The following is a 55,783-nucleotide window of genomic DNA, read 5'->3' as shown; positions in this document are numbered from 1 at the left end:
GTTGTGCACGCGCGCGACCGTCTCCTGCCCGCGGTAGCAGCCCTTGTGCAGGTGGACGGCGGTGCGCAGCCAGTCGAGCTCGTGCGGGATGGTGCGGTGGTCCACCTCGTGCGAGAAGCGGGGGCGCCACGCCTCGACGCGGGCCGCCTCGCTCGCCCACGTGCCCGCGAGCGGCCAGCCGGCGGCCTCGCGCGCCGCGATCTCGGCGGCCAGCCGGTCGCGCGGGACCAGGACGAGGCGCCAGGCGCGGTCCTCTCCCGGGTGCTCGGCGGCGGGCGGTCCGTAGCGCGTGCCGCCCTCGGCGACGGCCGGCCACGGGTCGCGCCAGGTCACGGGCTCGTCGGGCGCGCCCTCGGCGCCGAGCGGCTCGCCGATCGCGGCCCATGCGTCGGTCGCGTCGGTGACCTCGACCCGCAGCATGAACCGCATCCGGTCCAGCCACGCCGCGAGCTCGACGGGCGTCTCGGTCAGCAGCCACGTCGTCGTGCCGTCGTCGACGACGCCCGCCGCGTGCTCGACGTGCCCCTGCGGGCTGAGCACGAGCAGCTCGGTGGACGTGTGCGGCGGGAGCGTCGCGAGCTCCTGCGACGTGATCGAGTTCAGCCAGCTGAGCCGGTCGGGCCCGGTGACGGTGACGACCCCGAGGTGGGACTGGTCGACGACGGCACCCCCGCGGGCCAGCGCGCGCTGCTCCGCGGTCGGGTCGCCGTAGTGCCACGCGACGCCGGCGTCCGGACCCGCACCGCCGACGGCCCCGCGCCGCGAGAGGAGCGGGCTGGTGTGCCGGGCCTCGGTCACGACGGTCATCGGCTCACTCCTGCGGCTCGTCGTCCGCGGCCGTCGGGGCCGCGCCGTCGGCCCGCACGAGGCGCGCGGACGCGTACGACTGCATCGGGTTGCCGAACGCCGCGAGGTCGTGCGCCCACATGAGGTCGCCGTGCACCAGGCCGTACAGCCGCTTGGACGCGGTCACGTCGGCACCGCTGGGGACGCGTGCGACGAGGTCGCTCGCGAGGTCGATCCGGCCGTTGCCGATCTCCCCGACGAGCACCGAGACGTGCCCGGACGGGTCGGCGAGCAGCACCTCGACCGGGTGCTTGTCGTCGGCGATGCCTTCGGGTCGCTCGGGCGGCACGCGCCAGTAGCCGGTCTCGGTGGACCAGACCTCGCCCTGCTCGTCGTCCGCCGCGACGGGACCGGCGCCGTCCTCGAGCGCCGCCGCGTCGTCGGGGACGTGCACGAGCCGGATCGTCGTCTCGTAGCGCAGGTAGGGGCCGCCGTCGTGGTCGAAGACGACGTCCTGCGTGAACGCGCGCTCCTCGATCCCGGGGTAGCCGACGACGCCCTCGCCGTGCCAGCGCCCGACGAGCCACGCGAGCGGGTACACCTCGGGCGCCAGGCCCTCCGGCAGCGCGAAGGCCATCAGCGCGGGTTCCGGTACAGGCGGTAGACGACGAGGCCGGCGATCCACCCGATGGTGAGCGTCGCCGCCACGAGCAGACCGATGAAGAGACCCTCGAGCGCAGTCATGCCCCGATCCTAACTAGGGTGGGCGGATGCGTTCGCTCGTCGTGAAGACCACCGCCGGACCCGAGCGCGCCGAGGCGTGCAACCAGGCGTTCACGGTGGCGGCCGCCGCGGTCGCGGCCGGTGCTGACGTGTCGTTGTGGCTCACGGGCGAGGCCGCATGGTTCGGGGTCCCGGGTCGGGCCGACGACCTGCAGCTCGAGCACGCCACGCCGCTCGCCGAGCTGCTGGACGTGGTCCTCGAAGGGGGCCGGGTGACGGTCTGCACGCAGTGCGCGGCGCGCCGCTCGATCACCGCCGACGACCTGCTGCCCGGGGTGCGGATCGCCGGCGCCGCCGTGTTCGTCGAGGAGTCGCTCGCGCCGGACGCGCAGGCGCTCGTCTACTGACGCACCCGGCCGGGCGAGGCGCCTGAGCGGACGTCAGCCGACGAGCACGCGGCCGACGACGTACACGAGGATGCCCGTCACCGTGACGGGCAGCGTCACCGCGGCGAGCGCGGGCCGGCGCTGCTCGAGCGAGGGCAGCCGGTCGAACAGCACGTGCAGGGTCGCGACGAGGATGCCGACCGCTGCACCGAGGATGAGCCCAGCGAGCACACCCACGTCGGGCAGCAGCGCCGCGGAGCCGGCGCCTGCACCCGCCGCGACGAGCGTCGTGACGACGGCACCGAGCCACGGGGACAGCGGCAGCGCGACGACGGCCGACCCGACCGCGAGCGCGAGCGCGCCGTTGACGACGAGCGACCCGGCGCCGGGCGTGCGGTCGATCGCGACCCAACCCGCTGCGGCGACGGCGACGAGCGTCCCGGCGACCGTGCCCGACACGGACTCCACGAGCCGGTCGCGACCGTCGCGGCGCGCGAGCTCGTTGACGAACGCGAGCAGGATCGCGGCGGCGAACACCACGGGGAGGTAGCGCAGGTAGGGCTGGTCGGGCGTGCGGTCCACCGCGACGACCGCGGCGACGCCGCCCAGCCCGATGACGATGCTCGAGCCGAGCCGCGCGGGCAGCCCCATGAGCGCCGGCCACCCTGCGGCGAGCAGCAGCGTGAGCAGCGCGGCGGCGATCGAGACGGGCAGGCCGCCGACGTAGCCGGCGACCGCGACGAGGGCGGCGAGGGCGGCCGTGACGACCGCGCGCGTGGCGAGCTGCATCCGGGACTATCGCCCCAGCCCGCAGGTCCGGCCGCCGACGGGACCGTGGACCGGTCCGACGACGCGGGACGGGACGGCGTGGAGCGAGCGGTCGGGGCGACGGCTCGTCCGGCGGGCGCGCTGGTCGTCGGGGCGGATCACGGCGCCGATTCTCGCAGACTCGTCGCGCACCGTCGTCGGCCGGCACCGCCACCAGCCGCCAGCCGCCAGCCGCCAGCCGCCAGCCTGCCCAGCCGCCGGCGGGACGTCGCGCCCGATGTGTCCTGCGTGTGGCCGGGCGGTCACACCCACGTCATGGGCGTCCGGCCCGTGTGTCGTGGGGGTGGCGGTACCGTGTGCCCACTCGACGACTCCTCGGGGAGGTGCACGTGGCGGAGCTCCTGCTGCTGACGCCGGTCCCGGGTGGCTCCGCCCAGGTGCTCCCCGCGCTCGGCCTGCTGTCCCACCGGGTGCGTGTGCTGCCCGTCGAGCCGTCGGCGCTCGTCGACGCGCCGGACGCGGACATCGTCGTGCTCGATGCGCGCAGGGACCTCGTCACCGCGCGCACCACGTGCCGCCTGCTGCGGGCCACGGGGCTCACGGTCCCCCTGGTGCTGGTGCTCACCGAGGGTGGCCTGACGGTCGTCACCACGGAGTGGGGCGCCGACGACATCGTGCTCGACTCCGCCGGCCCGGCCGAGGTGGAGACCCGGTTCCGCCTGGTGATGGAGCGCGCGGCGACCTCGTCGTACGACGACGCGCCGCAGGAGATCAGCTCGGGCGAGCTCACCATCGACGCGGGCGGGTACACGGCGCGACTGCGCGGGCGCCCGCTGGACCTGACCTACAAGGAGTTCGAGCTCCTCAAGTACCTCGTGCAGCACCCGGGCCGCGTGTTCACGCGTGCGCAGCTGCTGCAGGAGGTGTGGGGCTACGACTACTACGGGGGCACGCGCACGGTCGACGTCCACGTGCGACGCCTGCGGGCGAAGCTGGGACCCGAGCACGAGCAGCTCATCGGCACGGTGCGGAACGTGGGCTACCGGTTCGACCCGCCGAAGGACCGCCGGGCCGCGGGTGAGTCGCGCGACGAGCACGACGAGGCCAGCGCCGCCGCCGAGGCCTGAGTGCGCGGGCCCGTCGCACGGCTGTTCTCCGGCCTGACCCCGGGTGGCGAGCGCAACCTCGCCGACACCCTGCGGTCCGAACGCGCGGGCGGTGTGCTGCTGCTCGTCGGGACCGTCGCGGCCCTCGTGTGGGCGAACGTGGCACCCGACTCGTACGCGGCCGTGAGCGACCTCGAGCTCGGACCGGCCTCCCTGCACCTGCACCTGTCGGTCGCGCAGTGGGCCACCGACGGGCTGCTCGCGATCTTCTTCTTCGTCGTCGGGCTCGAGCTCAAGCGCGAGATCGTCGTCGGCGAGCTGCGCGACGTGCGCACCGCGGTGGTGCCGATGGTCGCGGCGTTCGGCGGCATGGTGGTGCCCGCGGCGATCTACGTGGCCCTCAACCTGCGGGTCGGCGGCGACCTGCGCGGCTGGGCCGTGCCGACCGCGACGGACATCGCGTTCGCGGTCTCGGTGCTCGCGGTCGTCGGGCGCAGCCTGCCCGACGCCTTGCGCGCGTTCCTGCTGACGCTCGCCGTGGTGGACGACCTGCTCGCGATCCTCGTCATCGCGGCGTTCTACACGTCGCACATCTCGCTGGGGCCCCTGCTCGCGGCCGTCGCGGCGGTGGTCGCGTTCGCGGCCGTCATCCGCTGGGGCCGGGCGCGGGTGTGGTTGCTGGTCCCGCTGGGGTTCGCGGCGTGGGCGTTCCTGCACGCGTCGGGCGTGCACTCGACGATCGCGGGCGTGGCGCTGGGCCTGGTGGTGCCCGCGACGGTCGAGTCGACGCAGCGGTCGATGCGGTCGCCGACGGAGCCGGAGCAGTCGATGGCCGAACGGTGGGAGCACGTGTGGCGGCCGGTCTCGGCCGGGTTCGCGGTGCCGCTGTTCGCGCTGTTCGCCGCCGGGGTCACGTTCAGCGCCGGGATCCTGCGCGACGCCGCGACCGACCCGGTCTCGCAGGGGGTCGCCGCGGGACTCGTCGTCGGCAAGCCGCTCGGCATCGTCGCGACCACGTGGGTGGTCGCGACGTTCACGAAGGCGCGGCTCGCGCCCGGGCTGGGCTGGGCGGACATCGGCTCGGTCGGGCTCGTGGGCGGCATCGGGTTCACGGTGTCGCTGCTCGTCGGCGAGCTCGCGTTCGGCTCGGGGTCCGAGCACGACGAGCACATCGTCGTCGCCGTCCTCGTCGCGTCCCTCACGGCCGCGGTGCTGGGCGGGCTCGCCCTGTGGGGTCGGGACGTTCACCACCGGCGCCTGACCGGGTAGGTTCGTCCCGATGAGCACGGTCGACTCCGCCACGCTGCTGATCGACGGGCCCTGGCAGCACCGGTTCGTCGCCGCGAACGGCGCCCGCTTCCACGTGGCGGTCGCCGGTCCCGACGACCGCGACGCGCCCCTCGTCGTGCTGCTGCACGGTGTGCCGGAGCTGTGGTGGGCGTGGCGCCACCAGATCCCCGCGCTGGCCGAGGCCGGCTACCGCGTCGCGGCGCTGGACGTGCGCGGCACCGGCGGCTCGGACAAGCCGCCGCAGGGGTACGACGTGCCGACGCTGTCCAACGACGTCGCGGGCGTGATCCGCTCGCTCGGTGCACCGGGCGCGGCCGTGGTCGGGTCCGGGACCGGCGGGGAGATCGCGTGGGCGATGGGCGCGCTGCACCCCGACGTGACGCTCGCGGTCGCCGCCCTGGCCGCGCCGCACCCGCTCGACGTGCGCGCCAACGTGCTCGCCTCGTTCCAGCCCACCGCGCTGCGGCGCCTCGCGTACCTGCAGCTGCCGTCGGCTCCCGAGCGCGCGATGACCCAGGGGGACCTGGTGCACCGCATGCTCGCCGACTGGGGCGGGTCACCGACGTGGGCAGACGCGTCCGTGGTCGAGGTGTACCGCGACGCCGCGCGCATCCCGTTCGCGGCGCACTCCGAGCTCCAGCAGCTGCGCTGGCTGCTGCGCAGCGCCCCCCGCCTCGACGGCCGGCGCTACGCGCAGGGGCTCGAACGCGCCGTGCCGCTGCCGGTGCTCCAGGTCCACGGGGGCCGCGACGGCCTGCGCCCCGCAGCCCGGTCCGCGCTCACGCCGGGCGTGCGCGCGCGCGTGTCGTCGTCCTACCGCTACGAGCTGCTGCCCGACGCCGGGCACTTCCCCGCCGAGGAGCAGCCCGAGCGCGTGACCGGCCTGCTCCTGGAGTGGCTCGCGCAGGTGCTCAGCCCTTCAGCATCGCCGCGGCCCTGACGGGGTCCTGCTCCCCCGTGCCCGACGACGGGCACAGCGCGGCCACCGGGCACGCCCCGCACGCCGGCCGCCGCGCGAAGCACGTGCGCCGGCCGTGGAAGATCAGCCGGTGGCAGGCCATCGTCCAGTCGCGCCTCGGCAGCAGGTCGCCCAGCTCCCGCTCGACGACGAGCGGGTCGTCGCTCGTCGTGTACCCGAGCCGCTTCGACAGGCGCAGCACGTGCGTGTCCGTGGTGATGCCCGGGACGCCGAACGCGTTGCCGAGCACCACGTTCGCCGTCTTGCGGCCCACACCGGGCAGCTTCACCAGGTCGACGAGGCGTCCCGGCACCTGCCCGCGGTGCTCGTCGACGAGCGCGCGCGACAGCCCCAGCAGCGAGCGCGCCTTGGCGCGGAAGAAGCCGAGCGGCTGCAGGATCTGCTCGAGCAGCTCGGGGTCGGCGGCGGCCATCGCCGCGGCGTCCGGGTACCGCTCGAACAGCTCGGGCGTCGTCGCGTTGACGCGCACGTCCGTGGTCTGCGCGGACAGCACGGTCGCGACGAGGAGCTCGAACGGGTCACGGAAGTCGAGCTCGCACCGGGCGTCGGGGTAGCGCACGGCCAGCATGCGGTCGACGCGGCGCGCCCGCCGCGTGCGGGCCAGCGGGGTCTCGTCGGGCGTCACCCTCGCAGGCTACGGGTGAGCCGCACGCGCCACCCGATCGGACGCTCAAGCGCGGGCCGGAACTGTCCGATTCGTCAAGGGAACCCGCGCACACCCAGGAGGACGACCAGATGACGCGACCCGTCGGGCAGCGGGTGCGTGACCTGCGGCTGGACCGCCGTGCCCTGCGTGCCGAGCAGGCGCGCGTGGGCTGGTGGCGGCGGCTGGTGCGCGCACGCATCGACCTCGCGGTCGCGGGCGCCGCACGGCCCGAGGCGCTCGGCGAGGCCGTCGCGTTCCAGCTCCCGCTCGACGTGGAGCTGACCGTGCCGCGGCCCGGCGAGCTCGGTGACGTCCTCGCAGGCATGGACCCGGGCGCGGAGGTCGGCCGGCTCGACGAGCTGCGTGCGCTGGACGCACGCCTGGCGCGGTACGAGGACGGCGTGCGCCGCGCACTGCTCGCCGCGACCGACCGGCTCATCGTCAGGCTCGCGACGGACCCGGCGACGACGAGCGCGGTGCTGCGAGAGCCGCTCAGCCACGCGTGATGGGGCACACTAGGGGGCGACGCCGCTGACCAGCGGCTCGTGCCAGCATCCGGCCCGCAGCCGGTGTCGGGGCCGGGCGTGAGCCGGCCGGGAAGGTGAGGGTGCCATCGTGGCCGAGGACATCGCGCTCGAGGCTCCGCTGTTCGCCGGGCTCGACGAGGACGCGGCGGCACAGCTCGTCGCGACCATGAAGCCCATCGAGGTGGCGCGCGGCGACGTGCTGTTCCACGAGGGCGACCCGGGCGACCGGCTCTACGTGGTGCGTGACGGCAAGATCAAGCTGGGGCGGCGATCGAGCGACGGGCGCGAGAACCTGCTCGCCGTGCTGGGTCCGGGCGAGATGTTCGGCGAGCTCTCGCTGTTCGACCCGGGTCCGCGCACCGCGACCGCGACGGTCGTGGCCGACGCCGTGGTGCTCGAGCTCGGTCACTCCGAGCTCATCGGCTGGCTGCAGGAGCGCCCGGGCGTCGCGCAGCAGCTGCTGCAGGCCCTGGCCCGCCGCCTGCGCCGCACCAACGAGGCGCTCGCCGACCTGGTGTTCTCCGACGTCCCCGGTCGCGTCGCGAAGGCGCTGCTCGACCTGTCGACCCGCTTCGGCGAGACGGTCGACGAGGGCATCCGCGTCGCGCACGACCTGACGCAGGAGGAGCTCGCGCAGCTCGTCGGCGCATCGCGCGAGACCGTCAACAAGGCGCTGGCCGACTTCGCGGCTCGCGGCTGGGTGCGCCGCGAGGGCCGCGCCGTCGTGCTGCTGGACGTCGACCGCCTGGAGCGCCGCGCGCGCTGATCGCTCCGCACACGGTCGAGGCCGGGTCCCGATGGGGCCCGGCCTCGCTGCGTGAGTGGTCCGGGACGAGCCCCTACGGGGTCAGCTCGACGACGAGCTCGACCTCGACCGGCGCGTCCAGCGGCAGGGCCGCGACGCCGACGGCCGAGCGCGCGTGCACGCCCGCCTCGCCCAGGACCTCGTGCAGCAGCGTGCTCGCGCCGTTGACGACGCCGGGCTGCCCGGTGAACGAGGGGTCGCTCGCGACGAAGCCGACGACCTTGACGACGCGGACCACGCGGTCGAGCGCCTCGGCACCCTCCGGACCGCCCTCGGAGTGCACGAGCGCCGCGACCGCGGCGAGCGCGTTGAGCGCCGCTGTGCGGGCCAGCCCCTGCGCGTCGTCGGCCGAGACCTGCGCACCGACCTTGCCCGTGGCGGGCAGCGCACCGTCGACGAACGGCAGCTGCCCGCTCGTGTAGACGTACGTGCCCGTGCGCACGGCGGGGACGTAGGCCGCGACCGGTGCCGCGACCCCGGGCAGCTCGATGCCGAGCTCGACGAGCCGCTGCGCGACGCCCATCAGGCCTGCTTGGGCCGCTTGAGGTAGGCGACGAGACCCGCGTCGGGGCCCTGCACCACCTGGACGAGCTCCCAGCCGTCGGCGCCCCACTGGTCGAGGATCGCCTTGGTGGCGTGGATGATGAGCGGAATCGTCGCGTACTCCCACTGCTGCTGTGCCATGCGCGTCACCCTAGCGCCGGACGGTGCCCGGCAGAGCGCTCGTCCTGCAGCGCGCGTCCTCAGGGCGCGACGAGCTCCGCCGCGTCACGCACGTCGACCAGCTCCGAGCGCCACGAGCTGACCTCGGGACGGCGGCGCAGGAGCTGGCGCCGTTCACGCTCGGTCATGCCGCCCCACACGCCGAAGTTCATGCGGTTGTCGAGCGCGTCGGCGAGGCACTCGAGCCGCACCTGGCAGCCCATGCACACGGAGCGCGCCTCGCGCTGCGCGGGTCCCTCGACGAACAGCGCGTCGGGGCTCACGTCGTCGGAGCCGCACGCTGCGACCGCCGTCCAGTGGCCGTCCAGGTCAGGGCGCGCTGCGGGGCGCCCGTCGATCACGTTCATGGTGAGTTCCTTCCCCCTGCGGACACGGATGCGCTGGTCGGAGCCAGCATCCGCGCCGATGTTTCAAGCCGGACCGTATCGTCGTCCCCGCGGCCGTGGCGAGACTCCTTTCGGGTCATTTCTCCCTGGTCGCGCGGGTGTCAGCCGTTCGGGTGACGAGGCGGTCGTGACGCGTCGTGACGCGGATCCGCGGCGGATGTGCAGGTCCGGTGCAGGTCCGTGCGAGCGTGCGGCAGGTCACGGCCGAGGCTCAGGGGCGGCCACTACCCTGACGGGATGCCGAACCCTGCTCGTTCCCGTGGTCGTGGCCGCCAGGTCAACGCCGGCCAGGCGCTCGCCCTGCTGCTGGCCTTCGTCCTGGTCGCGACGATCGGTGGCGTCCTCGCCGCCGGCCTGGTCCTGCCGGGCGTCGCCGTCGCCAACGGCGCGACCAACCTGACCACGCAGGCGTTCGACGAGCTGCCGACCGAGCTGGGCGAGTCGACGCTCCCGCAGAAGTCGACGATCCTCGCGTCGGACGGCACCGTCATCGCGACGTTCTTCTACCAGAACCGCGTCGTGGTCCCGCTGGACGAGATCAACCAGACGATGCGCGACGCGGTGATCGCGACCGAGGACAAGCGCTTCTACGAGCACTCCGGCGTCGACCCGATGGGCATGCTGCGGGCCGCGGTCCGCAACAGCGTGAGCGACTCGCGCGAGGGCGCCTCGACGCTCACGCAGCAGTACGTGAAGAACGTCCTCATCGAGGAGGCGCTCAGCAAGAAGACGAAGGCCGAGCAGGACGCGGCGCTCGAGGACGCGCGCGGCGCCGAGGGCAGCGAGGGCATCGCGCGCAAGCTGCGCGAGGCGAAGCTTGCCATCACGCTCGAGCAGAAGATGTCGAAGGACGAAATCCTCGAGAAGTACCTGAACATCGCGCAGTTCGGCACGTCGGTGTACGGCGTCGAGGCCGCGGCGCAGTACTACTTCGGCGTCCCCGCCGCGAAGCTCACCTACCTGCAGGCGGCGACGATCGCCGGCGTGACCCGGTCCCCGTCCGCGTGGGACCCGGTGCGCAACCCGGAGGCCTCGGAGCAGCGCCGCAACACGGTGCTCGGCCTGATGCGCGACCAGCACTACATCACCCAGGAGCAGTACGACAAGGGCATCGCGACTCCGCTGAAGAAGTCGCTCAAGGTCCACCAGCCGCAGCTCGGCTGCATGTCGGCGACCAAGGCGATCGCCGGCTCCGGGTTCTTCTGCGACTACGTCACCAAGGTCATCGCGAACGACCCGGCGTTCGGCAAGGACAAGGACGCCCGCGTCAAGCTGCTCTACCGCGGCGGTCTGACGATCAAGACCACGCTGATCCCGAGCGAGCAGCGCGCCGCGGACAAGCAGGTCAAGAAGAACCTGCCGGCGAAGAAGTACGACGTGAGGGACGCCAAGGGCCGCCCCACGACTGCCTATCTCGGGTCGTCCATCGTCGTCGTCGAGCCCGGCACGGGTGCGATCACCGCCATGGCGCAGAACCGGACGTTCAACAACACGAGCGAGACCACCGCCAAGCAGACGTCGGTCAACTGGAACACGCCGTACGCCTACGGGTCGTCGCGCGGCTTCGCGCCCGGCTCGACGTTCAAGCCGTTCACGCTGCTCGAGTGGCTCCGCGAGGGGCACAGCCTGAACGAGAACATCGACGGGCGGAAGTTCGAGTACCCGATGTCGGCCTTCAACGCACCGTGCACCAACCTGGCCGGCGGCAACTACAAGTTCGGCAACGCCGAGGGCAGCGGCGGGATCATGTCCGTCCAGAAGGCGACCCAGAACTCGGTCAACTCGGCGTACATCGCGATGGCCACCAAGCTGAACCTGTGCGACGTCTTCAAGGGCGCCGACGACCTCGGTGTGCGCATGGGTACCCCGGGTGCACCCGAGTACCCCGTCCTGCCGGCGAACGTCATCGGCTCCGACCCCGTCGCGCCGCTGAGCATGGCCAACGCGTTCGCGGCATTCGCGTCGGGCGGCATCTACTGCACGCCGGTCGCCATCAAGAGCGTCACGAACGCCGCGGGCAAGAAGCTCAAGGTGCCGGACGCGGACTGCCACCGCGAGATCGAGCAGAAGTACGCCAACGCGATGAACGAGGGTCTGAGCCACGTGTGGGAGGGCACCGCGAAGACCGTCGGCGAGGGATCGGCGAAGATCACGGGCAAGCCGTCCTACACCGCCTCGGGCAAGACGGGTACCACCTCGCACAACGAGAGCACCTGGTTCGTCGGCTACACGCCCGAGCGCGCAGCGGCGGTGTGGGTCGGAGATCCGCTGACCGCTGGTACGCGAGCGCAGGGCGTCACCGTCAACGGCAACTACATCCGGTACATGTACGGCGCCTCGATCGCTGGCCTGACCTGGCGCAAGACGATGGACTCCATCATGGAGGGCAAGAGCGACCCCGGCTTCGAGAAGGCCGACAACGAGCAGGTCTACGGCAAGAAGGTCTACGTGCCGTACGTCGTCGGCCGCGCGCAGGGCGACGCCGAGGCCGCGCTGCGGCAGGCCGGTTTCACCGTGTCGGTCGACCCGACGCCTGTCGCGTCCGACAAGCCCGCGGGCACGGTCGCCGAGCAGAACCCGTCCGGCACCGCCATCAAGGGTTCGACGATCATCCTCAAGATCTCCGACGGCTCGGGCGTCCAGCCCCCCGACCAGGGGGACGGCAACGGTGACAACGGCGGTGACGACGGCGGCGGGAACAACAACGGCGGCAACGGCAACGGCAACGGGCCGGGGAACGGGCACGGCCGCGGTGGCCGCGGTTGATCACCGCAGCTGACCCTCACCGCTCCCCGCTCGCGACCACCGGCCTCACGCTCGGCGGGCTCGCGCTCGCGGGGGCTGGCGCGCTCGCGTGGGCGTCGCTCGTCGAGGTCCGCTGGTACACGCTGCGCGAGGTGACCGTCCCGGTGCTGCCGACGGGCCAGGACCCGCTGCGGATCCTGCACGTCTCGGACCTGCACCTCATGCCCGGCCAGCACCGCAAGGTGGACTGGGTGCGCGACCTCGCGTCGCTCGACCCGCACCTGGTGATCGACACGGGCGACAACTGGGCGAGCACGGAGTCGCTCCCCGCGCTCTTCCGCGCGCTCGAGCCGCACCTGTCGACGCCCGGCGCCTTCGTGCTCGGCTCCAACGACTACGTCGCCCCGGTCCCCAAGAACCCGGCTCGCTACCTGCGCAAGGACCCGCGGCGCAGAGGCACGCAGCACACCGAGCTCCCGTGGCGCGAGCTCGTCGCGCACCTCACCGACGCCGGCTGGCTGGACCTGGACAACCACCGCGGCGTGCTCGACGTCGCAGGCCTGCGCGTCTCGTTCGTCGGGACCGATGACGCGCACCTGGACCGCGACCGCTTCCCCGCGCCCTCGTCGGCTCCGGAGCAGGACGTCGACCTGCACCTCGGCGTCACGCACGCGCCCTACCAGCGCGTGCTGACGGACATGCTCGAGGACGGGGTCGACCTCGCGATCGCCGGCCACACGCACGGCGGCCAGCTCGCCGTCCCCGGCTGGGGAGCCCTGGTCACCAACTGCGACCTCGACACCCGCCGTGCCAAGGGCCTGCACGGCTGGCCGGGGCCGCGCCCGGACCGCTCGGGCGGTGACGGGTCGATGTGGCTGCACGTCTCGGCCGGTCTCGGCACGTCCCCGTACGCGCCCGTGCGGTTCGCGTGCCGGCCCGAGGCGACCTTGCTCACGCTCGTCGCCGCGTGACGGACCGGATTCGGTTCCAGGGCTCTCGTCGGCTATCCTGATCCGGCTCCACGGGGTGTGGCGCAGCTTGGTAGCGCGCTTCGTTCGGGACGAAGAGGTCGTGGGTTCGAATCCCGCCACCCCGACCGTGGGATGTCGTAGGACATCGTCGACAGGCCGGATCCGTCAAGGGTCCGGCCTGTCGTGCTTCTCGGGGTATCTCCGCCCGCGCGGCCCGCTCCTCCCGGGTACCCCGGCAACGACGCCGGGCCGGACCGGGAGGTCGAGCCATGCCGCACGGAGACGCCGACAACGGGGTCGTGACGCCGCGATCCACCTTCTACGACCAGGGACGCTTCGGCCGGCTGTTCCCGTCGCTGCCCGCCTTCGCGGCCGACACCCCGTCGGTCCGCGCGCAGCTGCGCGAGCTCGGCAAGCCGGGTGGGATCATGGACGCCGCCGACGCCTCGACGGACCCCGTGGCGCTCATCGTCGACCCCACGCTGTCGGCCCACAACGCCGACAACCCGCGGCTCAGCGCGGGCATGACGTTCCTCGGGCAGTTCCTGGACCACGACATGACGTTCGACCCGACGTCGTCACTGGCCCGCGCTCAGGATCCCGAGTCCATCCGCAACTTCCGCATCCCCGCGCTCGACCTCGACAGCGTCTACGGCGGCGGGCCGGGCGTGTCACCACACCTGTACGACCAGTCCGTCGACCACGGCCGCACGACGATGCTCGTCGAGCCCATCCCGAAGTCGGACAAGCACTGCGTCGACAAGAAGGTCCGCTACGACGTCCCGCGCAACTCGCAGAGCACCGCCCTGATCGGCGACCCGCGCAACGACGAGAACCTCATCGTCGACCAGCTCCACCTCGCGTTCCTGCGCTTCCACAACCGCGTGGTCGCCGACGTGCGCCCCACGCTCGGTCCGCTCGCGACCCCGCAGGAGCTGTTCGCCGAGGCCCAGCGGATCGTCCGGTGGCACTACCAGTGGATGGTGCTGCACTTCTTCCTGCCGCTGACCTGCGGCGACGCGGTCGTCGCGGACATCCTGGCGAACGGGCGCAGGTTCTACGACTGGCACAACTCGCCATACATCCCGGTGGAGTTCTCGGTGGCCGCGTACCGGTTCGGCCACTCGCAGGTGCGACCCTCGTACCGCGGCAACTTCGGCACGTCGGCGACCGACCCGACGAAGCAGTTCTTCGCGCTGATCTTCGACCACACCGCGACGGGCACCGACCCGGCGGACCTGCGCGGCGGCTGCCGGGCGCCCCGGCGGTTCATCGACTGGCAGACGTTCTTCGACTTCGGCGACGGCCGCGTGCGGCGCAACAAGAAGATCGACACGACGCTCTCGTCGGCCATGTTCCACCTGCTCGGCCAGCCGTCCGACGAGCCCGACTCGCTCGCGATCCGCAACCTGCTGCGCGCGCTGACCATGGAGGTGCCGTCCGGCCAGCGCGTCGCCGCCGCGATGCAGGAGGCACCGCTGTCCACGACCGACCTCGCGGACCTCGAGCCGTTCGGGCTGCACAAGCGCACGCCGCTGTGGTTCTACGTCCTGCGTGAGGCGCAGGTGCAGGCTGCCGGCGAGCACCTCGGGGCGGTCGGCGGGCGCATCGTCGCGGAGGTGTTCCACGGCCTCATCGACGGCGACCCCTCGTCGTACCTGTCGCAGGATCCCGACTGGACGCCCACCTACGGGACCGGCGACGAGTTCGGCATGACCGACCTGCTCACGGCCGCGGGGGTGGTCGGCAAGCTCACCTGACGACCACCCCGGGGTGTCAGGCGGTTGCCCGCAGACGCTGGGCCAGGAGCTCGGCGATCTGCACCGCGTTGAGCGCTGCGCCCTTGCGCAGGTTGTCGTTGGACACGAACAGCGCGAGCCCGCGGCCCTCCGGCGCGCCCTCGTCGGCCCGGATGCGGCCGACGAACGAGGGGTCCTGACCCGCCGCGACGAGCGGGGTCGGGACGTCCGCGAGCTGCACGCCCGGGGCGTCGCCGAGCAGCTCGGTGGCGCGCTCCGGCGAGAGCGGCCGCTCGAACTCCGCGTTGATCGACAGCGAGTGGCCCGTGAACACCGGCACGCGCACGCACGTGCCCGAGACGAGCAGGTCCGGGGCGCCGAGGATCTTGCGCGACTCGTGGCGCAGCTTCTGCTCCTCGTCGGTCTCGTGCAGGCCGTCGTCGACGATCGAGCCCGCGAGCGGGATGACGTCGAACGCGATGTTCGCGACGTACTTCACGGGTGCCGGGAGGGTCACCGCGGAGCCGTCGTGCACGAGGGCGAGCGTGTCCTGCTCGACGGCCGCGCGGATCTGGGAGTCGAGCTCCTGGGCGCCCGCGAGGCCCGAGCCGGAGACGGCCTGGTAGGTCGAGACGACGAGGCGGCGCAGGCCGGCCTCCTCGTGCAGCGGCCGCAGCACCGGCATCGCGGCCATCGTGGTGCAGTTGGGGTTCGCGACGATGCCCAGCGGGATGTCGTCGAGCGCCTCCGGGTTGACCTCGGACACGACGAGCGGGACCTGCGGGTCGCGGCGCCAGGCCGACGAGTTGTCGACGACGACCGCACCGGCCGCCGCGAAACGCGGCGCGTGCTCCTTCGAGGTGCCGCCGCCCGCGGAGAACAACGCGATGTCGATGCCAGACAGGTCGGCGGTCTCGACGTCCTCGACGACGACGTCCTCACCGCGCCAGGGCAGCGTCGTGCCCGCCGAGCGCGCGGACGCGAAGTAACGGATCGAGGCGACCGGGAAGTCGCGCTCGTCGAGCAGCCGGCGCATGACCGCACCGACCTGGCCGGTCGCACCCACGACCGCGACGCGCAGCCCGCTCATCGTCCGGTACCCCCGTACACCACGGCCTGCTCCTCGGTCGCGTCCAGGTCGAACGCGGTGTGCACCGCGCGCACGGCGTCGTCGAGCGAGTCGGCGCGGGTCACCACCGAGATGCGGATCTCCGAGGTGGAGATCATCTCGATGTTGATGCCCGCGTCGGACAGCGCGGCGAACAGCCGCGCGGAGACACCGGGCGACGACTTCATGCCGGCCCCGACGAGCGAGAGCTTGCCGATGGTGTCGTCGTACTGCAGCGACGTGAAGCCGATGTCCGGCTGGCGCTCGGTGAGCGCGGACATCGCGGCGGCGCCGTCCGCCGCGGGGAGCGTGAACGAGATGTCCGTGAGGCCGGTCGCGGCGACGGACACGTTCTGCACGATCATGTCGATGTTCGCGCCGGCGCTGGCGACGACCTCGAAGATGCGGGCGGCCTTGCCCGGGACGTCCGGGACGCCGACGACGGTGATCTTCGCCTCCGAGCGGTCGTGCGCGACGCCCGAGATGATCGGCTCTTCCACGGTTCCTCCTTCGGGCATCTGGCCCTGGACAAGCGTTCCGGTGTGGTTCGAGAAGGACGAGCGCACGTGCACGGGCACCCCGAAGCGCCGCGCGTACTCCACGCACCGCAGGACGAGCACCTTCGCGCCGCTCGCGGCGAGCTCGAGCATCTCCTCGTAGGTGACGGTGTCGAGCTTGCGCGCGCTCGGCACGATGCGCGGGTCCGCGGTGAACACGCCGTCGACGTCGGTGTAGATCTCGCAGACGTCCGCGCCCAGGCCGGCGGCGAGCGCGACGGCAGTGGTGTCCGAGCCGCCGCGGCCGAGCGTCGTGACGTCGTTGGTCTCCTGGGTCACGCCCTGGAAGCCCGCGACGATCGCGACCTGGCCCTTCTCGATCGTCTCGCGGATGCGCACGGGCACCACGTCGACGATGCGCGCGCGGCCGTGCACGGCGTCCGTGATGACGCCCGCCTGCTGGCCGGTGAAGGACTTGGCCTTCACGCCGAGGTTGTTGATCGCCATCGCGAGCAGCGACATCGAGATGCGCTCGCCCGCCGTCAGCAGGATGTCCATCTCGCGCTGCGGGGGCAGCGGGGTGATCTGCTGCGCGAGCTCGATCAGGTCGTCCGTGGTGTCCCCCATGGCCGAGACCACGACGACGACGTCGTTCCCGGCGCGCTTGGACTCCGCGATCCGCTTCGCTACCCGCTTGATGCTCTCGGCGTCCGCCACGGACGATCCGCCGAACTTCTGCACGACAAGTGCCACGTGCTGCTCCATCTGTCGCCGGCCTCCGTTTGTCTCAACGGCCCGCCGGGTCCCGGTGTGTCGTCGGGGATCGTAGGCGAGGCCCGGCGTCCGGCGCCAGGGCGATCACGATGCGGGCGCGGTCGAGAGCCAGGCGCTGCGACCCCACGGGTACGAGGCGTCGTTGATGTGGCCGTGGGGGCCGGCCGGGAACCTGGCGCCCGGCGCCGCGGGGTTCGTCGTGGCGGTGCGGCGGCTCACGATCCCGCAGCGCAAGCTCCCCCGCGGGACGCGCGTGGCGTGAGGCTCAGGCCGCGCGCGAGCGCAGCCGCACCCCGAGCAGGTACATCTCGCAGCCGAGGCACAGCCCGAACACCGCATTGAGCACGGCCGCGACCAGCGCGAACGCCGCCGCGACCGGCACGGCCCAGCTGACGCCGACCAGCGCGAGCAGCACGCCCAGGCCCGTGATGACCAGGCCGACGAGCTGCGCGAACCGCGGCGGGCGCGGGTCCTCCAGCTCGGCGGGGGGCGCGAGGCGCGGGCGGACCAGCGTGCGGAACAGCCAACCCTGCCACGTGCCGCCGGTACCGCGCGTGGCACCGAGCGCGAAGCTGAGCGCGACGAACGCGAGCAGCACCGTGGCCGTGGTGCCCGAGCCGAGCAGCAGCACGACGACGAGCAGGACGGCCGTGATGCCGGCGCCCACGCGCGGGCCGCGGGGGTCGATGCCGGCAGGGGAGGTGGTGCGGGCGGTCTCGGTCACGGGGTTCCTCTCAGGGCTGGGGGCGTCGGGTCGCGGGACTCGTCAGGACGCCGGATGGACGGAGGCGTTCGTCGGGACCTGCGCGAGCGCGGCCAGGGCCTGCGCGCGGTCCGTCCCGCCGACGAGCCGGCCGACGACCGCACCGCGCGAGTCCAGCAGCACCGTGGTGGGTGTGCGCATCACGCCGAGGGTGCGCACCAGGTCGAGGTGGTCGGCGACGTCGAGCTCGACGTGCTGCACGTCCGGGTCGTCGGCGTGGATGGCTCCCAGCACGCGCGCGGTGCTGCGGCACGCGGAGCACACCTCGGCGGAGAGCTGCACGAACGTGGCCCGCGCACCGAGGTCGGCGCCGATGTCCGCGGGCGTCAGTCGCTGCTCGTCGTCGGCCGATGCCGACCCGGCAGACGCGAACCGCCCGGTGCGCGCGCGCCACACGAGCCCGAGCACGCCGGCGACCGCCAGCACCCCGACGACCACGAGCACGTTCCCCACGGCGACCTCCTCGCGGAAAACCCTACTCGTGCGGTCGAATATCCGTCGTCCCCCGTCTCACCCCTCGACCACGGCCCCTCGCGCCGACCAAGCACTTCGTCACGTCATGGGCGCCCACGGCGTGACGAAGTGCTTGCTCGGCGGTGGTGGGGAGGGGGTCAGGGCTGGAGGGCGTCGTACTCCGCTTCCGTCGCCACGTCGTCGTCGACGTCCAGGCGCAGGTGGGCGAGGATCGACTGCAACGCGCGCAGCACGCTCGCGGCCGTCTCGCCCCACACCGAGAGGTACGAGAACTGCCACCACCACAGCGCCTCGAGCTCGCGGCCGCGCTCGAAGTGCCGCAGCCCCTGCGCGAGCGCCTCCGCGATCGCGACGAGGTTGCCCGAGATGCTCACGAGCTCGATCTCGGGTCCGATGAGCGGGTCGACGACCTCGGTGTACTCGTCGACTCCCTCGAGCGCGTTGGCGAGCGCGGCGCGCAGCGGCTCGACGTCGGGGTCCGGACCCGCATCGGGCTCGAACCGCTCGGCCGGGACGACGTCCGTGGTCGCGCCGAGTCGCGCGCCCGCGGCGAGCACGTCCGACACGGCGAGCAGCAGCAACGGCAGGGAAGCCTCCGGGCTCGTGCCCGCACCGACCTCGGTGATGGTCGACAGGAAACCGCGGGACTGGTCCGCGACCGCCCGGGCGATGTCCCGGACGTCGGCGTCGGTGCTCTCGGTCATCGTCGTCTCCCCCGTCTCGTGTGCTCGGCTTCTCGTCGTGCGCGCCGCCCGGTCCTCACGCGCTGATGCGCCGACGACCCTCGAACGCCCGGCCCAGCGTGACCTCGTCGGCGTACTCCAGGTCCCCGCCGACCGGCAGGCCGGACGCGAGACGGCTCACCGTCAGGCCCATCGGCACCAGCAGGCGGGCCAGGTAGGTCGCGGTGGCCTCGCCCTCGACGTTCGGGTCCGTCGCGAGGATGACCTCGGTGACCGTGCCGTCGGCCAGGCGCGACATGAGCTGCGCGATGCGCAGGTCGTCGGGGCCGACCCCCGCGATCGGGTTGATGGCGCCGCCGAGCACGTGGTACCGCCCGCGGAACTCACGCGTGCGCTCGATCGCGACGACGTCCTTGGGCTCCTCGACCACGCACAGCGTCGCGGGCGACCGGCGCGGGTCGCGGCAGATGCGGCACTGCTCCTCCTGCGCCACGTTGCCGCAGATGTCGCAGAACCGGACGCGCAGCTTCACCTCGGTCAGCGCGTCCGAGAGGCGACGCACGTCCGCCGGGTCCGCCGCGAGGATGTGGAACGCGATGCGCTGGGCGCTCTTGGGACCGACGCCGGGCAGCCGCCCGAGCTCGTCGATCAGGTCCTGGACCGCGCCCTCGTACACGGGTGCCAGCCTACGTGCCGCGCGGGCCCGTGCGGGTGCGCCGCGTCGGGTCGCCCGGGCAACATGCAGGCAGCTCCCAGGGACGGGTGGGACGATCCGAGCGCCCGGTTGCGCGAGCGCGTGCCGCCCCGCCCCAGGCCCGCCAGGACCGAACCGTGAAGGAGCTGTCGTGCGACGTGCGCCCCTGCTCGTGCTCGGTGCGGTCACCGCACTGGTGACCGTCGCCTCGGTCGCGTCGTGCACCACCGACGACCCTGCGCAGCGGCAGGCCGAGACCCTGGTGGGCTTCGGTGGCCCGCATGGGTGGACCGCCGTGGCGCAGGGCGGCGAGAAGCTCGCCGACGACGAGCGCGCCGGGACCGTCGGCGACGTCCCCGTCGTCTACATCGAGGGCGACCAGCCCGCGGGCGTGCAGGTGCGGTGGTCCGCGCCCGTCGACGACTCCGACCTCGCCGACCGGTGCGGCGAGCTCGCTCGGTGGCTCGTCTCGGCCGCACAGGCGTGGCCGAGCGGCACGGCCGTCGACGCCGACGGGGTGCAGGCGGACTGCGAGCAGCGGTCCGCGCAGGTCGGCGGCGCGGTGGTCGCGTCCGGGGCGGGCGAGGCGCACGACGAGGGCGGCCGCGTCACGTACGCCGCGGGCTCGACGACCGGCGCCGACGGGCACGAGGAGCTCGTCGCCACGCTCGCGTTCGACTCCGACTCGCGTTCCTGACGGCCGCACGCCGCTCTCGGGGCCCAGTCGTGCGGGGTGTGCCCGGGGCTGCCGGGGTCCTCAGCCGGTCGGGTCGTCGACCTGCTCGTCGATGACCGTCCCGCCGAGGAGCTGCGCGACCAGCGGTGCGCCGACGAGCCCGCTCGACGCGATGTCCGGGTCGTCGGGCGAGGGCTCGTCCTGCACCGCGGCGGACTCGCGCGCGCGGGCGGCGGCCGACATCGCCGCAGCGGTCCCACGCTCGCGCGCCGACTGCTGGGCGGGAGTGCGGCCCGTCTGCGCAGCAGCGCCCGACGCACGGGGCGGGGCGTCCGGCACGTCCCACGGCGGCGGCGTGGACCGGCCCGCGTCCGCCGAAGCGGGTGACGACGGCGCTTCTTCCTGCTCGTCGGGCGGCGCCTGAGCCCACGGGTCGTCGTCGGGGTGCTCGTCGGCCGGCGGCTCCCCCGGCGGGACGTCGTCCCACGACGCGGCTGCGCGAGCCTGCTCGGGGGTCCGGACGGCCGACGGGCGGTCGAGCGGCGTGCTGGTGGCCCGCTGCGTCGGCTGCGCGCGCTGCGGCGCGGCGGCACTGGGTGCTGGGGCCGGAGATGCGGGGGCAGGAGGTGCGGCTGCGACCGGTGCGGACCCGGCCGATGGGGCCGCGGGCACGTCGCGGCCCGAGGACGTGTCTGCCCCGGCTGCGCCCGGCGTTCCGTCCGTGGGGGCCGGCGAGGGCGGGGTCGCTGACGGCTGCGCGCGGCTCTCGCTCGCGAGCACGCCCTCGACGCGCACCTCGAAGCCGAGCGTCTCGCGGACCGCGCGAGCCACGACCTCCGGGTGGCCGCCGTTGCGGAACGTCGTCGCGAGGGCGGCCGTGTCGAACGCGAGGCGCAGCGTCGTCGCGTCGAGCTCCGCGACCTGGGCGTTGCGCGGGTCGACGAGCGCCCACGTGACGCGGCGCAGACCCTTGACGGTCTCGAGCACCTCGGGCCAGCGGCGACGTAGCACCTCGGTGTCGGTGCTCGCCGAGCCCGTGGCGGCCGGTGCGGTCGGGACCGGGTCGGTGCGCGCCTCGGTCGGCTCGGGAGCGGGTGCTGGAACGGGTGCGGGAGGGGCAGCGGACTCCTGCCCGGCGTCGAGCGGGGTGTCGAGCGAGGTCTTGGTCTCGGGATCGAGATCTGCTGAGCGCTCGGCGGCGACCGGTTCGGGTGCGCTCCCCGACCCGGCCATGGGCGAGCGCTCGGGCACAAGCGTGGTCCCGGCCTTCGCCTCCTGCTCCGGGGCCGCGGAGGTCGGGGCCGCGGAGGTCGGCGCAGGGGCGGTCGGTGCTGGGGCGGTCGGCGCAGCAGCGGTCGGGGCGGGAGCCGGAACGGGCGCCTGCCCGCGCGCCTCGGCGAGGGCCGCTCGCGCGGCGGCGGCGGACCCGCCCGCGACGGGCGGCCGCTGCGCACTGCCGACCGTCCCCGGCGCGGTGGCGTCGGGGACGGCCCCAAAGGCGCCACCAGCGCCGACCTGGCCGGGGGCGCGCGGACCGGCCGCCACCCCGTCCCGCTCGAGCCGGTCGAGGCGCGCGCCGATCCCGGCCCGCTCGTCGTCGACGGCCGGCAGCAGCAGACGCGCCATGAGCAGCTCGAGGTGCAGCCGGGGTGAGGTCGCGCCCGTCATCTCGGTGAGCGCGGCGTTCGCGAGGTCGGCCGAGCGCGACAGCTCCGACGGGCCGAGGTGAGCCGCCTGGACCCGCATCGCCTCCATCTGGTCCGCGGGCACGTCGCGCAGCACCGCGTCGGCAGCGTCACCGGACGCCGCGATGACGATGAGGTCGCGCAGGCGCTCGAGCAGGTCCTCGACGAAGCGCCGCGGCTCGTGCCCGGTGGAGATGACCCGCTCGACCACACGGAAGGCGCTCGCACCGTCCCGTGCAGCGATCGCCTCGACCAGGTCGTCGAGCAGCGACGCCTGCGTGTAGCCGAGCAGTGCCGCAGCGCCCGCGTACTCCAGGCCGCCGTCGCCGGCTCCGGCGATGAGCTGGTCCAGGACCGAGAGCGTGTCGCGCACCGACCCGCCGCCCGCGCGGACCACGAGCGGCAGCACGCCGGACCCCACGGGCACGTTCTCCCGCGCGCAGAGCTGGTCCAGGTAGGGCACGAGGACGTCCGGCGGCACGAGCCGGAACGGGTAGTGGTGCGTGCGCGAGCGGATGGTGCCGATGACCTTGTCCGGCTCGGTCGTCGCGAACACGAACTTCACGTGCGGCGGCGGCTCCTCGACGATCTTGAGCAGCGCGTTGAAGCCCTGCGGCGAGACCATGTGCGCCTCGTCGAGGATGAAGATCTTGAACCGGTCCCGCGCGGGCGCGAACGTGGCTCGCTCGCGCAGCTCGCGCGCGTCGTCGACGCCGCCGTGGCTCGCCGCGTCGATCTCCACCACGTCGAGCGAGCCGGGGCCGCCGCGCGCCAGCTCGACGCACGACTCGCACGCCCCGCAGGGCGTGTCCGTGGGGGACTCCGCCGTGTTCTGCGCGCAGTTCAGGATGCGCGCGAGGATGCGCGCCGACGTCGTCTTGCCGCACCCGCGAGGCCCGGAGAACAGGTACGCGTGGTTGACCTGCCCGCTGCGCAGCGCCTGCCGCAGCGGTGCGGTCACGTGGTCCTGACCGATCACCTCGGCGAACGTCTCCGGCCGGTAGCGGCGGTACAGGGCTGTGGTCACCCCCGCACCCTAGACGCCACCGCCGACACACGACGACGCCTGCGGACCACCTGTGAACAGGACCCTCGACCTGTTGCGCGCACGGATCGGGCTGACATGATCCACTCGTGGACGCACGCACCCTCGACATCGTCCCTCTGACCACCACCAAGGCGCTCGCACAGGTGCACGAGGAGGTGCTCGTCCCCTCCTTCCCGGCGAAGGAGATCGAGCCGCTCGACGAGCTCGCGCGTGAGCTGGGTCGGTCCGTGTTCGGGGTCGCCGCCGTGGGCGACGACGGCGCGCTGCACGGCGCGGCGCTCGCACACTGGTCGGCACGCACGGGCGTGCTGCTGCTCGCGCACCTCGCGGTCGCGCCGGGAGGGCGCGGCGGGGGCGTCGGCGGCCTGCTGCTCGAGGGAGCGCTCGACCGCTGGTGCGACGAGCTCGACCCCTGGCTCGTGCTGGCCGAGGTGGAGGACCCGCAGCGCCACGGCGGGGGCGACCCCGCGCACGGCGACCCGGCGAAGCGGCTGAGGTTCTACGGCAAGCACGGCGCCCGCAGGCTCCCGTTCCCCTACTTCCAGCCCGACGTCGGCGGCGGCAGGGTCGACGACGTGCTGCTCATGGCGCTGCGCGTCGCGGACGACGAGCGTGAGGGCGACGACTGGATGCTCCCCGCGATCCCGCTGCACCAGTTCCTCGTCGACCAGCTCACCCACGCCGAGGGCCAGGTGCGCGACGACGCGCAGACCCGTGCGCTGCTGGAGGCCGCACCCTCGTCGGGCCGCGTGATCCTGCACGCGGACGGGACCTCCACCATCAAGGTGAAGAAGTCCAAGAAAGACAAGAAGAAGCGGACAGAGTAAGGACCCCCCGCACACCCGCCAGAGCTCACCTGCCCTTGCTGCCTTCCGGCCCTGGGGGAGTTCAGCGAGATGACGCCGCACGAGGGGTCTGCCGGAAAGCCTAACCCAGCCGCGACAGTCGTCGTGACGCCCTGGACCCGAGGCCGCGACGTGCCGATAGGACAGACGTGAGCGCTCCCGGCTGGTACCACGACCCCCAGGACCCCCGCCTCGTGCGGTGGTACGACGGCACGCAGTGGACCGCGAACGTGCAGGTCCTCGGCTCGGTCCCGGGCGCGCCAGGTGCGCCCGGGCGCAAGAAGCTGTCCGGAGGGGCGATCGCGGCGATCGTCATCGGCTGCGTCGTCGGCGGCATCGTGCTGCTCGGGATCGTCGCGGCCGTCGCCATCCCGGTGTTCCTCAACCAGCAGGAGAAGTCGTCGCTCGCGGACGTCGCCGACTACACGTGCCACGACGTCGAGCGGTTCGCGATCGAGCAGTACGGCAGCGGCGGTCGCGTCAACCTCGTGAGCCTCGAGTCGGATCTCGTCGACGACGCGCGGCCCGTGACGAAGCTTCCCGACGGCGACGACATGACGTACGTGATGAGCTGCGGCGGCGTCGCGTCGTGGGACGGCGGCGACACGTCGAAGGTCTACGCCGACCTGTACGTGGACTCGTACGGCAACGCGCAGATCGACCTCTACGAGAGCTGACGCCGCACCGCCGTGCCGCCGAACGACCGCTCGACGGCGACCGCCACCCGGGCCGCCGCCGCGTCGCGCTCGTCGAGCGGCACCGGGGGCAGCAGGTCCTCCCACAGCGGCATGAGCGTCCCCAGCAGCTGCCGAGCGCCCTCCGGCCGGGCGAAGAACCACACGTGCAGGTGCTCCACGACGCTAGCGCGGGGCGCCGACGCGTCGACGGCCTGGAGCTGTAGCGTCCGGCCGTGACGAGCGGACGGTCCGATGTGGAGCGCGGGGTGCCGACGAGGCCGCCCGGATACCACAGCCGGCGAGCGCTCGTCGTCGTCGGGCGCGCGGTGCTCGTCGTCGCGATCGTCGTCGGGACCGGGGCTTTGCTGGTCGCGGGCGCACCCCTCGGAGCCGTGCGAGGGCGGCGACGCGTGCGGCCCGTACCGCGGCGAGTTCCTGCGCTTCGGCGCGATCACCCTCCTGATGGCGATCGCGGCGTTCGTCGCGCTCGACCGGCTGTGGCGGAGGTGGCGGTCCCGACGACGCTTCCGCCCCGCCCCCGGCTGGCCGGCCAACCCGGACGGCTCGTGGCCCGGGCGCGCGTGGCAGCCGCCGCCCGAGTGGCCGCCGGCCCCGGCCGGATGGGACTTCTGGGACGACGACCGCTGAGCGCAGCGACGTCCGGAGCAGGCCGCCTGGTCCGGTACGCTTGAGCCGCTTCCGACCGCTCGTCGCCCCTCGTGGTGGCCGCGGACGCAGCCAGGAGGATTCGCCTAGTGGCCTATGGCGCACGCTTGGAAAGCGTGTTGGGTGCAAGCCCTCGGGGGTTCGAATCCCCCATCCTCCGCCGATCGACAGGGTCCGTGAGCAACTGCTCGCGGGCCCTTCGTCGTCAGCGCCCCAGCCACGCCAGCGCACCGCGTGCGGCCACCACGCCCGTGGCGAACGACGCCTGCAGCAGGTAGCCGCCCGTGGGCGCCTCCCAGTCGAGCATCTCCCCCGCGACGAACGTTCCGGGCAGTCGTCGCAGCATGAGCGACTCGTCGACCTCGGACCAGGCGATGCCGCCGGCCGACGAGATCGCGCGGTCGATCGGCATCGTTCCGGTCACCTCGACGGGGACTGCCTTGATGAGCGCGGCCATCGCGTCGGGGTCGTCGGGCAGGTCGCGGCCGACGGCCTCGCGCAGCAGCCCGATCGCCGCCGGGTCGAGCGCGAGCGTGCGGCGCATCCAGGTCGACGACGAGTCCTTGGGTCGGCGGCGGCGCAGGCGGTCTGCGAGGTCGTCGGCCGGGACGGTCGGGCGCAGGTCGACGAGCAGCGTGCAGCGGCCGTCGGCGTCCAGACCTGCGCGGACCGCCGCGCCGATCGCGTACACCGGGCCGCCCTCGATGCCCGTGCGTGTGAGCATCGCGTCGCCGCGGGTGGTCACGTCGCCGACCGTCAGGCTGACACTCTTCAGCGGCACGCCCTCGAAGCGGTCGGCGAACACGTCGGTCCACGCGACGCGCAGCCCGACGTTCGCGGGGCGCAGCGGGGACACGGTCACGCCGCGGTCGACGAAGGCGTCGACCCAGCTGCCGTCCGACCCGAGCCGCGGCCAGGACGCGCCGCCGAGGGCGAACAGCGTGGCGTCGGCGCTGACCACGGCCCTGGTCCCGTCGACGGCCTCCACCTCGAGGCCCTCGTCGGCCCAGCCGGTCCACCGCTGCCGCCGCTCGATCCGCACGCCGAGCTCGCCCAGCCGGGCCAGCCACGCACGCACCAGCGGCGTCGCACGGAACGACTCCGGGAACACCCGCCCGCTGGACCCGACGAACGTGGGCTCGCCGAGGCTCGCGCACCAGGCGCGCAGGTCGTCGGGCGTGAACATCGCGAGCATCGGCGCGAGCCTGTCGGCCGACGAGCCGTAGCGCGCGAGGAACGGCTCGCGGTCCTCGGAATGGGTGATGTTGAGGCCGCCGTGGCCGGCGAGCAGGAGCTTGCGGGCGGGCGACGGCATGCGGTCGAGCACGGTCACCGAGACGCCGGCCCGGGCCAGCACCTCCGCCGCCATGAGTCCGGCCGGACCGCCTCCGACCACGGTCGCCGTGCGCACCGGCCGACCGTAGCCGATGCGGGCGTCGCGGTGCCGTGTCGGTGCCTCCTGGCAGGGTGTGCGCCGTGACAGCCGACACCCGCTCCGCCGCCCTCGCCGTGCTGCGCCGCCTCGTCGGCAACCCCGCCGCGGAGTTCCACGAGGGGCAGTACGAGGCGATCGAGCAGCTGGTCGACGAGCACCGCCGGGCGCTCGTGGTGCAGCGGACCGGGTGGGGCAAGTCGGCCGTGTACTTCGTCGCGACGATGCTGCTGCGCGAGCGCGGCGCGGGGCCGACCGTGCTGGTCTCGCCGCTGCTCGCGCTGATGCGTGACCAGGTCGCGGCGGCCGAGCGCGCAGGCGTGCGGGCGGTGGCGATCAACTCGACCAACGCGCACGAGTGGGACGAGCTGCTGGGACGTCTCGCGGCCGACGAGGTCGACGTGCTGCTCGTCTCCCCCGAACGGCTCAACAACCCCGCGTTCCGTGAGAACCAGCTGCCCGCGCTCGTGCGCCGGATGGGCATGCTGGTGGTCGACGAGGCGCACTGCATCAGCGACTGGGGGCACGACTTCCGCCCCGACTACCGACGGCTGCGCGACCTCATCGCCGCCATGCCGGCGGGCGTCCCGGTGCTCGCGACGACCGCGACCGCGAACAGCCGGGTGGTCGCCGACGTCGCGGAGCAGCTGGGTGCGGAGCACCTGGGAACGGGCTCGGGGGTCGACGTGCTGACCATCCGCGGGCCGTTGGCGCGGGCATCTCTGCGCCTCGGCGTGCTCCGACTGCCCGACGCGAAGACCCGGCTCGCGTGGCTGCTGAGCCACCTGGCCGACCTGCCCGGGTCCGGCATCGTCTACACGCTCACCGTCTCCGCCGCGGAGGACACCGCACGCCTGCTGCGCGAGGCCGGCCACGACGTGCGCGCGTACACCGGCCAGACCGACCCTGCGGACCGCGAGGACGCCGAGGCGGCGCTCAAGGAGAACCGGGTCAAGGCGCTGGTCGCGACGAGCGCTCTCGGCATGGGCTTCGACAAGCCCGACCTCGGCTTCGTGCTGCACCTGGGCGCGCCCTCGTCGCCGGTCGCCTACTACCAGCAGGTCGGGCGCGCGGGCCGTGCGACCGAGAGTGCCGACGTCCTGCTGCTGCCGGGCCCGGAGGACCCCGACATCTGGCGGTACTTCGCGACCGCGTCGATGCCGAACCAGGAGCGCGCGGAACGAGTGATCCGCGAGCTGTCCGACCGGCCGCTGTCGACGCCGTCGCTCGAGGCGCTCGTCGACATCCGCCGCACGCCGCTCGAGCTGCTGCTCAAGGTCCTCGACGTGGACGGCGCCGTGCGTCGCGTACAGGGCGGATGGGTGTCGACGGGGCAGCCGTGGACCTACGACGCCGAGCGGTACGCCCGCATCGCCGCCGCACGCGAGGACGAGCAGCGGCACATGATCGAGTACGAGCGCACCGACGGCTGCCGCATGGAGTTCCTCCAGCGCACCCTGGACGACGAGACGGCAACCCCGTGCGGGCGCTGCGACTCGTGCGCCGGCTCCTGGTATCCGCGCGACGTCGTCGAGGGGGCGGCCGACACCGCGAGCCGCTCGCTGGACCGCGTGGGCGTGCCCGTCGAGCCACGCGCGCAGTGGCCCGTGGGCGTGGACCGGCTGGGGCTGCCGGTCAAGGGACGGATCCCCGTCGACGAGCGAGCGCTCGAGGGTCGGGCGCTCGCGCGGCTCACCGACCTCGGGTGGGGCACGGCGCTGCGCGAGGTCTTCGCCGCGGGCGCCCCGGATGCGCCCGTGACGCGCGCGATGCTCGACGGCTGCGTGCGGGTGCTCGCGCAGTGGGACTGGGACGAGCGGCCGGCGGCGGTCGTCGCGATGCCGTCGCGGCGGCACCCGCTGCTGGTCGACTCGCTCGCGCGCGGCATCGCGGACATCGGAAGGCTCCCGTACCTCGGGGCGCTCGGGGTGCACGGTGACGGCCCCACGGGCGGGCCGGGCGGCAACAGCGCGTTCCGGCTCGCGGGGGTCTGGGACCGGTTCGGCGCGAGCGGCCTCGACCTGCCGCGCGCTCCCGTGCTGCTGGTCGACGACCTGGCCGACAGCCGCTGGACCTTCACGGTCGCGGCGCGCGAGCTGCGACGCGCAGGAGCGCCGGCGGTGCTGCCGTTCGTGCTGGCACTGCGCGCCTGATCCGGAACGCGCGCACAGTCGCCGGTCGGCTCCGGCAGGCGGTTCCTCGGACCGGTCAGGATTCTCGGCCGAGCTCGAGCTCGAGCAGCTCGACGACGGCGCTCCTCAGCGACTCCAGGTGCCCGTCCACCGTCGCGCGGATGACCGTCAGATCACGCCGGTGATAGTGGTGGGTGACGAGGTCCCGCATGCGGGCGATGCTCGACCACGGCACGTCCGGTCGCGCGTTCGTGAGAGCCGGGGCCAGATGTTTGACTGCCTCACCGATCGTCATGACGCGATATGTCAGGGCGTCCGCGACGATGCCGGCCAGAGCGTCGCAGTCGATCCCCTCGCCCGTCATGTCGATCGCGAGCTCCGCAGCACGGATCGCATCGACGGCCTCGATGATGTCCGCGAGCCACGCCGACTGCGGCCGGGCGCTCACAGCGCGACGGCCTCGGCGAGCGCGGACGGAGCGACGTGCGGTGCCAGCATGCTCTCGACGGCGATGTCCACGTGCTCACCGAGGAGTTCTTCGAGCTCGAGACGAAGGTCGTCAGCGGGTAGAAGCCCAACTCGCTCCACGTCCATCGCGACGAGTAGGTCGATGTCGGACGACGGTCCGTCCTCACCGCGCACGACCGAGCCGAACACCCGGACGTCGCGCGCCCCGTGGCGACGCGCGGCGGCCAGGACGTCAGAGCGGTGCTCGCGCAGCCTCGCCATGCGGTGCGTGCGCGCGTTCAACGTCCGGGATGCGGGGCGAGCCGAGACCTCGAGGGTCATGCCTGCAGCGGCAAGCAGGCGCTCCAGGGTCGAGACGGCCGGCGAGGTCGAACCGCTCTCGTAGCGAGCAACGGCCGGCTGGGAGGTTCCGGCGCGCGCTGCAAGCTGTGCCTGGGTGAGGCCGGCACGCTCACGGGCCTCCTTGATGAGCAGCGCAGCGTTCATGGCCCCAATATACCTTTACCGGTATGCGCTGCCGCCAAGAGTCGTGAGCCAGGGCGGGGTGCCGCGGACCAGGTCGACGTCGTGCCAGTAGGCGGTCTCAGTCCTCGTCGCCTCCCCATCCGCGGCGCGAGCGTCCACCTGCGCGATGCGCACGCGACGGCCGTCGACCTGCTCGTCGCGCAGCACGGTCACCGTGTCGGTCGCGCACCCGGAGTCGACGTCGTCGTCGGCGTCGCACAGCACGAACAGGCCGCCCGCCTGCTGGAACGCGACCTCGAACGAGTTCCGCGTGACACGCGTGGTGAACATGAACTGCAGGTCCGGGGCGTCGGCCGGCAGCGCGAGCCGGTCGGCGTACGGGGCGTCGAGCACGCGGCGCGCATTGTCGGCGTTCATCTGCTGCTGAGCGGTCGGCGTCGGGTGATCGTCGCCGAACGGCAGCCGCAAGCCGAGAACGTGGAAGATCCCGGCCGACGCGAGCACTGCTACCCCGACGAGAAGCACGACCCGACGCACCTGCCACCCCCTGCTCGTCGGCCGGCGACCAGGTTCGTCCGGCTCGTCCCGGAACGTACCAGCCGACGAGAGCCGTCAGGCCGGGTCGGCGCCCGTCGGGTCGGTCGGGTAGATCTTGCGCTGCGTGTCCTCCTGCGTCGGGCCCTGCGGGGGCTGCTCGCCGCGCTCTGCGTGCGGGTTCGAGGCCGGGTCGGCCTCGACCGGATCGTTCGACGTGCCGTCGAACTGGTCGGTGGTCTCGTCGGTCATGGTGGTCCTCTCGTCGGGCCCTCGTCGGGCCCTCGTCGGGCCCTCGTCGGGCCGGTCGTGTCCCTCCAACTCTGCGCTGCCCGGTCCGGCGACGCGCGGCGAGCCGGGACGCACTGCAAGACACGGGCGGTCTGCGACACAATCCCGGCAGCCGGACGCGGACGTCGACGGCCGGACAGGGGGACGACGTGCGGATGCACCGGGTGGTCGCGGCGGTCGCCGCGACAGTGATGCTCGCAGCGACGGCAGCAGGATGTGCGGGGCGGGACGAGGCCGGGACCGGAGCACCCAGCACCGCCGCCGCCCCCCGGCAGCACCCGTCGGAGCTCGTCGGGCTGTGGCGGGTTTCCGGCGCGCAGGGCGAGGAGCCGGACACGTGGCTGCGGCTGGACGCGAGGAGCCTGCGCGTGCTGCGGGCGTGCGGATCTCTCGAGGGGGCGTGGCGCGGGGACGGGACCGCGTTCGTCGGGAGCGTGTTCGGGTGGTCGTCGTCGTGCTCGCTGGACAGTCCGAGCGTGCCGTGGCTCGACCGGACGGCGACGTATCGGCTGGTCGACGACGGGGCCGAGCTGCGGGCCGCCGACGGGTCGGTCGTCGCGACGCTCAGCATCGACGGGGCGCCCGGCGGGTACGACGACATCGCCGACGAGCTCACGACGGCCCCGACGCCGCAGCCGACGGAGCTGGCAGCGCTCGACCGCGTGACCGCGCCGCCCCGGGGCGTGCGCCTGGCGACGGCCGCCGACCTGGTCGGCTCATGGAAGCCCGCCGACCTCGACGTCGACACCGACCCAGGCCTGACCTTCGGGGCGGACGGGACCTACTCGAGTTCCGACGGCTGCAACCGGGTACGCGGGCGCTGGGCCGTGAGCGCCGCCGGCACCTTCCTCGCGACCAGCGGCTTCTCGACGCTCGTCGGGTGCGAGGGCGCCCCCGTCGACTCCTGGGTACACGATGCACGGTGGGCCTCGATCGAGCACGGCCGTCTGGTGCTCATCGATGCCGCCGGTCGGGCGCTGGGCCGCCTCGACCGGGCGTGAACCACGTCGGCGAGGCCATTGCCCCAGGTCACGGCTGTCCGCCACACTGACCGCAGCGGCGAGGTGCCGCGTCCAGGACAGGAGAGTCCCATGACGACCGTCGCACCGAGCCCCCACGCCACCCCAGCCGCCCCGCACGCACCCCACAGTCGGCGTCGCTCCGTGGCGGCGCTCACCGCCGCCGCCCTCGGCGCGGGCGGGATCGTGTGGCTGCTCGTCGCGCACCACCCCGGCGGCCCGCTCGCGGACGCGTGGGAGCAGAGCCGTGGGTCGCTGTGCGTCGCGCAGCCCGCGGTGCCGGTGCCCGACCTCACGGTCGAGCTGCCGATCAACCCCGGCGAGCGCGTCGGCCTCGAGCACGTGCGTCTGGTCGGGGCGCACGGCGTGCACCTCGTCGGCGCGTACGTCGTCGACGGTCCTGGGGTCGGGTCGCACGCGGGCTGGTCGGACGGCGGCGAGCCCGTGGCCGGGGCCGTCGTCGGGGCCGGCACCGAGCGCACGCTGCGCCTGCACCTGCGCGCGGACCGGGCCGTCGGCTCCGGGTACGACGACGTCCGCATCGACAACCGCCAGGGGCTGTTCGCGTACTCCACCGGCGTCGGCACCGGCCTGCGCGTGGCCCCCGCCGGAGGCTGCGCCTGACCTGCGCGTTCACCCGACGAGCCGCGTGACGCGAGAAGCGCGCGGGGCTACGTTCGGCGCATGACGACACCCGAGCGCGCCGCACGCCTCGCGGCCGGCGCAGACGCCCGCACGCGGCTCCCCCTCGAGGCGCTCGCGGAGGTCGGCCAGCGCGCCGACCGGGACCCCGTGCGGCTCGTGCTGCGCCAGGAGGACGACCGGATCGCCGACCTGCTGCCGCTGCGGCACGAGCGCATGGCCGCGTCGTCGTTCGCGTTCTACCGCGGCACCGCGCTCGTGATGGCAGACGACCTCGGCGCAAGCGAGCACTCGGGGCTGTCCGTGCAGCTGTGCGGCGACGCGCACGCCGCGAACTTCGGGCTGTTCGGATCGCCCGAGCGGCGGCTGCTGTTCGACCTCAACGACTTCGACGAGACGCACCCCGGGCCGTTCGAGTGGGACGTGAAGCGACTGGTCGCGAGCATCGAGCTGGCGGGCCGGGCCATCGACCTGCCGACGAAGGCACGCCGTCGCGTGGTGCGCCGGGCCGCACGCGAGTACCGCCGCGCGATGCTCCGGTTCTCGACGATGTCCGAGCTCGAGGTCTGGTACTCCCACGCCGACGTCGACGAGGCGATCCGGATCGCGCGCTCCGACCGGTCCACGGCCCAGGGCGTCGCGACCACGACGATCAAGCAGGCGCGCCGCCGCTCGCAGCTGCGCTCCCTGCAGAAGCTCACCACCGTCGTCGACGGCGAGCGCCGCTTCCTGCCCGACCTGCCGCTCGTGCAACCGCTGTCCGGCTTCCCCGGCGCGGAGCAGATCACCGCAGTCCTGACGACGCTGCTCGACGACTACCGCGCGACCCTCCTGCCGGACAGGCGGACGCTGCTCGCGCACTACCGGCTGGTCGACATCGCGCTGAAGGTGGTCGGTGTCGGAAGCGTCGGCACGCGGTGCTGGATCCTGCTCATGCAGGGGGTCGACGCCGACGACGCGATCATCCTGCAGGCGAAGGAGGCGACCTCCTCTGTGCTCGAGGCGTACCTCGAGCCGTGCACGTTCGAGCAGCACGGGGAGCGGGTGGTGCTCGGCCAGCGGCTCATGCAGGCGGCGAGCGACCTCATGCTCGGGTGGCAGCGTGCGCGCGGCATCGACGGCGTCGAGCGTGACTACTACCTGCGGCAGCTGCACGACTGGAAGGGCGGCGTGACGCTCGAGACGCTGCAGCCCGACGCCCTCGACGGGTACGGGCAGCTGTGCGCGTGGGTGCTCGCGCGGGCGCACGCCCGGTCCGGGGACCGTTTCGCGCTCGCGGGCTACCTGGGCGAGGAGCGCACGGCCGACGAGGCGTTCGCCGACTTCGCGTCGTCGTACGCGGACCTCGCCGAACGGGACCACGCGGCGTTCGTCGCGTCGCTCGCACCGGGAGCGAGCTAGACGCGTCGATCGTCGGATCCGCTCATCTCTGCGGCGTCATGGACTCCACGTGGATGTAGCCGGGATCAGCCATGTCGGGCGCCGGGCTGCGCGGCTCGTCGGGTATCGAGATCTTGGCGGTGTCGATGGCGACGGAGACCGAAGTCGGCGGGATCTTCTTGCGGTTGGCGGGGTCACGCTCGATGGGAAGCTGGACGGTCCCGAGATAGACGAGTGGCTTGGTCACGTCGGTGTCTTCGCCCAGAAGCCAGAACTCGAGCTTCCCGTCGGTGTCGACATACCCGGTGAAGTCGAATCCCTTCGTCGCGGTCCGGTCGTCGGTGCTGATGCAGTCCGACCAACCTGCGGCGATGTGCGTGCACAGTGCGGGCGACGTCTCGCCCACGCCGAGGGCCTTCGAGATCGTGGCGTGGATGGAGACCGACGTGAGCGTCGCCAGCAGCTCGTCGTGACCTTCGCCCGGAGCCAGGATCGGCGGCACGTCTGACGGCGTCGGCACAGGGGTCGTGCCGAGGACGGCCTGGGCCGCCGTCTTCGTGGTCGCGCTGGTCAGCCTGGTCATGACGTCACGGGTCGCGGCGCCGTAGGCGGCGTGCACCGGCTTGGTGAAGATGTCGTCGGCGCAGCGGCCGGCGAAGAACACGTCCTGCGGCGTGAGGACCATGACCGTCCCGACCGTGTCCGGATCGAAACCGGCGACGCCGAGGCCGATCCACACCGGGTCGTCGTGCGCGAGCGCCCAGTCGATGCCTGGCCAGAACGAGTCATGGATCCGTACCTCGATCCGACTCTCGCTGGTGGTCACCATCGTCGCGGGGTAGGTGTGCTGGTCGCCCTTGCCTTGACGCACCGCGTCCTCCACCGCTGTCACCTGCTGCCAGCTGGTGATCGTCGACAGGAACGACTGAGCGCCCGACGACTCGCCAGGGTCGTCCGAACCGCACGATCCGAACGACGCGGCGAGCTCGCTGTCCGATGCGTCGGAGGGCGGCGCCGCGGCTCCGGCGCAGGCAGCGAGTGCGGTGACCATCGCCATCACGACAGCGGCAGGCATGAGCGTGGTGCGTCGCATCAGTCGACCTCCGCTCCGCGTACGCCGTCGCCGATGTCGGCGTCCGTCCGTGACTCGTCGGCGACCATGCAACCAGTTCCAGTACGCGGCGGCGTCATGTTCGACCAGATCGATGCTCGATCGCGATGCGGAAGGATTCGCAAGTCGCCTGCCTGTAGGCGCGACCGCCTGAGCTGGTCAGCTCAGGTCAGCCCAGGTCGACGACCGAGCCCGAGCCCTCCGTGAGCCACCGGTCGACACCCGCGGCGACGGCCTGCTCTGCACGGGCGACGGTGACCGCCGTCAACGGCCCGTCGGCGGCCGCCGCGGAGCCCCTGGACGTCGCGCCGGTCCACACCACGGCGGTGACGTTCTCGGTCGGCTCGGGGAGCTGGGCACCGAGCACGAGGTACTGCTGGTCGAGGTGCTGCGCCGACACCGGGTCGAGGCCGTCGACGACGTCCGCGCCGAGGCCGACGACGAGGTCCGGCGCCGCTGCGGTCGCGGCGTCCACCGCGCCCTCGACGTCGTCGCCCGCTTCGCGGTGGACCACGTGCGCGCCGTGCGCCGCCGCGAACCCGTCCACCGCGGCGGCGAGCACCTTCGACGAGTCGTCGTCCGTCCCGACGACCTCGAGCGTGAGCCCGGATGGGACGTCGACCGGCGCAAGCACCGGCGCTGCGGACGTCGTGGCCCCCGGCACCGCCGCGACCGCGGTCGTCCCGCTCGTCGGACCCGGACCCGCCGCGGAACCCGACGAGCACCCGGCCGCGACCCCCGCGACGAGCGCGAGACCCAGCCCGGCACGGAGCGGGGAGACGGCCCGGCGGGGTCGGGGACGACGAACCGTCCCCGACCCCGCCGACCTGGTGCGGGACGTCACCGACGCGCGACCTTCGCCGTGCGCGCGGAGGTCTTGCTTACGGTCGTGTACCCGGCCTTGGTGCCGGTCACCTTGACCGTGATGCGCTTGCCCGCGAGCTTCGTCGAGAGCGTGAGCGACGACTTCGCGGCGCCCGAGATCTTCTTGCCGTCGGCGTACCACTGGTAGGCCAGCTTCGGCGTCGGCGACCACGTGCCCGCCTTCACCTTCAGCGTGCGGCCGACCTTCGCGGTCCCGCTGACCTTGACGCTGCCCGCCGCGATCGTGCCGGGGGCGACGACGAGCGACGCCGACGTGACCGTGCGCGGCGCGTACCCGGCGAGCGTCCCGGTCACCGCTACCTGCACGCGGTGGCCCACCTGGCCCGCGGTCGGGGTGTAGGACGACGAGGTGGCGTCGGGGACCTTCTTGCCGTCGACCAGCCACTGGAAGCCGAGCCACACCGCCGGGGACCACGCGCCGGACGTGGCCGTCAGGCGCACGCCCACCTTGGCCTTGCCCGATGTCGTGCCGCTCACCTTGAGCGACCCTGCCGTCAGGGTGCCCGGTGCGACGAGCACCGCGGCCGACGAGACGGACGCGGTCGCGTAGCCGTCAGCGGAACCGGTCACCTGCACCGCGACGCGGTGCCCCGCCCGAGCGGCCGTGAGGGCGAACGTGGAACCCGTGGCGCCGGGGACCACCGCGCCGTCGACCGTCCAGGAGTAGCCCAGCGTCGCCGCCGGGGACCAGGGCGCGGCCGACGCGGTCAGCGTCGACCCGACCTTCGCAGTGCCCTGCACCGACACCGTGCCGGGGACGAGCACGCCCGCGGCGACCTTGACCGACTCGGAGCGGGTCGCGACCGTGCCGTAGGACGTGCGGGAGGCCGTGACCAGCACCGACAGCTCGTGACCCAGGTCGGCCGCGACCGGTGTGTACGTGAGGCCGGTCGCGCCCGCGATCGGCCGTCCCTCGCGGACCCACTGCACGGTCGTCGTCGCCGCCGGCGACCACTGCCCGGCGCTTGCGGTCAGCACCTCGCCGACATGTCCGCTGCCGGTCACGGCGGGTGCCACGACCTGCGTGATGCGCCCGGCGACGACCGTCACCGTGCGCTGCTTCGTCGTCACGTTGCCGGCCGCGTCACGCACCGAGTAGGTGAGCGGGTAGGCGCCGAGCGTGGCGGTGTCGACCGTGCCGGTGACCGTGACGGCCGAGGTCAGGTCGCCGTCGTGCGCGTCGGCCGCGGACACGCCCGCGAGCGCGTCGAAGGCGCCGTCGACCGGGATGCTCACGTCGGCCGGGACGGTGAGCGTGGGCGCCGTGACGTCCTTGCGCTCGAGCGTCACCTCGTCGACCACGCTGTTCACCGGCTTGCTGGTGCCGTTCGCCTGGCTGCGCAGCGTCCGGACCGTGATGGAGTCGCCCGTGACCTGCACCTGCGAGTAGTTGCGGACCTTCTCCTGGTTGATCACCGAGGCGAACCAGGCGTTCGGGAGCGTCACGTCGTAGTACTTGGAGCCCGACGACGAGTTCGCGGTGACGTACAGGACGTCGCCGGGGGCCGCCTCGACCGTGCGCTGCCCGGCGACCTCGGTCGCGTCGGCCATCTGGCCGTCGTTGACCAGGTAGCTGCGCGTGTAGACGTGGTCGTGGCCCTGCAGCACCAGGTCGATGCCCAGGTCGGAGATGATCTGCGGCAGCTTGCCACGCAGGTTGAGGATGTCGCCGTCGCTCGCGTGCGCCGCGACCGAGTAGATCGAGTGGTGGAACGCGAGCACCTTCCAGCGCGCGCTCGCGCCCTGCTCGGCGACGACCTTCTGCAGGAACGCCTGGTGGGAGGCGATGTCGCTCGAGTTCGAGTTGATGTCGAGGAACAGCACGTCCTTGTAGCGGAACCAGTAGTCGCCGCCCGCGCTCGTGGCCGTGCCGGCACCGGCCGTCAGGTCCACGTTCGGCACGTTGTAGTGCTGGTTGTACGCCTTGGAGCCGACGTCGTGGTTGCCGTTCGTCGCGACCAGCGGGATCTCGCGCAGCTGGTCCGGGGACAGGAACGCGTCGTACTGGGACTCGTCGCCCGCGGTGTTGACCTGGTCGCCCGCCGAGAACAGCAGCTCCGAGTCGGGGTACGTGGCCTGCGCGACGTCGAGCGTGCTCTGCCAGCCGGCCTTGTCGTTCGCGACGTTGCCGGACGCGCCGATCTGCGGGTCGCCGAAGAACAGGAAGCCGAAGTCGCCGGTGAACGCCTGCGTGCGGAAGTCGTACGTCTGCGACCAGCCGTCGGTCGCGTCGCCGACGCGGTACACGTACGCCGTGCTCGGCTCGAGGCCGGAGATCGTCGCGAAGTGGTTGTACGCGCCGCTCGTCGTGACGCCGCCCGACGACGGGACCGTCACGGCCTTGTCCGCGGGGAACACGCCGTCCACGACGTCCTGCGCGCGAGCCACCTGCGCGACCTGCGCGACGTCGAGGTCGGTGTACCAGGCGAGGTTGCGCTTCGACTCGTCGGCGCCGACCGTCATCACCAGGTCGCTCACGGCCGCGGACTGCACCGGGGCGAGCGACGTCCAGTCGAGGTAGATGTCCGAGCTCGTCGCGCGGTCCTGGAAGAGCGCGACGGCCACGGTGTTGGCGCCCGCATGCAGCGCCGAGGCCGGGATCGTGAACGACGACGACACCGGGTCGCCGCCGCTGTTGCCCGCGTACACGAGGTTGCGCTGCGACTCGTCTGCCGCCTCCACGCGGTCGTCGACGAAGCCGGCGACCTTGGTGCCGTTGACGAACACCTGGATCGCGTCGTCGTACGTCACCGACGCCGTCAGCGCGCGCACGTGGGCGAGCTGGTCGGCAGTCAGCGAGAACGACGAGCGGAAGTGGAACGTCGGGACGTCGGTCGTCGTGCCCGCGAGGTACTGCGTGAGCAGCGTCGAGACGGGGAAGCTCGCGCCCAGGCCGGTCGCCTTGCCGTTCTTCGCCCCGAACGGGCCTGCGGCGTGCTTCCACGCCGAGTCCGCGAAGCCGTCCTTCGTCCAGACCAGGCGGTCCGACGAGCCCGCGGCGGGGTCGGTGCCGTCGTCCGAGTACGCCCACGTGCTCGACGAGTCGAGCAGCGAGCTCGGCAGCGTGACGGCGGCCTGCGCCGGCGCGGCGACGAGCGGCGCGGCGGCGAGGGCTGCCAGCAGCGTCGTCGCGAGCGCGGCGCGCGCCCGGCGCCGGGAGAGGGTGATGTGCATGGGGTCCAGTCCTCCGGAGGGGGTCACGGTCCGGCGCTGCTGCGCGCCGCGGACACCGTCCCGGGAGCGGGTGAACCCGCCGTGAACTGGCCGCTGACGTGCGGCGACGTGCGGTCGGCCGTCGTCTGACGGTTGCCTCGGGATCGGACCTGCGAGCCTCCGGGCCTCGGGTCAGGCCGCCGCGATGCGCTCGCGCAGGAGGTCCAGGTCGCCCGGCTGCAGACCCTCGGCGGGGAACGCGACGATGGCCTTCGACCTCGCGATCCGGAGCACGACAGCGTCGCCACGCGCGGTCACGGTCTCGAACGTCGGCCACTTCCACACGACCCGGACGCCGTCCGCCTGGTCGAGCCGGAGCCCTCGTTCGTCGAAGACCAGCAACGACGATGAGCCAGGCGGGAACCGGCGGTCCAGCAGGCGTCGAATCCGGACGGCGACGAAGACCATCAGGCCTGCGAACACCAGGCACAGGATCACGGCGAAGCTCGCGTCCCGGAGCAGGAGGCCCCCGGCGATGCCGACGAGGGGGACGACGGAGATCGCGGCGAGGCCCCCGACCGAGAACACGGAGGTCCGCAGCACGGCCCGGCTCGCGTCGCGGACGAACGCGGTGCTCGAGACCAGCGACCGGACGCGCGCATCGGCGTCGGTCGAGACCGGGCCGCCCCCCGAGGAGACCAGCGGGCCCGGGACGGGTGCTGCGATCCGGGCGCGGATCCCGGCGAGGACCTCGTCGGGGACGACCTCGCACGGCACGAGAACGGTGTGTCCGTGTCGTCTGCGCAGGGCGTAGAAGTCCCTCCGCCGTGCGACGCCCGACACCTGCGACCACGCGAGCTCGACCCGGCCGGTCGGGTCCTCGATGAGGATCGCACCCGGCGTCGCCGCAGCTCGAACGACGGAACCGGTGGGAAGGCACTTGCGTCCCTGCCGGATGCTCGAGGTGTAGATCAGGCCGAGCATCCCGGCGATCACACCCGCGGCGACGACCACCGGAGCAGCACCGCCAGCGAGCGACAGGACCCCCGCGAAGGCCATCAGCGCCCAGAAGACGACCGACCACGGGCGCAGCACCAGGTACGTCAGGTACGCCAGCGCGGCGCGGTGGTGGTAGCGCTCGTCGACGGTCGTCTCACGCCAGATCGGCTCGTTCACGGGCGGAAGCGTACGTGTCGACGCGCATGCTCCATGCACGTGGTGGCAGTCGGCCTCGCCGCGAGGCGCCCCGGTGCGATCGGCTCCCCACCGACCGCGCACCGGCCGTAGGTGCCGTCGGCGAGCCGTGCCAGCGCCGCGTCGATCTCCGCCAGCTGGCCGCGCGCGTCCGCCGCGAGCGCCTCGAGCTGAGCGCGCTCGAACGCGATGGTCGCGCCCTCGGGGTCGTGCTCGTCGTCCACGTTGGCGTCCCTCGCGGCGTCGACGACGTCCGCACGCGCGCTCCCGAGCCCCGCGAGCCGCTGCACCGCCTCGGCACGCATCGCGACGAGGCGGGCGCGAGTCTCGTCGTGCTCCGCGCTCACGTCGCTCACGTCGCGCTCACGTCGCCGACGGCGGGACCACGGACTCGCTGTGCGGCCGGTCGCAGCCCGGCTCCTCGTCGGTGCTCGCGTCCGACCGCCAGCCGACCCGCTCGTGCGAGCCGTCGCAGAAGGGCTTGTTGGCCGACGAGCCGCACCGGCACAGCGCCGCACGCGTCTCGGCGACTGGGCCGTCAGGACCGTTCAACCGGAGGTCGCCACGCACCAGCAGCGGACCGTCGGGAACGGCCGTGACCGTCGTCGTCGGGTCGGGCCGTTCCGGCTCGCCGTGCGCGAGCTGGTAGTGCAACGCACCCGTGGGGCAGCGGCGCACGACGTCGGCGACGTGCTCGGCGTCCGGGTCGGCGTCGGGCAGGATCCACGGCCGACGACCGGGCTCGAAAACCTCCGGCGCACCGCGTACGCACTCGGCGACGTGACGGCACCGCGTCACGTCGTACCGCACGACGATGCCCGTGCCCGTGTACTCGCGGTCAGTCACGTCTCCATGCTGCACCGCCGCGCGGCATCCGGCGCTCCCGCGCGTCGAGCACCGGCCGGAGACCGGGCACGACCCTGGCCAGGTAGCCGAGGTCGTCCTCGAGCACGACGAGCCGCACGACCGTTCCCGCGTCGTCGCACACCACCGCGACGCACCGCCCGCCTGGATAGGACTCCTTGACGGGGACGTCGGCCAACGAGCGAGCGGCGAGCCGCTCGACCGGCACCGGGTACGACTTGCCGCCCCGGTCGGTGAGCCACGTGAGCGTCGCTCCGTCGATGCGCAGCATCCCGCCCGACGGGTGGCAGTAGCGCGGCGTCCCGAGCACCGAGCCGGGGAGCTCCAAGGGCAGGCCCGCGGCGTCGGCGCGGGCGAGCCGGCGACGCCGCCGTCGGTCGTACAGCTCCGTGCCGAAGATCCCGCCGACCAGCCCGCCGATCAGGTCTCCCAGCACCGCTGCTCCCTCGTGCGCGTCCTGGACCGCGCGGGCACCCGGCGATCTGGCACCGACGATACGTCTGGCAGCGGGACGTCCGGCAGCGGCGCCGATGTCGACCCGCGCCGGCAGCACGCGGTCGACGCTCGCGGGTCACGACGGCGCCGCGAGCGCCCGGACCGTGTCGATCGTGTCCGCCTCGGCCGCCGTCTTGTCCTCGCGGTAGCGCAGCACGCGCGCGAACCGCAGCGCGACGCCGCCCGGGTACCGCGTCGAGCGCTGCACGCCGTCGAACGCGATCTCGACCACCTGCACCGGCGCGACGCGCACAGCCCAGTCGGTGCGGCTGACCTCCAGCTCCAGGAACCGCTCGGTCTGCCACGCGAGCATCTCGTCGGTCATGCCCTTGAACGTCTTGCCGAGCATGACGAACCCGCCCGCGGGGTCCCGCGCGCCCAGGTGGATGTTGGACAGCAGCCCGCGCCGCCGCCCCGATCCCCACTCGACCGCGAGCACCACGAGGTCGAGCGTGTGCCGCGGCTTGACCTTCACCCACGCCCCGCCGCGTCGACCGGCCTCGTAGGGCGCGTCGAGCGACTTCACGACCACCCCCTCCTGCCCCTGGGCGACGACCTCGGCGAACCGCTCCTGCGCGCGGGCGGCCGACGACGTGGTGATCCGCTCGACCGCGAAGGGCCCGGCCACCGCGTCGAGAGCGGCCAGCCTGGAGCGCAGCGGGGCATCGAGCAGGTCGCGGCCGTCGAGGTGCAGGCAGTCGAAGAAGTACGGGGTGAGCACGCCGTCGACCTCGCCGCGGGTGGCGCTGCGCGACGACGTCTCCTGGAACGGTCGTGGCCGGCCGTCCGGGCCGACGACGAGCGCCTCGCCGTCGAGCACGAACGCGTCGGCCGGCATCGATCGCGCGAGCGCGACCACCTCCGGCACACGGTCGGTGAGGTCGTCGAGGCTGCGCGTGAAGACGTGCACGTCCTGACCCGAGCGGTGCACCTGGATGCGGATGCCGTCCAGCTTCGTGTCGACCGCGACCTCGCCACCGCCCAGGGCGTCGAGCGCCGCGGCGACGTCCGGGGCCGACTGCGCGAGCATCGGCCGGACCGGGCGCCCGACCTCCAGCCCGATGGCAGCGAGCGCGCCCGCCGGGTCGTCGGACGTCAGCGCCGCCGTCGCGACCGTCTCGGTCGAGCCCGCGAGCATCGCGGCTCGCCGCACGGCGTCGACCGGCACCCCGGCGGCCTCGGCGACCGCGTCCAGCAGCAGCGCGTCGAGCGATCCCTGCCGCAGCTCGCCGGTGACCAGGCCGCGCAGCAGCCGCTGCTCGTCCGCGGTCGCCGCACCGAACAGCTCGGCCGCGAGCGCCGCACGCGCACCCGCGGACCCGGGCCCCGCCAGGGCCGCCATCTCCTCGAACGCTGCATCGACCTGCGCGACCGTCAGCGAGGGAGCCACCGCGGGCGCGGGCAGCTCCGCGAGCGACCGCCACCCGAGGCCGGTCCGCCGCTGCCGGAGCTCGCCGCCCAGGAAGCGCGCCACGATCGGCACGTCGGCCGCGGCGGTGCTCCGCAGCAGCTCCACGAGCAGCGCGCGCTTGGCCAGGCGCGAGCGCGTGGCGGCGAGCGCGGAGGAGGTCGCGGCGACGTCGGCGAGGAGCACCCCTGAATGCTGCACCCCACCACCCACACCAGCACCCCGCGGGCCACGACCACCACGCCGCCCGCAGTCACCCGCCTCCAACCAGCGGCACTTGTGACACGAGTCGCCTCGTGAGGCGCGAACCACCGGTCATGCGCGCACATCCGTCACAAGTGCCGCTGATCCGGACACGGACAGTCGATCGCCGAGCCCCGACGACACGCCGAGCGCCGCCAGCACCCGCTCCCGCGACCCGGCCCCTCCTTCGCCCGACGACCCCGCCGACGGCTCAGCGAACCCGGGTGCCCGCACCACGCGCTCGTCCAGCACCACGCGCCCCGGCCGCTCGCTCAGCACCACGACGCGGTCGGCGAGCAGCAGCGCCTCGTCCACGTCGTGCGTCACGAGCACCACCCCCCGCCCGTCGGCCGCGAGCGCCACGTCGGCCAGCCAACCGTTGAGCCGCCGCCGCGTGAGCGGGTCGAGCGCCCCGAAGGGCTCGTCGAGCAGCAGCAGCTCGCGTCCGGACAGCACGGTCCGTAGCAGGGCCACCCGCTGCCGCATGCCGCCGGACAGCTGGTGCGGCCACGCCCGCTCGAACCCGGTGAGCCCGAACTCGGCGATCAGTGCCCCCACGTCGCCGGGGTCCCGGCCGGCCAGCCGCGCGCCGAGCAGAGCGTTGGGCAGGGTCCGGCGCCACGGCAGGAGGCTGTCCCCCTGCGGCATCCACGCCGCCGCGGCGCCGGGCCGCACCTCCCCGGTGACCTCCGCACCGGGAGCCCGAGCGGACCCGAGGACCCGCAGCAGCGTCGACTTGCCGCACCCCGACGGCCCGACGACCGCGACGAACTCCCCGGCACGCACCGCGAGCGACACCCCCCGCAGCACCTCCACCGAGCCGTACCGGACACCGAGCCCCTCGACGCCGGCGAGCTCACGGGAGGTAGTCATCGCTCCACGCCCCGGCCACGTCGAACGAGCGCGACGCGAGCCCGTTGTCCTGCAGGAACGCCACGAACGCGGCCCAGACGCTCCCGGACTGGTGTCCCCACGCGTCCGGGGACGAGGCGTACCGCGTCGACAGGTAGCCGGCGGAGCGGGTCAGCAGGTCGGTGGACAGCTCGGGCGCGGCGGCGTGCAGCGCGGAGACGGCGGCCGAGGGCGTCGTCATCGAGTCGCGGTAGCCGTGCGCGAGCGCGGCGAGGAAGTGCCGCACCAGCTCGGGGTCGTCGCGCAGGTGCGCGCCGGTGGTCGCGACGAGCGGCGTGTACCAGTCGGGGATGCAGTCGGTGTGGTCGATGAACGGGATCGTCGTGACGTCGAGGTGGTCGATGTCGCGCAGCCGGATGGTGTCCCACGCGTCGAACACCCACGCGGCGTCGAACTGGTGCTGGGTGAGCCCGACGCGGAAGTCGTCGCTGGCCAGCGGTGCCATCTTCACCGCGGCCGGGTCGCCGCCGTCGCACTGCACGAGCCGCCGTACGAGCGCCTCCTCGAGCTTCGACCCGTACGTGCCGTAGGTGTGCCCCGCGAGGTCACGGGGCCGCGTGATGCCCGCCGAGCGCAACGAGATGAGCGACGAGGTGTTGTGCTCGATGACGGTGGCGACCGACACCACGTCCGCCCCCTGGTCGCGCGCGGGCACGATCGACTCGGCCACCGAGTACGCGAAGTCGGCCTTGCCGGCCGCGAGCAGCTGGGTCCCGGAGGTCTCGCCGGGCTCGACGATCGTCACGTCGAGCCCCTCGTCGGCGAAGTACCCGCGTTCCTGCGCGACGTACAGGCCTGAGTGGTTGGTGTTGGGCGTCCAGTCGAGCACCACGGTCACGTGCCGCGGGCCGGACGCGGCGGCGTCCGACGAGCAGGCGGTGGCGAGCGGGAGCAGCAGGACGACGAGCAGCGCGACGAGTCGGCGCACGGGGTTCTCCTCGGGTTCAGGGTGCGCGCCGCCACGGCGTCGCGAGCCGCCCGAGGGCGTCGACGACGACGAACAGCACGCCGGTGACGAGCGCGATCGCGACGACCGCGACGAGGATCTGGTCCACGTCGTAGGACTTGCGCGAGCGCTGGATGAAGACGCCGAGACCGCTGGTCCCGGCGAGGTACTCGGACACGACCGCGGCGCCGACCACGTACGTCGTGGCGACCCGCAGCCCGCCGAACAGACCCGGCACCGCGGCGGGCAGCCGCACGAGCCACAGCTCGTCGCGCCGCCCGCCGCCGAGCCCGGTGACCATGTCGGTGTGCGCGTCGTCGGCCTCCGCCATCGCGGTGACGCACGCGACGAGCACGGGGAAGAAGACGGTGAGCGCGACCACGACGACCTTGGGCGCGAGCCCGAACCCCGCCCAGATGACGAGCAGGGGCGCGAGCACCACGGTCGGCACGGTCTGCGTGACGGTGACCAGCGGGTACAGCGCGTCGCGCGCGAGCGGGGACACCGCGACGAGCACCGCGAGCGCGACCCCGACGAGCGTGCCGGCCACGAGCCCGAGCAGCGCCTCGACCATCGTCGTGCGCACGTCCCCGACGAGCAGGGGCGCGACCCGCACCGCGGTCCCCGCGACGCGCGAGGGCGCCGGCAGCACGAACGGCGGCAGCCCGGATGCCCGTACCCCGACCTCCCACGCGCCGACGAGCACGCCCGCCGCCAGCACCGGCGCCCACAGGCGCCGCCGGCTCACGCGCGGAACTTGCCGACGAGGTCGCGGATGCTCGGTCCGGCGTCGCCCGCCGCCTGGCTGACCTTGATGATGCTGCTGACGCCGCTCGCGCCCGCGGCGACCGTCGCCTCGTGCACGGAGCGCAGCAGGGGCCACAGCTGGTCGGGCGAGCCCTCGACGGTGGTGCCCATGGCGCCGACCTCGTAGGTCAGGCCGGAGGCCTGGATGACGGCGATGGCGGCGTCGACGTAGGCGTAGCGGTCGTCGTCGGTCCCTGCGGGACGCGGCGAGACCTGGATCTGTGCGAGCACGGTGTTCCTCCGGGAGTCCGGGGCGCACCAGTGGAACGGGCCGTCCGTGCACGACGAGGGACGGGCGGCCCGGGGTCGCCGGGCGGCACCGCCGACGCCGCGCACGGTCGCGCTTCCCTCCGCTGGCATTACCCAGTTCAGGTTCTCGGGTCGACGTGCGCTGACCTCGCGGTCGCGGCCCGTCCTCTCAGCCCGGCTGTCCCGAGCTCCCCGGCGTTGGCGTCTGCGAACCTACACGATCCGGGCGTCCCGGGGCACACGGGTGAAAGTTCGTGGACGACGATGCCTCGGGCATCCGCCGCCGGGTACTCTCCCGTCGCCGGTCAGAGCCAGACCGGCCGCAGGGGGGTGGCTGCCCACCCGCGTTCGTCCTGAGCCGGGAGCGCCTGTGCACCGCCGCCTCGTCACCACACTGTCCGCCTTCGTGGCGCTGACCCTCGTGCCCACGGGCGCCGCCCTCGCGGCGACACCGCCGTCCGGTTCGGGCGCCGGGACCGTCGCCGGCATCGACCGCTCGGTCGCGTCGACGACGGGCACGCTGCACGTCGCCGTCGGTGACGACTTCGTCTCGGGCCGCGACACGTACGTGGCCAAGATCAGCACCGACCACGGCGTCCTCGACGTCCCGGCGTCCGTGACCGCCGACCTGGACCCCTCCCTCGAATCGGGCGACCCGGTCGAGGTGACCACGAGCGCGGGCGGAACGGTCACGTCCGTGGAGCCCGCCGCGACCGACGACGTTGTCACCACTGCGGAGTCGGTGGACGGGACTTCCGTCGACCGGCCGGGTGCCGGGCTCTCGGCCGGCGCAGGAGTCACGCCCGTCGCGGGCGTACCGAACAGCGGCCAGCACTACGTCACCGTGATCCCCGTGAAGTGGGGCTCCGTGCCCGCAATGTCCACGACGGGGGTCGGGGCGGCCATCTCGAACCTCGATGCGTACTACAACACCGTGAGCAAGGGCCGCATCCGTGTGAAGCTGCGTTCCACGACAGCGGTGCAGACCCTGAACTTCACGCCGACCTCAGCCAACGCATGCAGCAGCAACGACGTCGACGAGGCACTGAATTCCGTCTACTCCTCGGTGCCCGCAAACCGCTTCGAGCACGTCGTCTTCCTGATGCCCAACCCCGGGGCATGGTGCGACTTCGCGGGCTATGGCTCGGTCAATGCGTGGCCAGACGGCCGCAACCACATGTGGCTGTTCGATGCCTCCGCACTCACGAACGCCGTCTTCGCGCACGAGTTCGGGCACAACCTGGGCCTCGAGCACTCGGGGGCGATCAACCCCGCGTGTGCGTTCAGCAACGCGAAGACCGCCCTTCCCCTGGGAAGCTGCGTCGACGTCTACGGCGACCCGTGGGACCTCATGGGTAACTCGACGTACGCGCCGCACAACATGACGACCTACGCCCCCGACCCCGTTGCTGTGGGGCACCTGTCGGCGGTGAACATGGCGCGTCTCGGCCTCCTCTCGTCCACCGACCAGCGACGGCTCACGGCCACGTCGACGACGATCACCCTCAGCCCCGTCTCGAGCGGCGCCGGCCTGCGACTGGTCACCATCCCGTGGGGCAACCGCACCTACACGCTCGAATACCGGGCCGCCACTGGCCTCGACGCATGGATCAACACTCCCAACGGCCTCGGCTGGGCTTCGAACGGCCAGCCGGTGCCGGCCGCAGGCTCTGGTGTCGTCCTGCGCGAGCGTGACGGCACTGGCGCCAACAGCCAGGACGGCGCCTTCTTCTTCCACCCCGAGTCGGGCCAGGCCGCGATTCGAGCGGTTGAGACCAAGGGGACGGTCGACTCGTCGCTGCGGATCAAGGTCAACTCGCTGTCCCCGACCGCGGCGAACATCACGGTGACTCGCGCGAAGGACACCACCGCGCCCACCCTCGGCCAGTACGGCTACTGGAAGACCCAGCGCACGGTCGACCGGGTGGGCGTCGTCCTGCTCTCGACGACCCTCGACGTCGGCTACGTCTCGGCGGGCGACGCCGACTCGGCGCTCCAGTCCGTGCAGCTCGTCGTCGACGGCAAGGTCCGCGCGACCGCCTCGTCGACCGGGCTCACCGAGCTCAAGGCGACCGGGCTGAGCAACGGCAAGCACACGTGGTCCCTCGTGGCCCGCGACCTGTTCGGCAACGTCCGTCGCACCGCGAACAACACCGTCCACGTGGACACCAGCGCCCCGAAGATCACGTCCTCGCCGCGGGCGTCGCTGACCAAGGGCACGGTCTCGACCACGTCCGTCCCGGTCTCGGTGTCCTGGAAGGCGTCCGACGCCTGCGGGATCATCTGGAGCGCCGTCGCCGGCTCGAACGGGCTGTCGAAGTCGATGTGGAGTGCCCCGAAGGCCGTCTCGACGCGCCTGACGTTCTCCCGCTCGAGCTACTTCATCGCGCGGTCGCAGGACTGCGCGGCGAACTACACGTCGACGAGCAAGGGCCCGCACACCACCGCGACGCTCGACAAGCAGAGCAAGCGCAAGGGCTACCACGGCACCTGGACGGCGACGAAGGCGAAGAAGGCCCTCGGCGGGACCGAGCAGGTCACCAAGAAGAAGAAGGCCTACGTCTCCTACAAGGTGAAGACCCGCAGCATCGGGTGGGTCGCCACGAAGGGCAAGGACCGCGGCAAGGCGGCCGTCTACATCGACGGCAAGAAGGTCGCGACGGTGAACCTGTACGCGAAGAAGACCACCTACGCGCAGCAGGTGTTCACCAAGACCTGGAGCAAGAAGGGCACGCACACGATCAAGATCGTGAACCTGTCCTCGAAGAAGGTCGGCGTGGACGCGTTCACCAAGCTGTCCTGACGCGCACGACGAAGGCCCGTCCCCGGCGCACCAGCCGGCGGCGGGCCTTCGTCGTCCCCGAGCACTCCTCGGCACAGGCCCCGAGGGACCGCGCGATCAGCCCAGGCACGCCTCGGTGGTGCGCAGGAACTCCGGCATCATGCCGACGCCGACGGGTGCGCTCCACGAACCGTCGTCGCCCTCGACGTCCCAGCCGGACACGCGCAGGCAGACGACGAGCCCGCCGTCCCGCCGCTCGGGCGCAGCGGCGGGCATGTCGCCGACGGCAGCCGCGAGGCGCGTGCGGAGCGACTCGTCGACCCGGCCTCCCTCGACCAGCGCGGCGACCTCGACGCCGCTCCCGTCGAGGACGCGGTCGACGAGGACGGACAGGTCCACCGGCTCGCCCGTCGCCGCGCCGTCCGCCGAGCCCGCGTCGCCGTCGTCGGCACCCGGCCGGTCCTCGACGCCGGCGGGCGCCGGCACGCTGCCGGCGTCCGCCGAGTCCGCGCTCGACGCCCCGACCGTCCCGATCGCCCCCTGCACGATCGGGACGGCCACGGCACCGACCCCCACGACGGCCGCGACGACCGCGACCGAGCCCACCCCGACGAGCGCGCGGCGCGCGGCGCGGCGACGGCGCCCTCCGCGCACGGCGGACGGGACGTCCACCGGTACGTCCGGTGCGACGGCGTCCGCTCGCGCGCGCAGGCCCGCGGCCCACTCCTCGTCGTCCCGCTGCACAGCGCTCACCCGTCCTCACCCCCGAGGTCACCGAGCAGCTCACGCATGCGGTGCAGGCCGCGCGACCCCTGCGTCTTGACGGTTCCGACGGTGACGCCCAGGTCGTCGGCCACCTCACGCTCGGTTCGACCGACGAGGTAGCGCAGCACGACGACGCGGCGCTGCTGCGCGCTGAGCTGCGCGAGCGCACGCACCAGCTGGTCGCGGTGCTCGATCGTCGCGCCGCCTCCCTCGACCGAGACCGCGGGCACGGCGTCCGGCGCGACGAGCACCTCGCGCCGGCGACGGCGCCACGTGTCGATGCGCGCGTTGGCGAGGACGCGGCGGGCGTAGGCGAGCGGGTCGCCCGCGCGGGCGCGGGGCCACGCCGCGTACGTGCGCACGAGGGCCACCTGCACGAGCTCGGCGGCCTGGTGGACGTCACCCGTGAGCAGCCACGCGGTGCGTCCGAGGTGGTCACGGGCCTCGAGCGCGAAGGCGGTGAACTCGGCGTCGGCCCCGGTGCCGACGACGTCTCGCGCGCCCGTGCCGGACCCGGACGAGGGCGTGACGGGGTCGGGCGCGCGCGCACCGATGTCCGTCATGACCACCGTCATACCTGATGAGACGCAGATCGTGGCCGAATCGTTGACAACAGGGGCGAGACATTTCCCGAGCCTGTGCCGTAGCCTTGACGCTCGTAGTCGCAGTGCATCGCTTGTCATGGCTCACCGCCGGACCGGGACGACGTCCCGGGAGGGCACGGGCAGCACGTCTTCGGGCTCCCGCTCGGGACGGACGACGACCACCGTGATCACACCGGTCCCCGGTTCATGCCGGGGGTTGTCCGACCGAACGACAGAAAGAGAACGACATGGCCACCGGCACCGTGAAGTGGTTCAACGCCGAGAAGGGCTTCGGCTTCATCGCGCCCGAGGACGGCGGCACCGACGTCTTCGTGCACTACTCCGCCATCCAGTCGAGCGGCTACCGCTCGCTCGAGGAGAACCAGAAGGTCGAGTTCGAGACGACCCAGGGCCCCAAGGGTCCCCAGGCCTCGAACGTCACCCCCCTCTGATCCTCGCGATCTGAGTCTGATCCTCGCGATCAGAGCAGAGCCCCCGGTCGGGTCACCCGACCGGGGGCTCTGTCGTTCGCACCCGGTCGGGATGACCCGACCGGCGCCCGGGAACCAGGTCCGCTCGTCGAGCGTTCGACCACCGCACACGTCGTTGACCGCGACACCCGCCCGTGCCAGACAGCAGCACCCGACAGGACGGCCGCACCGTGACGACGACGTCGACGAGCACGACGACCACCCCGGCGATGCGCCCGCGCGAGCGCGCCGTCTCCGACTTCACCGAGCTCACGCGTGCCGTGCAGGCCGCGGGACTCATGCGTCGCCGGCCGGGGCACTACACGGCGCGGCTCGCGGGCGCGGTGCTCGCCGTCGCGGCGCTCGTCGCGACGATGGTGCTGGTGGGCGACTCGTGGTGGCAGCTCGCGGTCGCGGTCGGCGCGGCCGTCGTCATGACGCAGATCGCGTTCCTGGGCCACGACGCCGCGCACCGGCAGATCTTCTCGTCGGGACGCGCCAACACGTGGACGAGCATGGTGCTGGCGAACCTGCTCGTCGGCCTGTCGTACGGCTGGTGGCAGCACAAGCACACGCGCCACCACGCCAACCCCAACAAGGTGGGTGCGGACCCCGACATCGACCTCGAGGTCCTGGCGCTGACGCCAGACAAGGCCGACCGTGCGCGCACGCCGCTGCAGCGCTGGTACCTGGACCACCAGGGCTGGTTCTTCTTCCCGCTGCTGCTGCTCGAGGGCATCGCGCTGCACGTCTATGCGATCCGCCGCGTGACCTCGCGCGAGCCGCTCGAGCACCGGTGGGTCGAGGCGGCGATGGTCCTCGTGCGCGTGGGCGGCGGTCTCGCGCTGGTCCTGCTCGTGATGTCGCCGACCAAGGCGCTCGCGTTCCTCGTCGTCCAGCTCGCGCTGTTCGGGCTGTACATGGGCGCCTCGTTCGCGCCCAACCACAAGGGCATGCCGCTCGTGCCCAAGGACGCCCGCATCGACTTCCTGCGTCGCCAGGTGCTGACCAGCCGCAACATCGGGGGCGGCCGCTGGGTGGACGCGCTCATGGGCGGGCTCAACCACCAGGTCGAGCACCACCTGTTCCCGTCGATGCCGCGCGTGTCGCTGCGGCGGGCGCAGCCGATCGTGCGCGCCTACTGCCAGGAGCGAGGCATCCCGTACGCGCAGGTCTCGCTCGCACGCTCGTACGCGATGATCGTGCGCCACCTCAACACCGTGGGCCGGCCGGACCGCGACCTGTTCGCGTGCCCGATCACCGCGATGTACCGCGTCTGACTTCACCCCCGCCGCGCCGCACCTCCACGTATCACCCGGACGGGTGAACGCTTCCTTCTCGTCGGGACGCGTCCGCGCCCCGGACAAGGGGGACAGCAATGGCACTCACGACGTCGGCCATCTACCTGATCGGCCGCCTGCACCCGGAGATCTTCGAGCTCCTGGGCAACCCGTACGGGCCGTACGGTCCGTACGGCTCGATCGGCCGCGGCCGCGTGGCACAGGCGGCCCTGAACCCGCAGCCGCTGCCGCCCGGAGGCCGCGCCGCGCTCAACCCGCAGCCCATCCCGCCGGGACTCGCGACGGGCGTCGCGGCCGCGCGCGAGCTGGTGCACCTCGCCGCGACGGCGGACCGTCTCGGCATCGGGTTCGACGTCGACCCCGACGACTGGTGCGGCACGCGGCCCCGCAAGTGGCCGTTCGTGTGGAACTGGTGGTGGCCGATCCCGATCCCGGACCCCGACCCGTGGCCCATCGACTTCAGCCGCGACTACAACCTCGGCGTCGTCATCGGGCTCGAGGCCAGCGCCGGTGTGTGGGGAGGCCTCGGCATCGCCGACCAGGTCGAGCGCGCGCACGACGTGGCGCTCGAGACGGCGGTCAAGACCGGCGGCCTCACCCGCGGCTGACCCGGCACGAGGGGCCGACGAGCGGTCGGACGCCGACCGCCGACGCGGTCTCGACCGGGCAACGGTCCGGCAACGTTCCGGCCCACCGCGGTGGAACCAACCGCGGTGGGCCGGACGACCACCTAGACTCTGGCCCGTGATCTTCAAGGCGGTGGGCGAGGGCAGGCCCTACCCGGACCACGGGCTCGAGACGGCCAAGCAGTGGGCCGACGTCCCGCCGCGCCAGGTGCGGCTGGACGAGCTCGTCACGACCAAGCGCACGCTCGACCTCGACGCGCTGCTCGCAGAGGACTCCACGTTCTACGGCGACCTGTTCGCGCACGTGGTCCAGTACAAGGGGATCCTCTACCTCGAGGACGGTCTGCACCGCGCGGTGCGCGCCGCGCTGCAGCAGCGCGCCATCCTGCACGCCCGGGTCCTGGTGATCGAGTGAGCACGGACCCGGAGCGCGGCCGGACGCTGCGCCGCCGCCACATGCACGAGCGCCAGGCGGTGGTGTTCGGCGTCCTGCTCGCGGCCCTCGCGGTGATCGGCCTCGGCGCGGCCGCGGTGTACACCGACAGCATCGACGTGCCGTTCATGAACAAGGCGATCGCGCGTGAGCCGTCCGCATCGCCGACGCGCTCGACGGTCGTCTGCCCGCCCGAGGGTGCCAAGCCGGTCAAGTACTCGAAGATGAAGGTCAACGTGTACAACGGCACGTCGACGGCCGGCCTCGCCGGGCGGACGGCGGCCGACCTCAAGGACCGCGGGTTCAAGATCGGGGTCACGACGAACTCGCCCGCGCGGGTCACGGGTGTGGCGCTCATCAACTTCGGCAGCAAGGGCATCGCGCAGGCGTACACGCTGCAGGCGCAGGTCCCGCAGGCGACGCTGGTCCGCGACGCGCGCAGCGACTCGTCCGTGGACCTCACGCTCGGGGCCGACTTCACCGAGCTCGCCGACCAGGACAAGATCACGCTCGACGCGAGCCAGCCGATCCCGCAGCCGGCGTCGTGCACGCCGCTGTCGGAGCTCGCGGCGCCGACCACCGCGAGCACGCCGAAGGCGACGTCGAAGAAGTGACGTCGACGTCGTCACCCCTCGCTCGGCGCGCGCGGCGCCTGGTGCGGGTCCACGATGGTGCCGGCGGCGAGAGCCGCCCGCAGCGCACCGCACGACTCGACGGAGGCGACGATGAGCGAGCACGACGACGAGACGCAGGCCCCCTGGCCCACGGGAGTCATCCCGGGCGGGGCTCCGGACCCGGTGGTCTCGACCGCACCCCAGGCGGACCCTCCGCCGGAGGCCGAGACCGAGGCGGACGAGCTGGTCCAGGAGGGCGGTGCCCCGATCTACCCGGTGTCGGGTGCCCAGACGGGTGCGGTCGCGCCGCCGCCGGTGCCGCGCCAGCAGTGACGACCGACACATCGGACCGGGCGCACAAGTCGGACGGATAGCCTGGCGGTCTTCGACCGGGCATCCGTCCGGATGCCCGCCGCACGACGACGTTCGTGCCCTCCCGCCGGAGGCAGCCCTGACCCGCCCCCTCGAGACCCGTGCCGTCGAGCGACGTCTCGCTGCCCACCCCGTGATCCGGTCACGGGCGGCGGTATGGACCGCGTTCGCGCTCGTGCACGGGTGGCTCATGCTGCTCGGGGTCGTGCTCATCCCGCAGCGCGCGTTCTGGGACCTGGACCTCTACCGCTGGTGGATGTGGCAGGGGCTGCACGACGGCGTGTGGCAGGGCGTCGACGTCTCCTGGGTGTACCCCCCGCTGGCGACGCTGCCGATGCTGGGCGGCGCGGTCGGCAGCACGGTCGGCACCGCGCAGTACGCGACCGCGTGGAGCCTCATGGTCACCGCGCTGGACGCGGTCGCGGTGTTCGCGCTGCTGCACACCCCCGCGTGGTCGGGCCGGCGCACCTCGCAGCGCGCGACGACGACCGGCGCGTGGTGGTGGATCGCGTTCATCGCGCTGCTCGGGCCGGTCGCGATGGGTCGGCTCGACGCCGTGGTCGCACCCGTCGTGGTCGTCGCGCTCGTGCTGGGGCTGCGGCACCCGTGGCTCTCGTCGGCGCTGCTGACCGTGGGCGCGTGGATCAAGGTCGCACCCGGTGCGCTGCTCGCGCCGCTGTTCCTCGCCGCACGGCGGCCGTGGCGCGACGTCGTGGCCCCGGCCGCGGCCGTGAGCGTCGTCGTCATGGGCGTCGTCGCGGCGCTGGGCGGCGGGCAGTACCTCTTCTCGTTCCTCGCCGAGCAGGACCAGCGCGGGCTGCAGGTCGAGGCGGTCGGCGCGACGCCGTGGCTGGTGGCGAGCCTGTGGTCGCCGCGCGTGGTCGTCGAGCTGAACCAGGCGCTCGTGACGTGGGAGATCCACGGACCGGGCACCCAGGAGGCGGCCGACCTGCTGGGGCTCCTGTTCTTCGTCGGGCTCGTCGGCGCCTCGCTGTTCCTGTGGTGGCGGCGCAGCGTGCTCGACGGGCGGCTGTGGGGGCTGCCGCGTGTGGGCGCGGAGTTCCTGGTGCGCGGATCGATGCTCGTCGTGACGCTGCTGATCGTGTTCAACAAGGTGGGTTCGCCGCAGTACATCGGGTGGCTGGCTCCGCCGGTCGCGGTCGCGCTCGCGCTGCGGCTGCCGCACTGGCGCACCACCGCGCTGCTCGTCGCGGGCATCGCGGGGGCGACGCAGGTCATCTTCCCGTGGGGCTACGACGGGATCGTGGCCGGGCAGGACCTCATGACGCTCGTGCTCATCGGCCGCAACGTCGCGCTCGTCGCGCTCGCGGTGGTCACGGTGGTCGAGCTGCTGCGTCAGCCCGAGCGCGCCTCGGCCGCCGCGACGAAGGCGAGCAGCGCCGTGCGGGACGTCCCGTCGTCGATCCCGGCGTCACCGAGCGTCGTGAGCTCGGTCCAGGCGGACGACGCCTCGGCCGACCCCGCGAGCGCCCGGTAGCCCAGCAGGTCCCCTCCGAACATCACGTCGTAGCCGTCCGGTGCGGCCTCGTCGACCGCCGCCGTGATGCCGGCGGGCGGCACGTCGCGCGCGAGCGTGAGCTGCGCCGGACCGAGCGGGAGCAGCTGGATGCCCAGCACGGCGCTCGGCTCGGGGCTGAACCACGTCGCCCAGTCGCGCTTGCCGCCCCAGCTGATCCCGATCACGCGGTGCCCGAAGCCGGACGGCAGCTCGGGCGCGGTCCAGTACGTGCGCGCGGTGAGCGCCTCGGTCGAGAGCAGCCACGTCGCCTCGGTGGCGAGCTCGGGCTGGTCGGACGCGGCGGCCCACAGCCCGAGCCCGTTCCACGCGTTGACCGCCTCGGAGCTGGACTCCTGGTTGTTGCCGTCGGCGAACGGCGCGGTGCCCGACGCCCACGAGTGGCCCGCGTAGGGGTCGAAGCTGCGCAGCTGCGGCAGCTCGTCGGACGGGCGTGCCGCTGCGATGTCCTGGCCCAGCAGGTCCATCACGGGCGAGAGGTCGCGCGCGAGCGCCTCGT

Annotated in this window: 59 protein-coding genes, 2 tRNA genes, 1 other RNA gene, 1 pseudogene and 1 riboswitch (2 of these 64 only partly in view); of the genes and pseudogenes, 27 read left to right on the top strand and 36 right to left on the bottom strand. The window is 73.2% G+C overall.

The genetic code is table 11. The features are described 5' to 3' along the window. Together AW16_RS0107440 and AW16_RS0107435 are read right to left on the bottom strand one after the other, a co-directional pair. Positions 1-807, bottom strand: the 5' portion of a protein-coding gene (locus AW16_RS0107440; protein ID WP_029289319.1) for a folate-binding protein YgfZ. It extends 339 nt beyond the left edge of the window; 807 of the gene's 1,146 nt are visible here — the first part of the coding sequence; the start codon lies at positions 805-807; its stop codon lies off the left edge, out of view. A 4-nt stretch (positions 808-811) separates the two neighbouring features. Then, entirely contained in the window at positions 812-1,423 is a 612-nt protein-coding gene (locus AW16_RS0107435; protein ID WP_029289318.1) for an FABP family protein, read from the bottom strand. Positions 1,424-1,556: 133 nt separating this feature from the next. On the opposite strand from AW16_RS0107435, the gene AW16_RS0107425 reads away from it, so the two are divergent. Then, entirely contained in the window at positions 1,557-1,916 is a 360-nt protein-coding gene (locus tag AW16_RS0107425; RefSeq protein ID WP_029289317.1) for a DsrE family protein, read from the top strand. Positions 1,917-1,949: 33 nt separating this feature from the next. On the opposite strand, the gene AW16_RS0107420 is transcribed toward AW16_RS0107425, so the two are convergent. Next, positions 1,950-2,684, bottom strand: coding sequence for a hypothetical protein (locus AW16_RS0107420; RefSeq protein WP_029289316.1), 735 nt, complete (start codon positions 2,682-2,684; stop codon positions 1,950-1,952). Between the two features lie 368 nt (positions 2,685-3,052). Here AW16_RS0107420 and AW16_RS0107410 point away from each other — a divergent pair, with 368 nt between their 5' ends. Genes AW16_RS0107410 through AW16_RS0107400 form a run of 3 tightly spaced genes read left to right on the top strand, consistent with a single transcriptional unit; the run spans position 3,053 to position 5,999 of the window. Further along, positions 3,053-3,790 carry a response regulator transcription factor gene (locus tag AW16_RS0107410; protein ID WP_029289315.1) on the top strand — a complete coding sequence of 246 codons (738 nt, stop codon included), beginning with the start codon at positions 3,053-3,055 and terminating at the stop codon, positions 3,788-3,790. Beyond that, a complete protein-coding gene (nhaA, locus tag AW16_RS0107405; protein WP_034648326.1) occupies positions 3,791-5,038 on the top strand; it encodes a Na+/H+ antiporter NhaA in 1,248 nt (415 codons plus the stop codon). Positions 5,039-5,048: 10 nt separating this feature from the next. Continuing rightward, the gene (locus tag AW16_RS0107400) at positions 5,049-5,999 is read left to right on the top strand and encodes an alpha/beta fold hydrolase (protein ID WP_029289313.1); all 951 of its coding nucleotides are present in this window, start codon (positions 5,049-5,051) and stop codon (positions 5,997-5,999) included. Here AW16_RS0107400 and nth read toward each other — a convergent pair. Continuing rightward, positions 5,971-6,663, bottom strand: coding sequence for an endonuclease III (gene nth / locus AW16_RS0107395; protein WP_029289312.1), 693 nt, complete (start codon positions 6,661-6,663; stop codon positions 5,971-5,973). The two genes, AW16_RS0107400 and nth, sit on opposite strands and share 29 nt — an antisense overlap. 110 nt (positions 6,664-6,773) lie before the next feature. Here nth and AW16_RS0107390 point away from each other — a divergent pair, with 110 nt between their 5' ends. Next, positions 6,774-7,190, top strand: a complete 417-nt coding sequence (locus AW16_RS0107390; protein WP_029289311.1) for a hypothetical protein — start codon at positions 6,774-6,776, stop codon at positions 7,188-7,190. Positions 7,191-7,299: 109 nt separating this feature from the next. Continuing rightward, positions 7,300-7,977 (top strand): Crp/Fnr family transcriptional regulator, encoded by a 678-nt coding sequence (locus AW16_RS0107385; RefSeq protein WP_029289310.1) that lies wholly within the window; start codon positions 7,300-7,302, stop codon positions 7,975-7,977. A 73-nt stretch (positions 7,978-8,050) separates the two neighbouring features. Here AW16_RS0107385 and AW16_RS0107380 read toward each other — a convergent pair whose 3' ends face one another. The 3 genes from AW16_RS0107380 to AW16_RS0107370 are packed head-to-tail and all read right to left on the bottom strand — an operon-like array spanning position 8,051 to position 9,086. Then, positions 8,051-8,539 carry a RidA family protein gene (locus AW16_RS0107380; RefSeq protein WP_029289309.1) on the bottom strand — a complete coding sequence of 163 codons (489 nt, stop codon included), beginning with the start codon at positions 8,537-8,539 and terminating at the stop codon, positions 8,051-8,053. Beyond that, positions 8,539-8,700 (bottom strand): hypothetical protein, encoded by a 162-nt coding sequence (locus tag AW16_RS18615; RefSeq protein ID WP_191785328.1) that lies wholly within the window; start codon positions 8,698-8,700, stop codon positions 8,539-8,541. Before AW16_RS18615 ends, AW16_RS0107380 begins: the two co-directional genes overlap by 1 nt. Positions 8,701-8,759: 59 nt before the next feature. Next, positions 8,760-9,086: a WhiB family transcriptional regulator gene (locus AW16_RS0107370; protein WP_051681753.1), complete on the bottom strand. Its 327-nt coding sequence runs from the start codon at positions 9,084-9,086 to the stop codon at positions 8,760-8,762. 276 nt (positions 9,087-9,362) lie between these two features. On the opposite strand from AW16_RS0107370, the gene AW16_RS0107365 reads away from it, so the two are divergent. From AW16_RS0107365 to AW16_RS0107350, 4 genes are all read left to right on the top strand, one after another. Then, positions 9,363-11,891 carry a transglycosylase domain-containing protein gene (locus AW16_RS0107365; protein ID WP_029289307.1) on the top strand — a complete coding sequence of 843 codons (2,529 nt, stop codon included), beginning with the start codon at positions 9,363-9,365 and terminating at the stop codon, positions 11,889-11,891. Next, the gene (locus tag AW16_RS0107360) at positions 11,888-12,841 is read left to right on the top strand and encodes a metallophosphoesterase (RefSeq protein WP_231495975.1); all 954 of its coding nucleotides are present in this window, start codon (positions 11,888-11,890) and stop codon (positions 12,839-12,841) included. Before AW16_RS0107365 ends, AW16_RS0107360 begins: the two co-directional genes overlap by 4 nt. 51 nt (positions 12,842-12,892) lie before the next feature. Further along, positions 12,893-12,966: transfer RNA gene (locus tag AW16_RS0107355), tRNA-Pro, on the top strand. A 144-nt stretch (positions 12,967-13,110) separates the two neighbouring features. Next, positions 13,111-14,601 carry a heme peroxidase family protein gene (locus AW16_RS0107350; protein ID WP_029289305.1) on the top strand — a complete coding sequence of 497 codons (1,491 nt, stop codon included), beginning with the start codon at positions 13,111-13,113 and terminating at the stop codon, positions 14,599-14,601. A gap of 16 nt (positions 14,602-14,617) precedes the next feature. Here the strand turns inward: AW16_RS0107350 and AW16_RS0107345 are convergent, their stop codons facing one another. The 6 genes from AW16_RS0107345 to recR form a co-directional block, all read right to left on the bottom strand. Further along, positions 14,618-15,670 carry an aspartate-semialdehyde dehydrogenase gene (locus AW16_RS0107345; protein ID WP_029289304.1) on the bottom strand — a complete coding sequence of 351 codons (1,053 nt, stop codon included), beginning with the start codon at positions 15,668-15,670 and terminating at the stop codon, positions 14,618-14,620. Further along, positions 15,667-16,938 carry an aspartate kinase gene (locus AW16_RS0107340; protein ID WP_029289303.1) on the bottom strand — a complete coding sequence of 424 codons (1,272 nt, stop codon included), beginning with the start codon at positions 16,936-16,938 and terminating at the stop codon, positions 15,667-15,669. The genes AW16_RS0107345 and AW16_RS0107340 overlap by 4 nt, the downstream gene beginning before the upstream one ends. Before the next feature lie 286 nt (positions 16,939-17,224). After that, positions 17,225-17,683 (bottom strand): DUF4395 domain-containing protein, encoded by a 459-nt coding sequence (locus AW16_RS0107330; RefSeq protein ID WP_029289302.1) that lies wholly within the window; start codon positions 17,681-17,683, stop codon positions 17,225-17,227. 42 nt (positions 17,684-17,725) lie between these two features. Then, positions 17,726-18,175, bottom strand: a complete 450-nt coding sequence (locus tag AW16_RS0107325; RefSeq protein ID WP_034648323.1) for a thioredoxin family protein — start codon at positions 18,173-18,175, stop codon at positions 17,726-17,728. A gap of 158 nt (positions 18,176-18,333) precedes the next feature. Then, positions 18,334-18,900, bottom strand: a complete 567-nt coding sequence (locus AW16_RS0107320; RefSeq protein ID WP_029289300.1) for a DUF5063 domain-containing protein — start codon at positions 18,898-18,900, stop codon at positions 18,334-18,336. Between the two features lie 55 nt (positions 18,901-18,955). Beyond that, on the bottom strand, positions 18,956-19,555 hold the full coding sequence (gene recR / locus AW16_RS0107315; protein ID WP_029289299.1) for a recombination mediator RecR: 600 nt from the start codon (positions 19,553-19,555) through the stop codon (positions 18,956-18,958). 169 nt (positions 19,556-19,724) lie between these two features. Here recR and AW16_RS0107310 point away from each other — a divergent pair, with 169 nt between their 5' ends. After that, positions 19,725-20,270, top strand: a complete 546-nt coding sequence (locus AW16_RS0107310; protein WP_029289298.1) for a hypothetical protein — start codon at positions 19,725-19,727, stop codon at positions 20,268-20,270. Positions 20,271-20,330: 60 nt separating this feature from the next. Here AW16_RS0107310 and AW16_RS0107305 read toward each other — a convergent pair whose 3' ends face one another. After that, the gene (locus AW16_RS0107305; protein ID WP_029289297.1) at positions 20,331-22,961 is read right to left on the bottom strand and encodes a DNA polymerase III subunit gamma and tau; all 2,631 of its coding nucleotides are present in this window, start codon (positions 22,959-22,961) and stop codon (positions 20,331-20,333) included. Between the two features lie 107 nt (positions 22,962-23,068). On the opposite strand from AW16_RS0107305, the gene AW16_RS17655 reads away from it, so the two are divergent. Beyond that, positions 23,069-23,809, top strand: coding sequence for a hypothetical protein (locus AW16_RS17655; protein WP_051681752.1), 741 nt, complete (start codon positions 23,069-23,071; stop codon positions 23,807-23,809). Here the strand turns inward: AW16_RS17655 and ffs are convergent. Beyond that, an RNA gene (ffs, locus tag AW16_RS18050) (signal recognition particle sRNA small type) lies at positions 23,805-23,901 on the bottom strand. The two genes, AW16_RS17655 and ffs, sit on opposite strands and share 5 nt — an antisense overlap. Positions 23,902-23,976: 75 nt before the next feature. On the opposite strand from ffs, the gene AW16_RS0107295 reads away from it, so the two are divergent. Next, entirely contained in the window at positions 23,977-24,504 is a 528-nt protein-coding gene (locus AW16_RS0107295) for a DUF2510 domain-containing protein (protein ID WP_029289295.1), read from the top strand. Here AW16_RS0107295 and AW16_RS17650 read toward each other — a convergent pair. Beyond that, complete coding sequence (locus tag AW16_RS17650) at positions 24,492-24,683, bottom strand: hypothetical protein (RefSeq protein ID WP_051681751.1); 192 nt, start codon at positions 24,681-24,683, stop codon at positions 24,492-24,494. The two genes, AW16_RS0107295 and AW16_RS17650, sit on opposite strands and share 13 nt — an antisense overlap. A 283-nt stretch (positions 24,684-24,966) precedes the next feature. On the opposite strand from AW16_RS17650, the gene AW16_RS18390 reads away from it, so the two are divergent. Both AW16_RS18390 and AW16_RS0107280 read left to right on the top strand, forming a co-directional pair. Continuing rightward, positions 24,967-25,152: a hypothetical protein gene (locus AW16_RS18390; protein ID WP_029289293.1), complete on the top strand. Its 186-nt coding sequence runs from the start codon at positions 24,967-24,969 to the stop codon at positions 25,150-25,152. Positions 25,153-25,245: 93 nt separating this feature from the next. After that, positions 25,246-25,330 (top strand) — tRNA-Ser (locus AW16_RS0107280). Positions 25,331-25,375: 45 nt separating this feature from the next. Here AW16_RS0107280 and AW16_RS0107275 read toward each other — a convergent pair. Next, positions 25,376-26,581, bottom strand: coding sequence for a TIGR03862 family flavoprotein (locus AW16_RS0107275; protein WP_034648321.1), 1,206 nt, complete (start codon positions 26,579-26,581; stop codon positions 25,376-25,378). Positions 26,582-26,637: 56 nt separating this feature from the next. On the opposite strand from AW16_RS0107275, the gene AW16_RS0107270 reads away from it, so the two are divergent. Next, positions 26,638-28,755, top strand: a complete 2,118-nt coding sequence (locus AW16_RS0107270; protein WP_051681749.1) for a DEAD/DEAH box helicase — start codon at positions 26,638-26,640, stop codon at positions 28,753-28,755. A gap of 55 nt (positions 28,756-28,810) precedes the next feature. On the opposite strand, the gene AW16_RS17640 is transcribed toward AW16_RS0107270, so the two are convergent. From AW16_RS17640 to AW16_RS18385, 4 genes are all read right to left on the bottom strand, one after another. Further along, entirely contained in the window at positions 28,811-29,182 is a 372-nt protein-coding gene (locus tag AW16_RS17640; protein WP_051681748.1) for a DUF86 domain-containing protein, read from the bottom strand. Next, positions 29,179-29,688, bottom strand: coding sequence for a helix-turn-helix domain-containing protein (locus AW16_RS18045; protein ID WP_081861516.1), 510 nt, complete (start codon positions 29,686-29,688; stop codon positions 29,179-29,181). The genes AW16_RS17640 and AW16_RS18045 overlap by 4 nt, the downstream gene beginning before the upstream one ends. 15 nt (positions 29,689-29,703) lie before the next feature. Continuing rightward, on the bottom strand, positions 29,704-30,204 hold the full coding sequence (locus tag AW16_RS0107250; protein ID WP_156044100.1) for a hypothetical protein: 501 nt from the start codon (positions 30,202-30,204) through the stop codon (positions 29,704-29,706). Between the two features lie 75 nt (positions 30,205-30,279). Beyond that, complete coding sequence (locus AW16_RS18385; RefSeq protein WP_156044099.1) at positions 30,280-30,453, bottom strand: hypothetical protein; 174 nt, start codon at positions 30,451-30,453, stop codon at positions 30,280-30,282. A gap of 194 nt (positions 30,454-30,647) precedes the next feature. Between AW16_RS18385 and AW16_RS17635 the strand changes: the two genes are divergently transcribed. The 3 genes from AW16_RS17635 to AW16_RS0107230 all read left to right on the top strand — a co-directional run bounded on the left by AW16_RS17635 (position 30,648) and on the right by AW16_RS0107230 (position 33,554). After that, complete coding sequence (locus AW16_RS17635) at positions 30,648-31,493, top strand: META domain-containing protein (RefSeq protein ID WP_029289288.1); 846 nt, start codon at positions 30,648-30,650, stop codon at positions 31,491-31,493. A gap of 162 nt (positions 31,494-31,655) precedes the next feature. After that, on the top strand, positions 31,656-32,135 hold the full coding sequence (locus tag AW16_RS0107235) for a hypothetical protein (protein WP_029289287.1): 480 nt from the start codon (positions 31,656-31,658) through the stop codon (positions 32,133-32,135). Positions 32,136-32,195: 60 nt separating this feature from the next. Next, positions 32,196-33,554 (top strand): DUF2252 domain-containing protein, encoded by a 1,359-nt coding sequence (locus AW16_RS0107230; protein WP_029289286.1) that lies wholly within the window; start codon positions 32,196-32,198, stop codon positions 33,552-33,554. 22 nt (positions 33,555-33,576) lie between these two features. Here AW16_RS0107230 and AW16_RS0107225 read toward each other — a convergent pair whose 3' ends face one another. From AW16_RS0107225 to AW16_RS0107170, 12 genes are all read right to left on the bottom strand, one after another. Continuing rightward, a complete protein-coding gene (locus AW16_RS0107225) occupies positions 33,577-34,626 on the bottom strand; it encodes a hypothetical protein (protein WP_029289285.1) in 1,050 nt (349 codons plus the stop codon). 187 nt (positions 34,627-34,813) lie between these two features. Continuing rightward, a complete protein-coding gene (locus tag AW16_RS17630) occupies positions 34,814-35,488 on the bottom strand; it encodes a hypothetical protein (RefSeq protein ID WP_051681747.1) in 675 nt (224 codons plus the stop codon). Then, positions 35,485-38,703, bottom strand: coding sequence for an immunoglobulin-like domain-containing protein (locus AW16_RS17625; RefSeq protein ID WP_051681746.1), 3,219 nt, complete (start codon positions 38,701-38,703; stop codon positions 35,485-35,487). Before AW16_RS17625 ends, AW16_RS17630 begins: the two co-directional genes overlap by 4 nt. 171 nt (positions 38,704-38,874) lie before the next feature. Beyond that, positions 38,875-39,858, bottom strand: a complete 984-nt coding sequence (locus tag AW16_RS0107210; RefSeq protein WP_029289282.1) for a hypothetical protein — start codon at positions 39,856-39,858, stop codon at positions 38,875-38,877. Further along, on the bottom strand, positions 39,855-40,181 hold the full coding sequence (locus AW16_RS0107205) for a TraR/DksA C4-type zinc finger protein (protein ID WP_051681760.1): 327 nt from the start codon (positions 40,179-40,181) through the stop codon (positions 39,855-39,857). Before AW16_RS0107205 ends, AW16_RS0107210 begins: the two co-directional genes overlap by 4 nt. 58 nt (positions 40,182-40,239) lie before the next feature. After that, positions 40,240-40,722 carry a (4Fe-4S)-binding protein gene (locus AW16_RS0107200; protein ID WP_197021582.1) on the bottom strand — a complete coding sequence of 161 codons (483 nt, stop codon included), beginning with the start codon at positions 40,720-40,722 and terminating at the stop codon, positions 40,240-40,242. Then, positions 40,715-41,176, bottom strand: a complete 462-nt coding sequence (locus tag AW16_RS18380; protein ID WP_156044097.1) for a hypothetical protein — start codon at positions 41,174-41,176, stop codon at positions 40,715-40,717. The genes AW16_RS0107200 and AW16_RS18380 overlap by 8 nt, the downstream gene beginning before the upstream one ends. 135 nt (positions 41,177-41,311) lie before the next feature. Continuing rightward, the gene (locus AW16_RS0107190) at positions 41,312-42,829 is read right to left on the bottom strand and encodes an ATP-dependent DNA ligase (RefSeq protein WP_029289279.1); all 1,518 of its coding nucleotides are present in this window, start codon (positions 42,827-42,829) and stop codon (positions 41,312-41,314) included. A gap of 129 nt (positions 42,830-42,958) precedes the next feature. After that, a complete protein-coding gene (locus AW16_RS0107185) occupies positions 42,959-43,759 on the bottom strand; it encodes an ABC transporter ATP-binding protein (RefSeq protein WP_081861514.1) in 801 nt (266 codons plus the stop codon). Further along, positions 43,743-44,726, bottom strand: coding sequence for an ABC transporter substrate-binding protein (locus AW16_RS0107180; RefSeq protein ID WP_029289277.1), 984 nt, complete (start codon positions 44,724-44,726; stop codon positions 43,743-43,745). The genes AW16_RS0107185 and AW16_RS0107180 overlap by 17 nt, the downstream gene beginning before the upstream one ends. Before the next feature lie 16 nt (positions 44,727-44,742). Beyond that, a complete protein-coding gene (locus AW16_RS0107175; RefSeq protein WP_051681745.1) occupies positions 44,743-45,492 on the bottom strand; it encodes an ABC transporter permease in 750 nt (249 codons plus the stop codon). Then, a complete protein-coding gene (locus tag AW16_RS0107170; protein WP_029289275.1) occupies positions 45,489-45,782 on the bottom strand; it encodes a thiamine-binding protein in 294 nt (97 codons plus the stop codon). The genes AW16_RS0107175 and AW16_RS0107170 overlap by 4 nt, the downstream gene beginning before the upstream one ends. Positions 45,783-45,896: 114 nt before the next feature. After that, positions 45,897-45,995, bottom strand: a riboswitch (TPP riboswitch). A gap of 211 nt (positions 45,996-46,206) precedes the next feature. Between AW16_RS0107170 and AW16_RS0107165 the strand changes: the two genes are divergently transcribed. Beyond that, positions 46,207-48,603, top strand: coding sequence for a M12 family metallo-peptidase (locus tag AW16_RS0107165; RefSeq protein ID WP_156044095.1), 2,397 nt, complete (start codon positions 46,207-46,209; stop codon positions 48,601-48,603). Between the two features lie 96 nt (positions 48,604-48,699). Here the strand turns inward: AW16_RS0107165 and AW16_RS0107160 are convergent, their stop codons facing one another. Both AW16_RS0107160 and AW16_RS16985 read right to left on the bottom strand, forming a co-directional pair. Further along, positions 48,700-49,335, bottom strand: coding sequence for a hypothetical protein (locus AW16_RS0107160; protein WP_156044094.1), 636 nt, complete (start codon positions 49,333-49,335; stop codon positions 48,700-48,702). Beyond that, a complete protein-coding gene (locus AW16_RS16985; RefSeq protein ID WP_081861519.1) occupies positions 49,332-49,910 on the bottom strand; it encodes a SigE family RNA polymerase sigma factor in 579 nt (192 codons plus the stop codon). Before AW16_RS16985 ends, AW16_RS0107160 begins: the two co-directional genes overlap by 4 nt. Before the next feature lie 269 nt (positions 49,911-50,179). On the opposite strand from AW16_RS16985, the gene AW16_RS0107145 reads away from it, so the two are divergent. The 7 genes and pseudogenes from AW16_RS0107145 to AW16_RS18745 all read left to right on the top strand — a co-directional run. Then, on the top strand, positions 50,180-50,383 hold the full coding sequence (locus tag AW16_RS0107145) for a cold-shock protein (RefSeq protein WP_029289271.1): 204 nt from the start codon (positions 50,180-50,182) through the stop codon (positions 50,381-50,383). 248 nt (positions 50,384-50,631) lie between these two features. Continuing rightward, complete coding sequence (locus AW16_RS0107140) at positions 50,632-51,681, top strand: acyl-CoA desaturase (RefSeq protein ID WP_051681758.1); 1,050 nt, start codon at positions 50,632-50,634, stop codon at positions 51,679-51,681. Positions 51,682-51,779: 98 nt separating this feature from the next. After that, entirely contained in the window at positions 51,780-52,310 is a 531-nt protein-coding gene (locus tag AW16_RS16980; RefSeq protein ID WP_034648311.1) for a hypothetical protein, read from the top strand. Positions 52,311-52,446: 136 nt separating this feature from the next. Then, positions 52,447-52,743 carry a type II toxin-antitoxin system VapB family antitoxin gene (locus tag AW16_RS0107130; RefSeq protein ID WP_029289269.1) on the top strand — a complete coding sequence of 99 codons (297 nt, stop codon included), beginning with the start codon at positions 52,447-52,449 and terminating at the stop codon, positions 52,741-52,743. Continuing rightward, positions 52,740-53,375 carry a LytR C-terminal domain-containing protein gene (locus AW16_RS0107125; RefSeq protein ID WP_231495974.1) on the top strand — a complete coding sequence of 212 codons (636 nt, stop codon included), beginning with the start codon at positions 52,740-52,742 and terminating at the stop codon, positions 53,373-53,375. The genes AW16_RS0107130 and AW16_RS0107125 overlap by 4 nt, the downstream gene beginning before the upstream one ends. A gap of 111 nt (positions 53,376-53,486) precedes the next feature. Further along, entirely contained in the window at positions 53,487-53,708 is a 222-nt protein-coding gene (locus tag AW16_RS16975) for a hypothetical protein (protein ID WP_156044093.1), read from the top strand. Positions 53,709-53,937: 229 nt separating this feature from the next. After that, a pseudogene (locus AW16_RS18745) lies at positions 53,938-54,750 on the top strand (glycosyltransferase 87 family protein); the annotation flags it as partial. Positions 54,751-55,103: 353 nt separating this feature from the next. Here AW16_RS18745 and AW16_RS0107105 read toward each other — a convergent pair. Further along, on the bottom strand, positions 55,104-55,783 hold the final stretch of the coding sequence (locus AW16_RS0107105; RefSeq protein WP_051681744.1) for a glycosyl hydrolase. It continues 1,396 nt past the right edge of the window; 680 of the gene's 2,076 nt are visible here — the last part of the coding sequence; the start codon falls outside the window, past its right edge — the gene reads right to left on this strand; the stop codon is at positions 55,104-55,106.

The organism is Cellulomonas sp. HZM (assembly GCF_000708885.1).
Classification (GTDB): domain Bacteria; phylum Actinomycetota; class Actinomycetes; order Actinomycetales; family Cellulomonadaceae; genus Cellulomonas.
Note: the sequence above shows the minus strand (reverse complement) of the source record. Positions and strands in the feature narration are given on the sequence as shown.

What these genes read in the sequence shown, in the direction of transcription:
- AW16_RS0107145 (WP_029289271.1), top strand. Translation starts at nt 50,180, where the DNA reads ATGGCCACCGGCACCGTGAAGTGGTTCAACGCCGAGAAGGGCTTCGGC.
- AW16_RS0107380 (WP_029289309.1), bottom strand. Translation starts at nt 8,539, where the DNA reads ATGGGCGTCGCGCAGCGGCTCGTCGAGCTCGGCATCGAGCTGCCCGGG.
- AW16_RS18385 (WP_156044099.1), bottom strand. Translation starts at nt 30,453, where the DNA reads ATGACCGACGAGACCACCGACCAGTTCGACGGCACGTCGAACGATCCG.
- AW16_RS0107390 (WP_029289311.1), top strand. Translation starts at nt 6,774, where the DNA reads ATGACGCGACCCGTCGGGCAGCGGGTGCGTGACCTGCGGCTGGACCGC.
- AW16_RS18045 (WP_081861516.1), bottom strand. Translation starts at nt 29,688, where the DNA reads ATGAACGCTGCGCTGCTCATCAAGGAGGCCCGTGAGCGTGCCGGCCTC.
- AW16_RS0107225 (WP_029289285.1), bottom strand. Translation starts at nt 34,626, where the DNA reads ATGCGACGCACCACGCTCATGCCTGCCGCTGTCGTGATGGCGATGGTC.
- AW16_RS16975 (WP_156044093.1), top strand. Translation starts at nt 53,487, where the DNA reads ATGAGCGAGCACGACGACGAGACGCAGGCCCCCTGGCCCACGGGAGTC.
- AW16_RS17625 (WP_051681746.1), bottom strand. Translation starts at nt 38,703, where the DNA reads ATGCACATCACCCTCTCCCGGCGCCGGGCGCGCGCCGCGCTCGCGACG.
- AW16_RS0107345 (WP_029289304.1), bottom strand. Translation starts at nt 15,670, where the DNA reads ATGAGCGGGCTGCGCGTCGCGGTCGTGGGTGCGACCGGCCAGGTCGGT.
- AW16_RS0107350 (WP_029289305.1), top strand. Translation starts at nt 13,111, where the DNA reads ATGCCGCACGGAGACGCCGACAACGGGGTCGTGACGCCGCGATCCACC.
- AW16_RS0107205 (WP_051681760.1), bottom strand. Translation starts at nt 40,181, where the DNA reads ATGCGTGCCGAGGCGGTGCAGCGGCTCGCGGGGCTCGGGAGCGCGCGT.
- AW16_RS16985 (WP_081861519.1), bottom strand. Translation starts at nt 49,910, where the DNA reads ATGACGGACATCGGTGCGCGCGCGCCCGACCCCGTCACGCCCTCGTCC.
- AW16_RS0107370 (WP_051681753.1), bottom strand. Translation starts at nt 9,086, where the DNA reads ATGAACGTGATCGACGGGCGCCCCGCAGCGCGCCCTGACCTGGACGGC.
- AW16_RS0107185 (WP_081861514.1), bottom strand. Translation starts at nt 43,759, where the DNA reads ATGACTACCTCCCGTGAGCTCGCCGGCGTCGAGGGGCTCGGTGTCCGG.
- AW16_RS0107425 (WP_029289317.1), top strand. Translation starts at nt 1,557, where the DNA reads ATGCGTTCGCTCGTCGTGAAGACCACCGCCGGACCCGAGCGCGCCGAG.
- AW16_RS0107420 (WP_029289316.1), bottom strand. Translation starts at nt 2,684, where the DNA reads ATGCAGCTCGCCACGCGCGCGGTCGTCACGGCCGCCCTCGCCGCCCTC.
- AW16_RS0107320 (WP_029289300.1), bottom strand. Translation starts at nt 18,900, where the DNA reads ATGACCGAGAGCACCGACGCCGACGTCCGGGACATCGCCCGGGCGGTC.
- AW16_RS0107230 (WP_029289286.1), top strand. Translation starts at nt 32,196, where the DNA reads ATGACGACACCCGAGCGCGCCGCACGCCTCGCGGCCGGCGCAGACGCC.
- AW16_RS18390 (WP_029289293.1), top strand. Translation starts at nt 24,967, where the DNA reads ATGGCGATCGCGGCGTTCGTCGCGCTCGACCGGCTGTGGCGGAGGTGG.
- AW16_RS17635 (WP_029289288.1), top strand. Translation starts at nt 30,648, where the DNA reads ATGCACCGGGTGGTCGCGGCGGTCGCCGCGACAGTGATGCTCGCAGCG.
- AW16_RS0107365 (WP_029289307.1), top strand. Translation starts at nt 9,363, where the DNA reads ATGCCGAACCCTGCTCGTTCCCGTGGTCGTGGCCGCCAGGTCAACGCC.
- AW16_RS0107400 (WP_029289313.1), top strand. Translation starts at nt 5,049, where the DNA reads ATGAGCACGGTCGACTCCGCCACGCTGCTGATCGACGGGCCCTGGCAG.
- AW16_RS0107435 (WP_029289318.1), bottom strand. Translation starts at nt 1,423, where the DNA reads ATGGCCTTCGCGCTGCCGGAGGGCCTGGCGCCCGAGGTGTACCCGCTC.
- AW16_RS0107140 (WP_051681758.1), top strand. Translation starts at nt 50,632, where the DNA reads ATGCGCCCGCGCGAGCGCGCCGTCTCCGACTTCACCGAGCTCACGCGT.
- AW16_RS16980 (WP_034648311.1), top strand. Translation starts at nt 51,780, where the DNA reads ATGGCACTCACGACGTCGGCCATCTACCTGATCGGCCGCCTGCACCCG.
- AW16_RS18615 (WP_191785328.1), bottom strand. Translation starts at nt 8,700, where the DNA reads ATGGCACAGCAGCAGTGGGAGTACGCGACGATTCCGCTCATCATCCAC.